Source organism: Paraburkholderia sp. RL17-337-BIB-A, assembly GCF_046025895.1.
Taxonomy (GTDB): domain Bacteria; phylum Pseudomonadota; class Gammaproteobacteria; order Burkholderiales; family Burkholderiaceae; genus Paraburkholderia; species Paraburkholderia fungorum_C.
This window is the reverse complement of the sequence record NZ_JARESY010000001.1, coordinates 747,902-805,175: the sequence shown is the minus strand read 5'-3', so window position 1 is coordinate 805,175 and position 57,274 is coordinate 747,902. Positions and strand designations below refer to the sequence as shown.

Genomic DNA, 57,274 nt, shown 5'->3' with positions numbered 1-57,274 from the left:
TCAGACAGCAGAGCAGTTCAGGCGACAGCGCAGCGACACAGCACTAGCGGTAAATCGCCGTCACCGGCGTCTCGCCGATCCTCGCGAAACCGCGATACATGCCTTCGGTATTGAACGGCAGCGTGACGTTGCCGCGTGCATCGACGGCGATCAAACCGCCGCGTCCGTCGATCTTCGGCAAACGGTTCATCACCACGTCATGCGCCGCCTCTTCAAGCGAGACGTTGCGGTAGGCCATTTGCGCCGCGACGTCGTAGGCCGCGACCATGCGCATGAACATCTCGCCGGAGCCAGTGGTCGAGACCGCGCAGGTTGCGTCGTCCGCATAGCAGCCCGCGCCGATCAGCGGCGTATCGCCGACCCGGCCCACCTGCTTGTTGGTGACGCCGCCCGTCGAGGTCGCGGCCGCCACGTGGCCGTGCTGATCGAGCGCGACCGCGCCCACCGTGCCGAACTTGCGATTCGGATCGATCGGTTCGTGCGGTGTGGGGTCGTCGTCATTCGAAGACGGCGCGGCGGCCAGCGTGGCGCCGTCGTGATCGAGCATCGCGCGCTGCTGACCGCGTGCGAGCTGCCATTGACGGTGGCGCGCTTCGGTGTCGAAATAGCCGGGCTCGGCGAATTCAAGTCCTTGCGCGGCCGCGAAGGCTTCCGCGCCAGCGCCGGTAAACAGCACGTGTTCGCTGCGCTCGAGTACGCGACGCGCCGCCAGAACCGGATTGCGTACACGCGTCACACAGCAGATCGCGCCCGCATCGAGCGTGCTGCCGTCCATGATGGCCGCGTCGAGTTCATGCGTGCCGGCCGCTGTGTAAACCGCGCCACGGCCCGCGTTGAAGAGCGGGCAATCTTCGAGCAGACGCACGGCTTCGCTGACGGCGTCGAGCGCGCTGCCGCCGTCGGCGAGGACGCGCTGGCCCGCACTCAGCACGGCGTGCAAGGCAGCGTGATAGTCGGCTTCGGCGCTGGCCGACATCGATGCGCGCAGGATCGTGCCTGCCCCGCCGTGAATTGCAATGACTGCGTTGGAGTTCATCGTTTTGTTTTGGTAGTGCGGGTTGTTCGGGAGGTACGCGTGGCGGTACGTGTAGAAGCGCGCGCCGGGCGCTCGCTCGTGCCGGAGCCCGCGGCTTGCGAATCGGTGAGCCACGGCAGCACGAATTCGGTGACCTCGGCGGCCGCCTTCACCGAGCGCTTCGCGCGATAGGCGACCGCGTCGCACAGCGCTTCGATGACGGCCAGCACGGCCGAATCGGCATTCGCCGCGAGCCGCCGTTCGGCGCGGATATAGAGCGAGAGATCCGCGAATTGCGCAAGCGGCGAGTGCGGGCCATCGGTCAATGCAAGCACGCGGGCGCCGCGACTCGATGCGCGACGCGCGAGTTCGATCGTGTCGTCAACGTAACGCGGGAAGGCAATGCCGATCACCAGATCGCCTTCGTTGGAGGCGAACAGGCGCCGTGCGGCATGCGACGCTCCGCCGATCAACGCAAGCGACTGCACGTTGTCGTGATACGGCATCAGGCCGTGTTCCATCAGGCCGGCGAGAAATGCGCTGGCGCCGTAGCCGAGCACGAATACACGGCGCGCGGCGATGATCGCTTCGACGGCGGCTTCGGCCGCGGCGCTATCGATCGCGCTGCGCGTGGAGTGCAAGTTGGCCGCCGCCTGTTCGAGCGACGCGCCGATCAGATCGTCACCGGCTGCAAGCGACTCCTGCGCGCTGCGCAAACGCTCGACCGGCGCGAGCGTCGCTTCGAAACCGCGCACGAGTGCTTCGCGAAACTGCGGATAGCCGTCGAAGCCGAGCGCGCGAGCGAAGCGATTCGCCGTCGCCACCGAGGCGCCGACCACGCTCGCCAGTTCGTCGATCCGCATGGTCGCCGCACGGAACAGATTCGCCAGCACGTATTCGCCCATGCGCCGATGGATTGGCGTGAGGGTCGGCATGGCCGCGGCGATGCGCGCGGCAATGGCCTGCTCAGCGGGGTTGGAAGCAACGGACGAATGAGTCATGCGAACGAGCCATCGGAACGACAGTCCTGGGGGACTTCCTTCCGGGCGTAATGAAAATGAATGAAAGTATATTTACATAAAAACCTCTCGCAAAAAAATTCATTTTCATTCTCGAGGGTTTTCACCGACGCAGGCCCGCAAGCAACGCGACGGCCAGCGCGGATAGCCCGGCGGCGCAGCCATACGCCCAGCCCGCGCCGATCCAGCCGACCAGCAACCCGCCGAGCGCCGGCCCTGCCGAATACGCGACGCCGCGCGCCAGTTCGAGCCGGCCATTGGCCTGGGCATACGCTTCACGTGGCACGATCGAGGGCACCAGCGAAGGCGCCGCGACGTTGTAGGCAACCGTGCCGGTCGCGGCGCTGAAGCCGAGCGCGGCGAGCAGCGGCAAGCTCAGCGTGTGCGTCATCACGAGCAGCAGTACGCACAGCATGGCGACCACGCCCACGCTTTCGGCGAGCGCCATCAACGTGCGGCGCGAACGACGGTCAGCCCAGACGCCGAGCGGAATCGACAGCAACAGGAACGGCGACGTCTGCGCGGTTTGCAGCAGACCGGTCTCGCGCGCGCCAGCGCCGAGCGCGAACACGGCGACGAGTGGCGCGGCGGCGAGGCTGATCTGCTCGGCGGATTGCGCGACCAGATTCGACCATGCGAGCCGCTGGAAGGCGGCCGGCAAGCGGAGCGCGGATGAAGACGGTGAAGAGGAACGGACATGCATCGATGAACTCCTGCGACTAGACGTGGAAATCCCATCGTGGTCGCTATGGCGCTGCACGGCGCTCCGCTTCTTGCGGTGTTATTCTTCGCTCGCCATGAATCTCGAAAGCATTCTCTTCACTCAGGGTTTCGGCTCGCGCCGCCAATGCCGGGCGCTGATCGGCGACGGCCGCGTGAGCGTCGGTGGGTCAGTCTGCACGGATGCCGAGGCCGATTTCCCAACTCACGACGACGCGTTCTGCTTCAGTGTGGACGGGGTCGTCTGGCCGTATCGCGAGCACGCCTATCTGCTGCTGAACAAACCCGCAGGCTATGAATGTTCGCGCGATCCACAGCATCACCTGAGCGTGTTCAGCCTGCTGCCGCCGCAGTTCGCCGAACGCGGCGTGCAATGCGTGGGCCGCCTCGATCAGGACACCACCGGCCTCCTGCTGCTTTCCGACGACGGCAAGTTCGTCCACATGTTCACGTCGCCGAAACGCAAAGTGCCGAAGCGATATATCGCGACCACGCGCCATCCCATCGACGACGTCCAGTTGAGTGCCTTGCGCGGCGGTGTCTTGCTGCACGGCGAGCCCAAACCGATCGTCGCCGTCGAGGCCGAGGCGCGCGGCGAGCACGCGCTGGCCCTCACCGTGATGGAGGGCAAGTATCATCAGGTCAAGCGGATGATCGCGGCAGCCGGCAATCGTTGCGAAGCGCTGCATCGCGAGCGGATCGGCGGACTTGCATTGCCCGCGACGCTCGCAGAAGGAGCGTGGCAATGGCTCGACGAAACCGACCTCGGATCTTTACGGAGCGGGTAAACCGGTAGAACCCTTTTAAAGCCTTGATGCATCAGGAGAATCGTGTACGCGCCCGCACATAAGCCCTGCGGGGCGTCTGATTGCACGCTGCGACGCAGCATGCTCTTCCTTACAACTCGCCCTATACTCGATTAAACAAAGACTACAAAGGGTTCAAGGAGGGGCGCCATGGTCATCCACGACACTATCGGGATCTCGTCCGTGATGATTGCTTTCATGTGTCTCGGGCTCGCCCTGGTCGGCGGCTTGCTGATCATCATGCGGCTGCGGCATAAATATCATCCGAACCTGATCGGCGCATTGATTGGCGCAATGCTGTGCTTCCTGTTGCTGGAGGCGTTGCCGGCACTGACGTAAGCCACCAAGGTCTCGCGCGGCGAGGGATGATTCAGGCGCTCTTCCTTCCGGTCGAGCCAGCTACTGTAGTGCCCTTCCACGGAATGCCGTGGCCGCGGTCGGCGTGGCGCGAGCGACGATTCGCTGGGCTGGCTCAGCCGTCCGTCTCTGTTTGGCCGTGCATCGCGCTACCGGCTCGACCGCGTACCTCGCGCACCTCGCGCAAAAAATCTTCAACACTCGGATACCGCAGCCGTACGCGCAATTCCTCTTTGAGGCGCCGGTTCACGAGCCGCCTCGATTCCCGCATGAAAGACAGCAAGGTGGGCTCCATCTGTTGCTCCGCGTCGGCCCGCGTGATGCGCGGCGCGCGCTCGAGGCCGAACGCGTCCGCCACTACGTCGAAGTACTCGCCCATTTTCAGCGACGTGTCGTCGGACGCGTGAAACACGCGCGCCGGCCGCCCGTGTGTGACGAGGCGCACGAGGATCGCGGCAAGATCGTCGGCGTGGATGTGATTGGTGTAAACATCGTCGGCGTCGATCAACGCCGGCGTGCGCTTTTCCAGCCGCGCGAGCGGCAAACGGTTGCTCGCGTAAATGCCTGGAATCCGCGCGATGCTTGCGGCGACCACGCCTCGCGCGGTGGCGCGCCGCAGTTGCTGCTCGGCCGACACGCGACGTTTAGCACGCGCATTGGCCGCCTGCGTTATGCGCGTCTCGTCGATCCACGCGCCGCCGCAATCGCCGTAGACGCCCGTCGTGCTCGCGTACACCAACCTCACGGGCGCGCGCGGAGCAGCGGTCCAGCGCACCCTGTCGGGTACAATATTGGCTGTCTCAGATTCAGCCCACGAGGCACGAATGCGGCGCAGCCGCCCGACCGGCCCCACCGCGCCGCGCGCGGCACGCAGTGTCCGATCGCGGCGCGCGCTCAGCGTAGCGAGCAAGGCACGGGTACGGCAATCGTCATCGCCGGTCTTTTGCGGCGGCGCGAGATGCAGCACCGTCGGCGCAAGACCGGCAAGCCGTTTCAGACTGCGGCGCGCGTCGAGGTCGCCGACCAGCGGCGTGACGCCAGCGGCGCGCAGTTCGGCGCTGCGCCCGGCGTGGCTGGTGAGCGCGAAGAGGTGGGCGCGTGGCCGCAACAAGGGCACACAGCGCATGCCGACGTCACCGCAGCCAACTATCAAGACGCGCGGCCGGCGTAAATTTCGTGTCGCTTTCATGGTGGACGCATTGTAGCCGTCAAGCGCGGCAGGTACCGCACAGTGATGCAGCGGGTCCGATAACGATTACCGACTTTTCGATTTCGAACACTCTATGGCATTTAACGTCACGCTCCGGCAAAGCGGCCGGCAGTTTCAGGTAGAACAGGACGAACCGATCCTGATCGCGGCCTTGCGCCAGGGCATCGGTCTGCCGTACGGCTGCAAGAACGGCGCCTGCGGTTCGTGCAAGGGCACGGTGGTCAGCGGTGAGATCGAACAGCGTCAGCATTCGTCGTCGGCCTTGTCGAACGACGAAAAGACGCGCGGCATGGCGCTCTTCTGCTGCGCGACGGCATGCAGCGATCTCGAAGTGGATATCCGCGAAGTGGCCGGCGTGGGCGACGTGCAGGTCAAGAAACTGCCGTGCCGCGTGAACGCGATCGAGCGCAAGGCCGACGACGTCGTCGTGCTGAAGCTGCAACTGCCCGCCAACGAACGTCTGCAATATCTGGCCGGCCAGTACCTCGAATTCATTCTGAAAGACGGCAAGCGCCGCAGCTATTCAATGGCGAGCGCGCCGCACACAGAAGGCCCGATCGAATTGCACCTCCGTCACATGCCCGGTGGCGCATTCACGGACCACGTGTTCAACACGATGAAAGAGCGCGACATTCTGCGCTTCGAAGCCCCGCTCGGCACCTTCTTCCTGCGCGAAGATTCGGCTAAGCCGATCGTGCTGCTTGCCTCGGGTACGGGCTTCGCGCCGCTGAAGGCGATCATCGAACACGCCGTGTTCAAGAACCTCGACCGGCCGATGACGCTCTACTGGGGCGCGCGCCGCAAGAAGGATCTGTATTTGCTCGAGCTGGCCGAGCAATGGGCTCGCGAGATTCCGAACTTCAAGTTCGTGCCAGTGCTGTCGGAACCGGATGCGGGCGATGCGTGGACGGGCCGTGTCGGCTTCGTGCATCGCGCCGTGATTGAGGATTTGCCGGATCTGTCGGCTTATCAGGTGTACGCGTGCGGCGCGCCCGTAATGGTCGAATCGGCGCAGCGCGATTTCACCCAGCATCATGCGCTGCCGGAAGACGAGTTCTACGCGGATTCCTTCACGAGCGCGGCGGATCTGGCGAACGCGGTTTGAGGAAGTGCGTGGCATCGGCGCAGGCGCATCGATGCTCGCGAAGCGGAGTTCTGGAAGCGCGGCTATGCAAATAGCCGCGCTTTGCGCATGTATGGCTCACGCCGGCGAAAGCGTCGATTCTGATCTGCAACGCGTGCGCCTGATTTTCTAGCGTCGCATGCTCGGGCCGGAGCATTTTGCGCAAAGGCATGCATCCATCGCTGCCAGCTACACCCAGATTCGCAACAACAAAATCAACCGCGGCCAGTGTGTCGAACAACCTGCGACCGTACACCGGCTCGTGGTGCGCGACGCGATTACGCGTCTGATAGATGTGCTCCAATTGCGTGGCTACCCTCGACCGGTCGATCCGCTTGTCCGGGAAAATGCGCTTGAGCGACGATTTCCATAACGTCTGCTCGTACTCGCTGGAAAACAGCCGCTTCCAGAAGTACATCGTGAGTTGGGTGATGACCTGTCCGCCTAGGACAACGATCGCTTTCTGCCGCGCATCGAGCCTGAACTCGTGACTCAGCCCCGGCGGCACACCGCGACGGAACGCCGCCTCATCGAGAGCGCGCTTCTCAGACGGGTTCAGTTTGGCGTAGGCGGCGCGCTGCGCACTGCGAACCGCCGCTTCAATCTTGCTTCGCTCCTCGTCTTTCCATGTAAAAGGCGCGGGTGGCCGACGCAACCAACTTTCCACGCCGAAATAGTCGGTCAGCTTGTCGCATACCGCGTTGCGCAGCGCAATCTCGACGACTGCAGTAATGCTCATCAGGGTGCCAGCAAGCTGCAACATCTGCTGATGAAGAGCGATGGCCGCACGAGTGCTGCCCGCCATTGCCTGAAACGTACCAAGGCGTTCGCCCGAAAGCAGTGCGGCGACTGCCGTAATGTCTTCGTCTGTCAGGTGTTCCATTGACCTTTGGCTCCTACGCTTTTAAAATTGTTAGCGATAAGTCGGGATCAGCGTCGGCAGCTATCTTCGGATGGGCGGACCCCCGGCTTCCTGATTACAAAATGGGCGCTCTTTCGAGCGCCCATTTGCATTTGTGACGGCCGTTCTGCCTACGTCGTTCGGGCCTCGAACAACCGCCGTCACATTTTGGTCAGCCGTACATCTCATAATCGGCGTACAGCCTGAGCTCGCGCTTCGGATAAAAATATCCGTCCAATGCAAATTCATGGTTTACACCAGCGCTTTCCTTGTCGTATTCTTTCGCGCATGAACCGCATCCAATCCGAACTCCGACGTCGCCGCTCGCCGCTCCCATAGGGGCGCCGCTGGCTTCGTCACGGATTCGCGCCGCACAAAGGCGCAAGCAGTTCGAATCATGAAAGCCACGGCATGCCGTGGCTTTTTGTTTTGTGTTTTCGTAATTCCGGCCCCTGTTTCATAGGTGGCCAATCGCTCATTAACCCCTTCACCCGCTGTCTGGAGCCTGCCGTCATGAATTTCACCGAGTACCCGATCGAGTCGCTGATGTACATCACCAACCGGCCCGAAATCGTTTTCACGCACGGCAAGGGCTCGTGGCTCTACGACAATAACGGCAAGCGATATCTGGACTTCATCCAGGGCTGGGCGGTCAACAGCCTCGGTCATTGCAACGACGGCATGATCGAAGCACTGAACAAGCAGGCGCAACTGCTGCTCAATCCGTCGCCGGCCTTCTACAACGGCCCGATGGCGCAACTCGCCGGCCTGCTCACGCAGCACAGCTGTTTCGACAAGGTGTTCTTCGCGAACAGCGGCGCCGAAGCAAACGAAGGCGCGATCAAGCTCGCGCGTAAGTGGGGCAAGAAGTTCAAGGACGGCGCGTTCGAAATCATCACGTTCGATCACAGCTTCCACGGCCGCACGCTCGCCACCATGTCGGCAAGCGGCAAGCCGGGCTGGGACACGATCTACGCACCGCAGGTGCCGGGTTTCCCGAAGGCGGATCTGAATGACATCGCGTCGGTTGAAAAACTCATCAACGCGAAGACCGTCGCGGTGATGCTCGAACCGATTCAAGGCGAAGGCGGCGTGATTCCCGCCACGCGCGAATTCATGCAGCAACTGCGCGCGCTGACCAAAAAGCACAACCTGCTGCTAATCGTCGATGAAGTGCAAAGCGGCTGCGGCCGTGCGGGTACCTTGTTCGCGTACGAACTGTCTGGCATCGAACCGGACATCATGACGCTCGGCAAGGGCATCGGCGGTGGCGTGCCGCTCGCGGCGCTGCTCGCGAAAGCCGACATCGCCGTGTTCGAAGCGGGCGATCAGGGCGGCACGTACAACGGCAATCCGCTGATGACCGCGGTGGGTTACTCGGTGATCTCGCAGCTGACCGCGCCGGGCTTCCTCGAAGGCGTGCGCGCACGCGGCGAGTATCTGCGCGCCAAGCTGCTGGAATTGTCGGAAGAGCGCGGCTTTGAAGGCGAACGTGGTGAAGGTCTGCTGCGCGCGCTGCTGCTCGGCAAGGACATTGGCAACCAGATCGTCGAGAAGGCTCGCGTGATGCAACCCGACGGCCTGCTGCTGAACGCGGCCCGTCCGAACCTGCTGCGCTTCATGCCTGCGCTGAACGTCACGAACGAAGAAATCGACCAGATGATGGCGATGCTGCGTTCGATTCTCGACACGCTGTAATCACACAGGAAAGCGCGTATGACAACGACCGCAACGCTCTCGCTCCGCCGTTTCGAAGCGAGCGACACCGATGCCGTGGTCGCGCTGTGGCAGGAAGCGTTCCCCGAGTATCGGGACGTGACGAGGCCGCAGCGCAATCCGCATCTGTCGATTGCCAACAAGCTGGCGACGCAACCGGAGCTGTTCTTTGTCGCGGTGTTCGGCGAGCGCATTGTCGGCACGGTGATGGGGGGATATGACGGGCACCGAGGCTGGCTCTATTCGCTCGCGGTGGATGAATCGTTGCGTCGTCATGGCATCGGTAGGCGGCTGGTCGCGCATGTCGAAAACGCGCTGACCGAACGCGGCTGCCCGAAGCTGAATTTGCAGGTGCTGTCCGCGAAAGACGACGTGCGCGCATTTTACGAGTCGCTCGGTTATCGCGCGGATGCTGTGGTCAGTCTCGGCAAACGCCTGGGAGAACTGGCGGAAACGCCAGCGGCGTAGGGCCACGCAATCGCCTGAATAGAAAAAGGCCGCATGCATCAGAAACGCATGCGGCCTTTTTTGCACTTAAGGCAAACCCGGTCCGGGTTATTCACCCAGTTCTGGCTCGCCCAGCTTATTCGCCCAGATAAGCCGCGCGCACCTTCGGATCATCCAGCATCTGCTTCGCGTCACCGGACATCGTCACCAGCCCCGAGTCCATCACATAGCCGCGGTTAGCAGCCTGCAGAGCCAAACGCGCGTTCTGCTCGACCAGCAGCACGGTCATGCCTTCAGCCGAAATCGCCCGCACCACTTCGAAGATCTTCTCGACCATGATGGGCGACAGACCCATCGACGGTTCGTCGAGCAACAACAGCTTCGGCTTGCTGATGATCGCACGCGCCATCGCCAGCATCTGTTGCTCGCCACCCGACAACGTGCCCGCGTACTGCGTGGCGCGTTCCTTCAGGCGCGGGAAGAAGCCGAACATACGATCGACGTCCGCCTTGATGCCGTCCGTGTCGGTACGCAGATAAGCACCCATCTGCATGTTCTCGACGATCGACATGCGCGAGAAAATACCGCGGCCTTCCGGCACCATCGCGAGACCGCGCTTGAGCAACTCGTGCGCCGGGATACCCTTGATCGACTGGCCCATGTACTCGATGTCGCCCGCCGAGTACGGCTTAAGCCCCGTGATCGCCTTCATCGTCGTGGTCTTGCCCGCGCCGTTCGCGCCGATCAGCGTGACCAGCTCGCCCTGCCCGACTTCGAGGTCGATACCCTTGACTGCCTGGATGCCGCCGTAATTGACCTGCAGGCCCTTGATTTTCAACATTGCTTGCGTTGTGGACATCAGTGGACTCCCGCACCCAGATAAGCTTCGATCACCTTCGGATCCTTCTGCACGTCTGACGGCAGACCTTGCGCAATCACCTTGCCGTAGTCGAGCACCGTCATCTGGTTGCACAGACCCATCACGAGTTTCACGTCGTGTTCGATCAGCAGGATCGTCTTGCCGTCGCTGCGGATCTTGTCGAGCAGTTTGGTCAGCTCGACCTTTTCCGTTGCGTTCATGCCGGCAGCCGGTTCATCGAGTGCGAGCAGCTTTGGATCGGTCGCGAGTGCCCGGGCGATTTCCAGACGACGCTGGTGACCGTACGACAGATTGCGCGACGTGTAGTCCGCGTACTGCGCAATGCCGACGTACTCCAGCAGTTCGATCGCGCGCTCCTTGATCTCGCGCTCTTCCTTGCGCTCGGACGGCGTCTGGAACACCGCGCCGAGCAGGCCATGCTTCGTGCGCACGTGGCGGCCGACCATCACGTTTTCCAGCGCAGTCATGCCGCCGAACAGACGGATGTTCTGGAACGTACGGGCAATACCCGCCTTCGCAACCTGGTAGACGGCGGTCGGCGTGTATTCCGTGCCGTCGAGCTTGAACTCGCCCGAATCCGGCGTGTACAGACCGGTGATCACGTTGAAGAAGGTGGTCTTGCCGGCGCCGTTCGGGCCGATCAGGCCGTAAATCTGCCCCGACCTGATTTGCAGGCCGACGTCAGAGAGTGCCTGCAAGCCGCCGAAGCGCTTGTTCACGCCTTTCACCGACAGGCGGATCTGGTCGCTGCTCACGCTGTTGTTTACGTTATCGCTCATATGATTTTCTCCTGTCGACCCGAGTTAGCGCTTTAGCGCTTACTCGGGTCCCATGCATCGCTGTCGACCAGAGTTAGCGCGGTAGCGCTTACACCAGTCCATGCAGGGCTGCGGCCCCGCACGTGCCTTAAGCGCGCACCGGCTTCTTGCCGCTGCGCTTCGCCAGTTTCGCAATCTTGTCTTCGTGCTTCGGCGCCGGCCACAGGCCTTCCGAGCGGTACAGCATGATCACGACCATCGCGAGGCCGTACAGCAACTGACGGATCACTTCGGTATCGACGATTTCATGGCCGAAGATCGCGTTCTGCAGCGGACCCATCGTCGAACGCAGGAATTCCGGGAACACCGAAAGCAGCACCGCACCGAGAATCACACCCGGGATGTGGCCCATGCCGCCCAGCACCACGCACGCCAGCACCACGACCGATTCCCAGAACGTGAACGATTCCGGCGACACGAAGCCCTGGAACGAGCCGAACATCGCACCCGACAAACCGCCGAACGACGCACCCATCGCGAAGGCCAGCAGCTTCACGTTACGGGTGTTGATGCCCATTGCCTTGGCGGCGATTTCGTCTTCGCGGATTGCGGCCCATGCACGGCCGATACGCGAGTGCTGCAAACGCGTACAGACCCAGATCACCAGCAGCGAACACAGCACGAACAGGTAGTAGTACAAGTACACCGACGGGAACTGCATTCCGAACAGCGAATGCGTCTGCGCGAGGCTGAAGCCGCCCACCGACACTGGATCGATCCCCGTGATCCCCTTCGGACCATTGGTGATATTCACCGGACGGTCGAGGTTGTTCATGAAGATCCGCACGATTTCCCCGAAGCCCAGGGTCACGATCGCGAGGTAGTCGCCACGCAGACGCAGGGTCGGCGCACCGAGCAGGATCCCGAAGGTCGCGGCGAGCGCCATCGCGATCGGCACGACGATCCAGATCGGCGTATGCAGGCCGGCCGGGAACAGGTGCGCAATCCACTCGAACTGCGAGGTCAGGTGGGGCGAACTCAGCAGCGCCGCGACGTACGCGCCGATTGCGTAGAACGCGATATAGCCCAAGTCCAGCAGGCCGGCGAAGCCGACCACCACATTGAGGCCCAGCGCGAGCATCACGTACAGCATCGCGAAGTCGAGCACGCGGACCCAGTAGTTGCCGCCGGCCGCGCCGATGATCATCGGCGCCGCGATCACGAAGATCGCGGTGATGATGCCGACGGTCAGCGTCTTCGTCAGGTTCTTTTCAGGGATGAGCGTCGTGGACGGCTCGATCGGTTGAATTGAGGTCATGTCTGTTTTCTCCCGGGATCAGGCGCGATCCGCAACACGTTCGCCGAGCAGGCCCGACGGACGGAACACCAGCACGACGATCAGCACGATGAACGCGAACACGTCCTGGTAGTTACTGCCGAACACACCGCCGGTCAGGTTGCCGATGTAGCCCGCCCCCAACTGTTCGATCAGGCCGAGCAGCACGCCGCCCACCATCGCCCCGCCGAGATTGCCGATCCCGCCCAGCACCGCCGCGGTAAAGGCCTTCAACCCCGGGATGAAGCCCATATAGAAGTGAGCGTTGCCGTATTCGGACGCGATCATCACGCCGGCCAGAGCGGCAAGCGCCGAGCCGATCATGAAGGTCGCCGAAATCACGAAATTCGGGTTCACGCCCATCAGGCTGGCAACGCCCGGATTCTCGGCGATCGCACGCATCGCGCGGCCCAGCTTGGTCTTGTGAACCAGCAGCAGCAGACCGCCCATCACGAGGAACGCCACCACGATGATCACGATTTCAGTCATCGATATCACGGCGCCAGGCGTCGTGTCGGTGGCCTTGATCACATTGATCGGGTCGGTGGGCAACAGCTGCGGGAACGGCAGCGGATTGCGCGACCAGATCATCATCGCGAGCGTTTGCAGCAGGATCGACACGCCGATCGCGGTGATCAGCGGAGCGAGACGCGGCGCTTTACGCAGCGGCCGGTAGGCCACGCGCTCGATCGTGTAGCCGACCAGCGAGCAAACCACTGCCGCGATGATCAACGCGATGATGAGCGTCGGCACATTGCCGAGGCCGGGGAAGTGGTTCTGCAGCACGCCTATGGCCGAAAGCGCAACCATCGCGCCCACCATCAACACATCGCCGTGCGCGAAGTTGATGATGCCCAGGATGCCGTAAACCATCGTATAGCCCAGTGCGATGATGGCGTAAACGCTGCCAAGCACTAGCCCGTTGAGGACCTGCTGGACGAAGATATCCATTTAATGCTCCTTAGCCCGTGCGACTGGATTCGCGTTCTTCATCAGCCGGTGGGCGGTGATGCGGTACGCCAATCTCAACGGCACTGCGGGTACTGATGTAAAAGACCGGTAAGGGTTATCCGCTGCCCGGTTCGTCTTACGACTGGGATGCAGTCGGGGACTCGCCGGTGGCGGATGCAAAAACGGCACCGTTGGGTGGTTTCGGTGCCGTCAGTCTGAACGTCCCGTCATCACATCTTCACGACGTCGAGGACCGCTTTTTTGCCGTCCTTGAAGTCGTAAAGCGTAATGGCGCCCTCTTTCAAATCACCCTTGTCGTCGAACGCGATGTGGCCGATTACCCCGTTGTAATCGGTGGACGGCATCGCAGCCAGCACCTTGGGCGCCTCGATCGAATTAGCGCGCTTCATTGCATCGACAATCACGTACACAGCGTCATACGTGAACGGTGCGTAAATCTGCACCGGCGTGTGGAAGCGGTCGACGTACTTCTTTTCGAAGTCCGCTCCCCTGTCCATTTTCGAAAGCGCGAGTCCCGCCTCCGAACAGACCAGGTTTTGCACGGCGGTTCCCGCCAGCTCACCCACCTTGTCGGTACACACGCCGTCGCCGCCAAGGATTTTTGCCCTGATACCGAGCGCCGCCGCCTGTTTGGTAAACGGCCCGCCCGTTGCGTCCATGCCGCCGAACATGATCACGTCCGGCTGAACACTCTTGATCTTTCTAAGGACGGCCTGAAACTCCGTAGCCCTGTCATTCGTGGCTTCGCGCGCAACGATCTTTGCGCCGCTCGCCTGTACCGTCTTCGCGAACTCGTCGGCCAGTCCCTTACCGTATACGCTCGAGTCGTCGACGATCGCGATGCGTTTCGCGCCAAGCACTTTCGTTGCGTAGTTGGCAAGCGCCGGCCCCTGCTGGGCATCGGTCGCGACCACCCGATAAGTCGTCTTGAAACCTTGCTGCGTGTACCCCGGGTTCGTCGAAGACGGTGAGATCTGTACGATCCCGGCATCGCTATAGATCTTCGACGCCGGAATCGAGACCCCCGAATTCAAGTGACCGACCACGGCGACGACATGATCGTCGACGAATTTTTCAGCGACCGCCGTTCCCGTTTTCGGGTCCGCGGCATCGTCCTGCGCGTCGAGCTCCAGCTGGATCTTGTGACCGTCGATAGTCAAACCTTGCCTGTTGATTTCCTCGACAGCCAGACGCGCGCCGTTTTCATTGTCTTTGCCGAGATGCGCGATGGGCCCTGTTAATGGGGCCGCATGACCGATTTTCACGACAGTCGCCTCGCTCGCCGGTGCCGCTGCCGCCGCGGCAGCCGACGCACCTGCTCCCGCCTCGCTATCCTGTTTCTTGCCGCACGCGGTCAACATCGCAACCGCGGTCACGATGGACACGGCGTAAGCAAACTTGACTCGCATTTAAGTAGGTCTCCCGCGCCTTGCAAAATCCGTTGTTCGGGACCCGGAGGCCTTGAGAACGCGCGCATTGTAACTCCAATTATGCGACGCGCAATATTGTTGAACCGGTGGGGTTTTCCTGCATTGCAACCTTATTTTTAAAGAGGGGTTCGGCAATAGGCGCAACCCGGTTGCGACTATTTTCCGTGCATCAGTTGCACCACCGCCGCACCCAATGGCATCAACTGTTGCGGGGATATGGCCTGATCCCTGATTGCAGCGCGGTTCGCGTTAAGTATTACGTTTCCATTGATATCAAAGCGCACGCACTATTTTAGTGCGTCAAAAATCGGCGCAACGCTTTGGCTGCGAATTAAACAGGGTCACATGAATGAAAAATCGATTAAAAGACGAATGGCAATTCAAAAGAATCTGCGTGAAAGGACACTAAAAACAGCGCTTAGCGAAGATCTGGCACTTTATGCAGGAGAGCGCCATGAATCCGCGGGCGTAAAAAAAGCGCGCCCTCGGGCGCGCCTTTCTTTCAGGAACGTTGGCTGATTGTCAGGCAGGCAGACCCAGCCCCCGCGGCAACGGAAACGCGATGTTTTCCTCAATGCCTTCGAGCGCGCGCACGTTGCGCACACCAAGCTCGCGCAACCGGCCAATTACCGCTTGCGCCAGCGCTTCCGGTGCCGACGCGCCCGCCGTTACGCCGATCCGGCGCTTGCCTTCGACCCAGACCGGATCGATCTGGTCCGGCGAGTCCACCATATAGGAAGGCACGCCGAGCTTTTCGGCCAGCTCGCGCAGCCGGTTCGAGTTCGAACTATTCGGGCTGCCGACCACGATCACGACGTCGCACTGCGGCGCCATGAACTTGACCGCGTCCTGGCGATTTTGCGTGGCGTAACAGATGTCCTGCTTCTTCGGCTCGCGGATCGCCGGATATTTCGCCTTCAAGGCACCGATGATCTCGGCTGCGTCGTCGACCGACAGGGTGGTTTGCGTGACGAACGCGATCCGCTCCGGCTCGGCCAATTGCAAGGCCTGTACGTCTGCGATGTCTTCGACCAGATGCATGCCTTCGCCGGCTTGCCCCATCGTGCCCTCGACTTCAGGGTGGCCCTTATGGCCGATCATCACGATGTCGAAGCCGTCCTGGCGCATCTTCGCGACTTCAATATGCACCTTGGTGACGAGCGGACAGGTGGCGTCGTACACCCGCAGGCCGCGCGACTCGGCCTCCGCCCGCACCGCTTTCGACACGCCATGCGCGCTGAAAATGACCGTATTGCCGGCCGGGACTTCTTCCAGCTGTTCGATGAAGATGGCGCCCTTTTTGCGCAGATCCTCGACGACATAGGCGTTATGGACAATTTCGTGGCGCACGTAGATCGGCGAGCCGTGCAGCTTGATGGCCCGCTCCACGATTTCGATGGCCCGATCGACGCCGGCGCAAAACCCACGCGGCTGCGCAAGCAGGATCTCGGTTTCGGCAAGAGTCGTATCCGTGGTGCTCATGTTTAGAGAATCCCGATGATTTTCACTTCAAACGCCAGCGCCTGGCCGGCAAGCGGATGGTTGAAATCGAACAACGCCGACGTTTCGCCCACCTCCTTCAGGACGCCCGCGTAACGGCCGCCGCCCGGCGCGTTGAATTCGACCAGATCACCGGGCGAAAAATCCTCGCCGATCATGCTGTTCTCGCGCAGGGTGGCCAGTGAAACTCGCTGGATCAGCTCTGGATTGCGCGGACCGAATGCCTGGCCCGGCGTTAGCTGAAAGGTCGAATGGTGGCCTACCCTCAAACCCAGCAAAATATCTTCCAGTGGCGGCGCCAGCTGACCCGCGCCGAGCAGCAGCGTGGCCGGCTTGTCGGTAAATGTATTGATGACTTCAGCGCCATCGGCAAGGGAAAGCCGGTAGTGAAGCGTCACGTGTGAACCGGGTTTCACTTCGGAAATGTCGATGATGCTCATGCAATGCTCGCTCTGTCGAAGCGCGCTGCACGCGTGCGCCGCGGGCGCAGTCGACGCGTGTGGCAGACCGTCGGGTGCCATGCGCAAAGCATCTATTGTAAGCCACATAGCGGGCGGCGGCTCGGCTCCGTCGCGCGTACCGCGGCACGGCCAGGGCCGCGGCCCCCGTGCGCCGCCGCCAACCCAAACTGGAGGATTCTTATCTATATGGCCGACTATGCCCGCACGACAGACCAAGCGACACTCGAAGCGGCCCTGCCGAAGCCTGTCGCGTCCGCCGCCGTAGTGTTGCCGCCCACTTGCGCCGCAGTTGGCAAACCCGCAATCGGCAGTAACGCTAGCATCGCCGACGCCATCGCGAACGTCGGCGCACCCCCGGCCCGACAGCTCGTACGCGGCAAATGGCTAAAAAGCGACATGCCGCGCGAGCGGCTGATAGAGGAGGGCCCAGGCGTGCTGTCCGACACCGAAATGATCGTGCTGGTGCTCGGCTCAGGCCTCCCTGGCCACGACGTGTTTAACGTCGCGCGCACCCTGCTCGACCGCTTCGGCTCGCTACGGGCAATGCTCGACGCAACTTACTCGGACTTCGAGGGCCTGCGCGGCATCGGTCCGGCAAAAAAGGCGCAGTTGATCGCCATCATGGAAATGGCGCGGCGCTCGCTGGTCGACAAATTGCGTGACCGTTCGCTGATGAACTCGCCTGAGGCCGTGCAGGATTATTTGCGGCTGCGCATCGGCGGCAAGACGCAAGAGGTCTTCGTGTCGCTCTATCTCGACGCCCGGCATCGGTTGATCCGTTGCGAGGAAAGCGCGCGCGGCACGCTGACACGTATGGCGGTGTATCCGCGTGAGATCGTGCGGCGAGCGCTGACTCTGAATGCCGCCAGTCTCATCGTCGCGCATAATCACCCTTCCGGCGCCGTCCAGCCGAGCGCAAGCGACTGCCGGCTGACGCATACGCTACGCGAGGCCCTTGCGCTGATCGACGTGCAACTGATCGATCATCTGGTGATCGGCGCCGACAACACCTATTCGTTTGCGCGCGCCGGCTGGCCGTGACACGGCGCCAACCAGGGCTACGACAACGCTGCGCCGTGTTCGGTATCGCAAATAAGGTTTGATTTTGCGGCTTTTTTTCCGCTATAATCCCGGTTTGCCTATTTCCAACCCCCTGTTCCGAAGCCACCAAGGCGTTCCGGAAAGGAAAAGCGACTTAAGTTCAAAAACTTAAGCGCGGCTCTTTTCGGGAAACTTTCACGGCGTTCGAACTCAGAATTAGCGTATTAGGAGTGCTCTCATGGCACGCGTATGCCAAGTAACTGGGAAAGCGCCGATGAGCGGCAACAACGTTTCCCACGCGAACAACAAAACCAAGCGCCGGTTCCTGCCGAACCTGCAAAACCGCCGTATTTGGGTGGAAAGCGAAAACCGTTGGGTGCGTCTGCGCGTTTCGAACGCCGGCCTGCGCCTGATCGACAAGAACGGTATCGACGCTGTGCTCGCAGACCTGCGCGCACGCGGTGAAGCCTAAGGAGTAAATCATGGCGAAAGGCGCACGCGACAAGATCAAGTTGGAATCGACCGCAGGCACGGGTCACTTCTATACGACGACGAAGAACAAACGCAACATGCCGGAAAAGATGCTGATCAAGAAATTTGATCCGGTCGTCCGCAAGCACGTTGAGTACAAGGAAACCAAGATCAAGTAAGTCTTGGGTCCTGTTTGACGAAGACAAAAAGATTTGCAAAAAGCCTCGCATTCGTGCGGGGCTTTTTTGTTTTCAACGTGCCGATACTGCGCCGTCGCTGCGCGGCTTAGCCGCCCTTTCATCCTCGCTGCGGCTCTTTAAGACAGTCTTATCCCGTTCGGCCAGCTTTCCCTCATTCGTCGCGGCGCGTATCCTTTCTCGTTTTACGGCGTGCGGACGGCATGCCGTCCTGGCAAAACGAAAGACGGAGATGTAGGCGATGGAATTCGATGTAGCGATTGTCGGTAGTGGTCTGGCAGGTTTGAGCGTCGCGCTCAATCTCGCGGAGACCCGGCGGGTTGCGGTGGTCGCCAAGCGATCGATGACCGAAGGTGCGAGCGATTGGGCGCAAGGTGGGATTGCTGCCGTGCTGGATTCGGCGGACAGCATCGAAAACCATGTCCGCGATACGCTGATCGCCGGGGGTGGTCTGTGCGACGAGGCCGCAACACGTTTTATCGTCGAACACGGACGCGCCGCGATCGAATGGCTGATTGCGCAAGGCGTGCCTTTCACCAAAGACGACGCCGCCGAACTCGGCTTTCATCTGACTCGCGAAGGCGGCCATAGCCATCGCCGGATCATTCATGCCGCGGATGCAACAGGCCATGCAGTGGTTGCCACACTCAGCGAGCGTGTGCGCCATCACCCGAACATCACGTTGTTCGAAGACCACTACGCGATCGATCTGATCACGTCCGACCGCCTGGGTCTGCCAGGCCGTCGCTGCCACGGTTTATATGCGCTCGATCTGCAAAGCGGCCGGACCGTAACGATCGAGGCGCCGCATACCGTGCTCGCCACCGGCGGCGCCGGCAAGGTCTATCTGTACACCACCAACCCCGACACCGCGACCGGCGACGGCATCGCCATGGCGTGGCGCGCGGGCTGCCGCGTCTCGAACATGGAATTCATCCAGTTCCATCCGACCTGCCTGTTCCATCCTTATGCAAAGTCGTTCCTGATCTCGGAAGCGGTACGTGGTGAAGGCGGTATTCTGAAACTGCCGGACGGTACACGCTTCATGCCGAACCACGACGAACGCGCCGAACTTGCGCCGCGCGACATCGTCGCGCGCGCGATTGACTTCGAGATCAAGAAACGCGGCATTGATTGCGTGTATCTCGACATCAGTCACCAACCGCCTGAATTCCTGCGCGAACACTTCCCGACAATTCTGTCCCGCTGCCTCGAATTCGGCATCGACATCACCAGGGAGCCCATTCCGGTTGTGCCTGCCGCGCACTACACATGCGGCGGCGTCGTAACGGACCTGGCCGGCCGGACCGATCTCGCCGGCCTCTACGCAGTCGGTGAGACGTCATGCACGGGTCTTCACGGCGCGAACCGCCTTGCCAGCAACTCCCTGCTCGAGTGTCTCGTGATCGGACGCTCCGCTGCGCAGGCCATTGAGGAAGAAGGCTTCAGCGCCGCCGTCCACGCGCCGCTACCGGACTGGGATGAAAGCCGCGTGTCCGATCCGGACGAAGAAGTGGTGGTCGCGCACAACTGGGATGAGCTGCGCCGTTTGATGTGGAACTACGTCGGCATCGTGCGCACGGACAAGCGGCTTGCGCGAGCCAGGCATCGGCTCACCCTGCTCCGTGACGAGATCCATGAGTATTACGCGAACTTCAAGGTGAGCCGTGATTTGCTTGAACTGCGCAATCTGGTCGACGTGGCTTCGCTGATCGTCGAAGGCGCTCGCTCACGACGCGAAAGCCGCGGCCTGCACTTCAGCCGCGATTGGCCAGCCACGTTGCCTAAGGCGCTGCCGACCGTACTGTCGCCGGAACATGTACGCAACCGCAATGTGTAATTTATAAAAGCTGAAACGAGAAGGCCATCGCCAGGGAAACCGGCGATGGCCTTCTCGTTGATTGCGAACATCTAAGCCTGGACGCGCGCGGCTCAGACGATCCGCATCGAGTAATCCGTTGCGCGCACATCCTTGGTCAGCGCCCCGATCGACACGCGATCAACGCCCGTTTCCGCGATGGTCCGCACCGTCTCGAAGTTCACACCGCCGGACACTTCCAGCACCGCCCGCCCTGCCGTGATACGCACTGCGTCGCGCATCGCGTCGAACGAAAAGTTGTCGAGCAGAATGGATTGCGCGCGATGCGCCAATGCGGTTTCTAATTGGGCCAGCGTTTCGACTTCGATCTGGATCGACACACCCGCATTCAGCGCAAGCGCCGCATCCATTGCCGGGCCAACGCCGCCGGCTGCGGCGATGTGGTTTTCCTTGATCAGAATGCCGTCGTACAACGCGAGCCGCTGATTTGCGCCGCCGCCCACGCGCACCGCGTATTTCTGCGCGAGCCGCAAACCCGGCAAAGTCTTACGCGTATCGAGGATACGCGTTCGCGTGTGAGCAATTGCATCGACGTAGCGACGCGTTGCGCTCGCCACGCCCGACAACAACTGGAGGAAGTTCAGCGCATTGCGTTCAGCAGTCAACAGCGCGCGGACAGGACCGCGCAGCTCGCAGACTGGCGTGTTCGCCGTCATCTGATCACCCTCGCGATACCGCCACTGCAGCTCGATACGCGGATCGATCTGACGCATCACCGCGTTGAACCAAGGCACACCGCACAGCACAGCGTCTTCACGCACGATGATGCGCGCATCGCGCACCTCGTCTGCGGGGACAAGGCGGCCGGTCTGATCGCCAGCGCCCACGTCTTCGGTCAACGCGTCGGCGACATTGCGCGCCAACGCAGCATCGAGTGCCACGCCATACTGCGCATGAATCTCCGCGAACAGCGGCGACACCGCCTCGAGCTGATTACGTTCCACCCCCCCCATTACGCTGCTCCCACGTTTGAATACAGTTGCGCATCGCGCGCGAAATCGCCACTTGCCTGCACGCGCTTCTTATGACGCGCCGCGAAGTCGAGCATCCGGTCGATCGGCAGACGCGCCCGCTCGCCGATCGCTGAATCAACGAAGATTTCGTTGTGGCCGCGTTCAAGCACGTCGGCCAGATTGGCGAGGCCATTCATCGCCATCCACGGGCAATGCGCGCAGCTCTTGCAGGTCGCGCTGTTGCCCGCCGTCGGCGCGGCGATCAACGTCTTGCTGGGTGCGGCAAGCTGCATCTTGTGCAGAATGCCGAGATCGGTCGCTACAATGAAATGCGTCGCGTCGAGTTTTTGCGCGGCGTCGATCAACTGGGTTGTCGAACCAACCACGTCCGCTTGCGCAACCACATTAGCCGGTGACTCCGGATGCACCAGCACCTTCGCGCCCGGATATTCGGCGCGCAGCAGATCGAGTTCGATGCCCTTGAATTCGTCGTGCACGAGACACGAGCCCTGCCACAGCAACATGTCCGCGCCGGTCTTGCTCTGGATATAGCTGCCGAGGTGACGATCCGGCGCCCAGATAATCTTTTCGCCCCGTGCGTGCAGATCGGCAACGATCTCCAATCCGATCGACGACGTCACCATCCAGTCCGCCCGCGCCTTGACGGCCGCGCTGGTGTTCGCGTACACGACCACCGTGCGATCCGGGTGAGCGTCGCAGAAAGCCGAGAATTCATCGACCGGACAGCCCAGGTCGAGCGAACAGGTCGCATCGAGATCAGGCATCAGAATGCGCTTGTTCGGACTCAGGATTTTCGCGGTCTCGCCCATGAAGCGCACGCCTGCTACCACCAGCGTCTGCGCCTCGTGATCGCGGCCGAAACGCGCCATCTCCAGTGAGTCGGCGACGCAGCCGCCGGTTTCGTCGGCGAGCTCCTGCAATTCCGCGTCCACATAATAGTGCGCGACGAGCACCGCTTTCTCGCGCTTAAGCAATGCGCGGATGCGCTCCTTCAGCGCTACCCTCTGTTCCGCCGACGGCGCGTCGGGCACCTTCGCCCAAGCCTGCCCGATCCCGCAGGTTGTGCCTTGTGCCTGTGGCCGGTCGTATTCGACGGTCCTGATCGCCTGCTGATCCATGATCTCCTCTTCCCTTCGCTCTGCCGCCGCGGACACTTAATCGCGTGCCGTTGCAATTTCCGCGGCCCAAAAAGCAAAACCCCGCCAACGCGGGGTTTTGTGACGTAACGAAATTTTAATAGATTTCGCGCTCAGGGATACGATCAAGCATAACGGCGCAGACGCATCGCGAATTCCTGGAGCGCTTTGATACCGCTCTGTTCAGCGCGATGACACCAGTCTTGCAATTGAATCAGCAATTGATCGCGCGACGCATTCGAACGCTCCCACATCGCCGCCAGTTCATTGCGCATGTCGATGTACGTCTTGAGCTTCTGGCTATTCGCGAAGATTTGCGGCAACTGGCGCTTCTGCGGCTCGTCGAGACCCGCCTCTTCCTTGTGGAACCAGCTACGCGCACCGCGCATTACCTGATACTTCTCGCGCGCGCCAACTTCCTTCAGATGCGCCAACTCCTGGCGGTAAGCGCGCTTGAGCGCCTTGCCGTAGCGCGCCATCACTTCGTAGCGGTTGGCCAGCACGGCTTGCAACGTGTCCTGGTCGAGCACCAGCTTGCCGGTTGTCAGACGCGGCGTAGGTGCGATCTTCTTCACCTTGGCCAGGCGGAACGCCGACATGATGCGGATGTACATCCAGCCGATATCGAACTCATACCACTTGTTCGACAGCTTGGCCGACGTAGCATACGTGTGGTGATTGTTATGCAACTCTTCGCCGCCGATGAGGATGCCCCACGGAAAAATGTTGGTGCTGGCATCCGACGAGTTGAAATTGCGGTAGCCCCACCAGTGCGCAAGGCCATTCACCACGCCGGCTGCCCAGAACGGGATCCACACCATCTGCACGGCCCAGATCGTCAGGCCAACCACACCGAACAACGCGACGTTGAGCACCATCATCAGGCTCACGCCGAGGATCGGGTACTTGGTGTAGACATTGCGTTCCATCCAGTCATTCGGCGTACCGTGACTGAACTTGCGCATGGTTTCTTCATTCTTGGCTTCGGAACGGTACAGTTCCGCGCCTTCCAGCAGCACCTTCCAGATACCGCGCGTTTGCGGGCTGTGCGGATCTTCTTCGGTCTCGCACTTGGCGTGGTGCTTACGGTGAATCGCGGCCCATTGGCCGGTCAGCATGCCGGTGGTCATCCACAGCCAGAAACGGAAAAAATGACTGACGGCCGGATGCAACTCCAGCGCGCGGTGCGCCTGGCAGCGATGCAAATAGACCGTCACGCCGATGATCGTGATGTGTGTCGCGACGAGCGTGTACAGCACAAGTTGCCACCACGAGAAGTGCAGCACGCCATGGGCAAGGAAATCGAGCAAGGAATTCAACAAGGCAATTTACCTGTGGAACAAGAGACGCCAGACACACGCAAAATGCGCGTGTCAACAAAGTGAAAGCATACAGCGGGATTGGAAGATATTCTACTTGAAGCGTTCCAAGTGTTTGTAACAAATAGAGATTCTTTGTGGGGTATCAACGGGAAGGAACTCACCGCAGATCTCTTAGACCTTCCGCTGCGTTCGAAGTGCCCGTCAGCGGGCGCTATCGGCTGGATTAGCCCGCGAATCGGTCATTGTTACCGCCCGCGGCATTGCGTCGCTGATGTTGCCGACGATTCGCACTTCGCGTTGCGCGAAAGGAATCGAGATGTCGTGTTCTGAGAACAAACGCCAGATGTTGCGATTAACGGTCGAGCGCACACTCGAAGTGCCCGTCGCCGCGTCCTCGATCCAGAAACCCAGTTCGAGATTGATACCGTCTGGGCCGAAGCTCGCCAGATAAGCCGTAGGCGCCGGCTCCTGCAACACCCGCGCGACGCCCTGAGCTGCCTGGGCAAGCAACGCCATCGCCTGCTCGACGTCGGACGTGTACGCGACCTGCACGGCCAATTTGGCATAGCCGCGCGTCAGATAGGAAGACTGGTTCTGCACCACGTCCGTAATCAGTTTTTCGTTCGGAATCAGCGTTTCGATGCCGTCCAGCCCACGCACCACCGTATAGCGCGTGCGAATCTGCGTGACCATGCCCTGCAAGCCGCTGACATTGATCGTGTCGCCAATGCGCAGCGAGCGATCGATCAGAATGATGAAGCCCGAGACGTAGTTGCTCGCGATCTTCTGCAGCCCGAACCCAAGCCCGACACCCAGCGCGCCGCCGAACACGCCCAGCACCGTGATATCGATGCCTACCAGCGAGAGGCTGATCAGCACCGCCGCCAGCACGAACACAGCACGGCCGACGCGCGCCACGACCACTTTGAGATTGGCATCGAGCGTGGTCGAGCGAATCAGGCGGTCTTCGAACGCCGAGCCCAGCCACATCGCGACAATCATCGTCACGCAGACCCACAGAAGACCCGTGATCAGCGACAGCAGCGTCATATGGGCATTGGCGACGCGGAAATGCACGCTGCCCATCCACGCGATCACGTCGTCCTGAATGCCCATCACGGTGAGCACCATGCCGATCCACACGACCAGCGAGACGATTTTCTCGACGAGGAATAGCCACGGATGGGTCTCGCCGCCGTGGCTGAAGACCCGTCGCGCGAAGAAAAACACGATGTAAATCAGGCCGATACCGAACAAGGGCACCAACGCCAGATCGAGCAGCGCGGTGTGCATGAACGGGCCGGTGATCGCCCGCGCGAGCCAGACGAGTGCCGCGCCGATCAAGGGAAAAAATGCGCGGTTCAGGCTTTCCGCACCGAAACGCAGGGTCTGGTAACGCGTCTGGCGCCGCAGATCGAGCGCCCGGCGCAACAGCCGCGCGAGCAGCCACGCAATGATGAGCGTGCCAACCAGCACGCCGACCTGCCACAACATCACCGGCTGGCCGAAGTCGCGCGCAAGGTCGCCGAACATGTGCGGAAAAATGCGGTTTTGCATGATGTCGCCGAAATCGCCGGCGCGCCGTGTTCGGGAGGGAACCTGGCCGCGCCGGCAGATAGCCTGTTGCGGTTAGCTCTGGCGTTCCAGCACGGCGGCGAAGAAGCCGTCAGTGGCGTGGCGGTGCGGCCACAGCGACAGATAATCGCCCATTTCCAGGTCGATGCGCTGTTCGGCCAGCACGTCGCGCGCGGGTACCAGGGCGAAGTCCGGATGGTCGGCGAGGAACTGCTGCACGACGGCTTCGTTTTCCGCTTCCAGAATCGAGCAGGTTGCGTAGACGAGACGGCCACCCTTCTTCACGAGGCGCGAGGCGCTGGCGAGAATCGACGCCTGCTTCGGCGCCAGTTCGGCGACCGATTCAGGCGACTGGCGCCACTTCAGGTCCGGGTTACGGCGCAGGGTACCCAAGCCGCTGCACGGTGCATCGACCAGCACGCGGTCGATCTTGCCGGCCAGACGCTTGATCTTCGCGTCGTGTTCGCTGTCGATCAGCACTGGATTCACGTTCGACAGGCCACTGCGCGCAAGGCGCGGCTTGAGCTTGGCCAAACGACGCTCGGAGACGTCGAACGCATACAAACGCCCAGTTGAGCGCATTGCCGCGCCCAGCGCCAGCGTCTTGCCGCCCGCGCCCGCGCAGAAGTCGACGATCATTTCGCCGCGCTTGGGTGCGACCAGCGAACACAGCAACTGGCTGCCTTCGTCCTGAACTTCGACCCAGCCGTGCTGGAATGCGTCGAGCTTGGTGAGCGGCGGCTTGCCGACCACCCGCACGCCGAACGGCGCGAACGGCGTCGCGCCACCTTCGATGCCGGCCTTGGAGAGCGCGTTCAGCACGTCGTCGCGGCTTGCCTTGATCGGGTTGGCGCGCAGGTCCAGCGGCGCCGGGTAGTTCAGCGCTGCGGCCAGTTGCGCCAACTCCTCAGCCTCGAAACGCTTGGTGAGCGCCTGATAGATCCAGTCGGGCAGATTCAGGCGAGTCCGCAGCGGCAGGCTTTCCGGGTCGATCTTCGCGACATGTTCGAGCCAGTGCGACTCGGTGTCCGACACAAACGGCTTGAGGGCCGTGCGGCCGGCCGTCTGCATCAGACCCAGCAAGGCCATGCGGCGGGCCGGACTGCCCGCGCCGCCTTCAGCCAGATGGGCGAATTCCATGCGACGGCGCAGCACCGCGAAGACCGCCTCGGCGATCACACCGCGCTCGCCGTGCCCGAGCTTCGGATGCGCGCGGAAAAAGCGGCTCGTCGTGGCGTCGGCCGGGCCGTTCAGTTTCAGGACTTCAGCCAGCAAAGTCTCGGTTTGTCCAATCAAAAAACCATGTAATCTCATGCGCCCTCTCCGGCGGTGTGACCGGCAAAGAGCCATTGCGGCTCCGGCGGCGTAAGCGTGACACGCAAGCCGTCGAGAGCAAGACGCCCTTCGACGAACCAGCGCACCGCGCGTGGATAAATAATGTGTTCGACTGCCAGCACGCGTTCGGCGAGCATGGCGGGAGTGTCGCCAGCCTCAACGGGGACGGCCGCCTGCGCGACGATCGGCCCGTGATCCAGCTGCGACGTGACAAAATGCACCGACGCGCCGTGCAGCCGCACGCCGGCGTCCAATGCCTGTTGATGGGTTTTCAGCCCAGGAAAACTCGGCAGCAGCGATGGATGCACATTCAGCATGCGCCCAGCGTAATGGTCGACGAAACCGGCCGTGAGCACTCGCATGAAGCCCGCGAGCACGACCAGATCGGGCGCAAAGCTGTCGATGGTTTGCGCGAGCGCGGCGTCGAAACTGTCGCGATCCGGAAACTGGCGGTGGTCGACCACCGCCGTGGCAATACCGTGCGACGCCGCGAACGCAAGGCCCGCGGCGTCAGGACGGTTGGCAATCACGGCGGCGACTTGCGCCGCCCAGCCCTCGTCCGCGCAGGTGCGAATGATAGCTTCCATATTGCTTCCCCGTCCGGAAATCAGGATGACGAGTTTTTTCATCCGCGGATTTTATCATTCGAGGGACACTGAAACGGCGACGCGCCGCCGTCTCGTGCGCTGAGCGTTTATAATCGTTCGTTTTGCGGCACCTCGCCCGCCCTACCTTAAACCCGCTATCGTGAGAGTCTTCCGCGGTCTTCCCAATGCTGAAAGCCGTGCGCCCTGCGCACTGACCATCGGCAACTTCGACGGTGTCCACCGCGGCCATCAGGCTTTGCTCGCCCACGTCCGGGCCGCAGCCGATGCGCGCGGCCTGCCCGTCTGTGTGATGACCTTCGAGCCGCACCCACGCGAGTTCTTCAACCCGGCCGGTGCGCCGCCGCGGATCGCGATGCTGCGCGACAAGCTCGAGGCGCTGCGCACCAACGGCGTCGATCGTGTGGTGGTCGAGCATTTCAATCACACGTTCGCCAGCCAGTCGCCGGACGCGTTTGTCGAACGGATCATCGTCAACGGGCTGCATGCGCGCTGGGTGATGATCGGCGACGATTTCCGCTACGGCGCGAAGCGCGCGGGCGATTTCGGGTCGCTCAAGGCCGCGGGTCAACAGTACGGTTTCGAAGTCGAGCAGATGGCCACGGTTGCCGATCCGTCCGGCGCGCGCATTTCCAGCTCGGGCGTACGCGCCGCGTTGGTGGCGGGCGATCTGGACTCGGCGCGTGCCGCGCTGGGTCGCGATTATCTGATCAGCGGGCACGTCGTGCACGGCATGAAGCTGGGCCGCGATCTCGGCTTCCCCACGCTCAATCTGCCGATCGCCCACAAGCGTCCGGCGCTCGCCGGTATTTTCGTGGTCCGCGTGCATGGCGTGGCGGACGTTCCGTTGCCGGGTGTGGCAAGCCTCGGCCTGCGCCCCACCGTTGACGATTCGGGCCGCGTGCTGCTCGAAGTGCACCTGCTCGACTGGCACGGCGACGCGTATGGCAAACTCGTGCGCGTCGAATTCCTGAAGAAGCTGCGCGACGAGGAAAAGTACGTCGACCTCGAAACGCTGACTGCCGCCATCTCGCGCGACGTCGCCAATGCGCGCGCGTGGTTCGCGGCCGTCGGCGCCGGCACGCCGGGCAGCCGTTCCACCGGTTTCGCCACCTCGGCCACAGACCGAATTAGATAGCCGCCGCGGTACATGCCAGCGCACCGAGTGCTGCATGTACCCACCGCTGCGCGCATCGAAGGGCGTCCGTGGATCACGCGACATGCCTGCCGGGCGCGCCCCACGCCCTGCGCATCTTGCGCTTACCGCAGCCTCGCTGCGCTTAGAAAGAATTCACCGCGACCTCATCATGAGCAACAAGAAAGCCGATTCGAAACCGCAGTCACGCTACCCGGTCAACCTGCTCGACACGCCGTTCCCGATGCGTGGCGACCTGCCCAAACGCGAGCCGCAATGGGTCAAGGAGTGGCAGGAACGCAAGGTCTACGAGACGATCCGTGCGGCCAGCAAAGGCCGTAAGAAGTTCATCCTGCACGATGGGCCGCCGTATGCGAACGGCGACATTCACCTCGGCCACGCGGTGAACAAGATCCTCAAGGACATGATCGTCAAGGCGCGCAATCTGGCGGGCTTCGACGCGGTCTACGTGCCGGGCTGGGATTGCCACGGCATGCCGATCGAAATCCAGATCGAAAAGCAGTTCGGCAAATCGCTGCCGGCCGCTGAAGTGATGCAGAAGGCACGCGCCTACGCGACCGAACAGATCGAAAGGCAGAAGGTCGGCTTCCGCCGCCTGGGCGTGCTCGGCGACTGGGACAATCCGTACAAGACGATGAACTTCACGAACGAAGCCGGCGAAATCCGCGCGCTCGCGAAGATCATGGAAAAGGGCTACGTGTTCCGCGGCCTGAAGCCGGTCAACTGGTGTTTCGACTGCGGCTCGGCGTTGGCCGAGGCGGAAGTCGAGTACAAGGACAAGACCGATCCGACCATCGACGCGCTATTCAGCTTCGCCGAACCGGAAAAGACCGCGCAGGCGTTCGGCCTGGGTGCGCTGCCGCGCAATGAAGGCGGCATCGTGATCTGGACCACCACGCCGTGGACCATCCCCGCCAACCAGGCGCTGAATCTGCATCCGGAAATCGTCTACGCGCTGGTCGATACGCCGCGCGGCCTGCTGATTCTTGCGGAAGAACGCGTCGAAGCCTGCCTGAAGCAATACGGCCTCGAAGGCGCGGTCATCGCGACCACGCCGGGCGCGAAACTCGTCAACCTGCGCTTCAATCACCCGCTCGCCGCGGCGCATCCGAGCTATAAGCGCACGGCGCCGGTTTATCTCGGCGACTACGTAACGACCGAAACGGGTACGGGTGTCGTGCACTCGTCGCCGGCGTATGGCGTAGAAGACTTCGTGTCGTGCAAGGCGCACGGCATGTCGGATTCGGACATCATCAACCCGGTGATGGGTGACGGCCGCTATATCGAATCGCTGGCGCTGTTCGGCGGCCTGTCGATCTGGGCGGCCAACCCGCAGATCGTCGAGGCGCTGCACAACGCCGGTTCGCTGATGCGCACCGAGAAGTACACGCACAGCTACATGCACTGCTGGCGCCACAAGACGCCGATCATCTACCGCGCGACCTCGCAATGGTTCGCCGGCATGGACGTGAAGCCGAACGACACCGACAAGACGCTGCGCGAAACCGCACTCGAAGGCATCGAGAACACCGCCTTCTATCCGGCGTGGGGCAAGCAGCGGCTGTTCAGCATGATCGCCAACCGCCCGGACTGGACGCTGTCGCGTCAGCGTCAATGGGGCGTGCCGATGGCGTTCTTCGTACACAAGGAAACCGGCGAACTGCATCCGCGCACGCTGGCGTTGCTCGAAGAAGTCGCGCAACGCGTCGAGAAGGCCGGCATCGAAGCGTGGCAAACGCTCGACCCGCGCGAACTGCTCGGCGACGACGCCAACATGTACGAGAAGAACCGCGACACGCTCGACGTCTGGTTCGATTCGGGCACGACGCACTGGCACGTGCTGCGCGGCTCGCATAAAGACGAACTGCAATTCCCGGCCGATCTGTATCTGGAAGGCTCGGACCAGCACCGCGGCTGGTTCCACTCGTCGCTGCTGACCGCCTCGATGCTCGACGGCCGCCCGCCCTACAACGCGCTGCTCACGCATGGCTTCACCGTCGACGGCGAAGGCCGCAAGATGAGCAAGTCGCTCGGCAACGGTATCGATCCGCATGAAGTGGCGAATCGCCTCGGCGCGGAAATCATCCGGTTGTGGATCGCGTCGACCGATTACTCGGGCGAACTGGCGATCTCGGAAGAAATCCTGAAGCGCGTGACCGAAGGCTATCGCCGTATCCGCAATACGCTGCGCTTCCTGCTCGCGAACCTGTCCGATTTCGACTTCGCGCAACATGCGCGTCCGGTCGAAGACTGGCTCGAGATCGATCGCTATGCGGTGGCGTTGTCGGCGAATCTGCAAAACGACATCCTCTCGCACTACGACAAGTACGAATTCCACCCGGTGGTCGCGAAGCTGCAGACGTTCTGCTCGGAAGACCTGGGCGGCTTCTATCTGGACGTGCTGAAAGACCGCCTGTACACCACGGCGGCCGACTCCGTCGCGCGCCGTTCGGCTCAGACCGCGTTGTATCACATCGCGCATGGCCTGCTGCGCCAGATGGCGCCGTTCCTGTCGTTCACCGCTGAAGAAGCGTGGAAGATCTTCCAGCCGAACAGCGAAACGATCTTCACCGAGACCTATCACGCGTTTCCGGCAGTGCCGGGCGCCGGCGAGTTGCTCGACAAATGGACGCTGCTGCGCGCCGCGCGGAGCGACGTGACCAAGGCGCTGGAAGAAGCACGCGTCGCGAACCTGATCGGCTCGTCGCTGCAGGCGGAAGTCGAAATCCGCGCGAGCGGCGCGCGTTACGACACGCTCGCGAGCCTCGCCGACGACCTGAAGTTCGTGCTGATCACGTCGGCCGCGAGCGTCGTCAAGGTCGATAGCGAAGCGGACGAAGGCGTCGACGTGATCGCCTCGAAGTATCTGAAGTGCGAACGCTGCTGGAACTACCGCGCGGATGTCGGTGCGCACGCCGAACACCCCACGCTGTGCGGCCGCTGCTTCAGCAATCTGTTCGGCAGCGGTGAAACGAGGAGCGCGGCATAATGGCAAAAACCATGTCGAAAACGTCGGCCAGCAACAGTTCGCTGGCGCCGTGGCTCGGCGTCGCGCTGATCGTGATCCTGTTCGATCAGCTCACCAAGATCGCGGTCCAGAAGGTGTTTGCCTACGGTGTTCCGCATGAGGTCGCGCCGTTTTTCAACCTGATCCTCGTGTACAACCGCGGCGCCGCCTTCAGCTTCCTCGCGATGGCGGGCGGCTGGCAGCGCTGGGCGTTTACCGCGCTCGGCGTGGTCGCGGCACTGGTGATCTGCTACCTGCTCAAGCGTCACGGCGGGCAGAAAATGTTTAGCACGGCGCTTTCGCTGATTCTCGGCGGCGCCCTCGGCAACGTGATCGACCGACTCGCGTACGGCCATGTGATCGACTTTCTCGACTTTCACGTCCGCACGTGGCACTGGCCGGCGTTCAATCTCGCCGACAGCGCGATCACGATCGGTGCGATTCTGCTCGTGCTCGATGAGTTGCGCCGGGTGCGCGGCTCGCGGTAACGAGGTGCCTGCACAGGCGCCGGAAGCACGGCCGCCCGGATTCCGGTTTTGACGACGGGCGGCCATGCACAGTACCGCCGCCCGCCACCACGCTTTGTCGGAGGCTTTCGTTGGCAACCGCAGAACTCGCAGGAAAACACCTCGTCCTCGGCATGACGGGCGGTATTGCCTGCTACAAGATCGCCGAACTCACGCGCCTGTTGACCAAGGCTGGCGCGACCGTACAGGTCGTGATGACCGAAGCGGCCACGCAGTTCATCACCCCCGTCACCATGCAGGCGTTGTCCGGCCGTCCGGTCTACACAAGCCAATGGGACGGACGCGTGCCGAACAACATGGCGCACATCGACCTCTCGCGTGAAGCCGACGCGATCGTCATTGCGCCCGCCTCGACCGACTTCCTCGCCAAACTCGCGCACGGCATGGCCGACGACCTGCTCTCTACATTGTGTGTCGCGCGCGATTGTCCGCTGCTCGTCGTGCCGGCGATGAACCGGCAGATGTGGCAGAACCCGGCCACCCAGCGCAACGTCACGCAACTGCGCGGCGACGGCGTCGAAGTGCTCGGTCCGGACTCGGGTCCGCAAGCGTGCGGCGAAACCGGCGACGGACGCATGTTGGAAGCCGCCGCCACGTTTGAGGCGATCGCGTCGTTCTTCTCGCCCAAGATCCTGGCCGGCCGTCGCGTGTTGCTGACCGCGGGGCCGACCTTCGAGCCACTCGATCCGGTGCGCGGCATCACCAACCGTTCGAGCGGCAAGATGGGCTTTGCGCTCGCGCGCGCCGCGCAGCAGGCCGGCGCCGAGGTGCATCTGGTCGCAGGCCCGGTCGCGCTGGAAACGCCGTGGGGCGTGTTCCGCGAAGACGTGCAAACCGCGCAGCAGATGCACGACGCGGTGATGCGCGCCGTCGCCGACGCCGACATCTTCATCGGTGTGGCCGCGGTGGCCGACTGGCGTGTCGATCACGCCAGCGACCACAAGATCAAGAAGACCGCCGATCGCGCACTGCCCACCTTTACCTTCGTCGAGAATCCGGACATTCTGGCAGCGGTCGCCAAGCTGCCGCATCCGCCGTTTACCGTCGGCTTTGCAGCGGAGAGCAGCGACCTCGAAGTGCATGGCGAAGAAAAGCGCTTGCGCAAGAACGTGCCGCTTCTGGTCGGCAATCTCGGCCCGCTGACTTTCGGTCTCGACGACAACGAGGTGATCCTGTTCGAAGCAGGGGGCGCCACGAAGCTGCCGCGCGCCGACAAGCAGACGCTCGCGCGCGCCTTGATCGTTGAGATTGCCAGACGTCTGCCCGACCCAAGTCTGATCCGCTAAAACCGCGCGTGGCGGCGCCTGCCGCGTTCGCCACCAGCGCCTCTGGCGCACCGAATCATCTGGAGCAGTACTGCCATGACGCTACTTTCCGTGCTCGATCAAACGCCCGTGATCGGCGGGCACTCGGTGGCGGACGCGATCGCGGCCACCGTCGAACTCGCGCAACTTGCCGATGATCTCGGCTACACGCGCTACTGGTGCGCTGAACACCACGGCTTGCGGGGCGTGTCCAATCCGTGCCCCGAAGTGATGCTGGCGCGCCTCGGCAGTGCGACCCAACGCATTCGCCTCGGCTCGGGCGGCATCATGCTGCCCTACTACAGCCCGTTCAAGGTGGCCGAGCAATTCATGATGCTCGAGGCGCTGTTTCCGAATCGCATTGACCTTGGCGTGGGACGCGCGCCGGGAGGCGATATGCATACGGCGCAAGCGGTGGCGGCCGGCGCCTACAATCGCGGCGACATTTTTCCGCAGCAGGTCGCGGATCTAGTCGGCCTGATGCACGGCACGCTGCCCGAAGGTCACCTCGCGCACGGTGTGCTCCTGCAGCCGCAAGTCGACACGCGCCCACAGCTCTGGATGCTCGGTTCGAGCGAATTCGGCGGCCTGCTGGCGGCACAGCTCGGTATCCGCTTTGCGTTCGCGCATTTCATCAACGCGCATTTCGGGCACCAGGTGGCGCATGCCTATCGCGAGCGCTTCAAGGCCAGCCAGGAAGCGCAACAACCCTATCTGGCCGCAGCCGTATTCGTGATCTGCGCGGACACCGAACAGGAAGCAGCCGACCTGGAAAAGGCCGTCGACCTGCGTCGCGTACAAATGGCTTATGGCCTGAATGAACCGATCCCGACCGTTGAACAAGGCATCGCGCAGGAATACGGCGAACGCGAGCGCCTCGTGATCGACCGCGAGAAACCGCGGAGCATTATCGGCACGCCGGAAACGGTCACTGAGCGGCTCCACGCGTTGCAGGAGCAGTTCCAGGCCGACGAATTGATCGTACTCACCGTTTCGGGCAGCTACCGCGCGCGGCTGCGCTCCTATGAACTTCTCGCCGATGCGTTCCAGCTCGGACGCCCGGCCTCTACCCCTTAAACCTTCGAACCTGCATGAAACTCGACCTGAAGATTCTCGATGCGCGCATGCGCGACCAACTCCCGGCCTATGCAACCACGGGCAGCGCGGGCCTCGACCTGCGTGCCTGTCTCGACGAACCGTTGACGCTGAAACCCGGCGAAACCGCGCTGGTGCCGACGGGGCTGGCAATCCACGTCGGCGATCCGGGTTATGCGGCGTTGGTTTTGCCGCGCTCGGGTCTGGGTCATAAGCACGGCATCGTGCTGGGCAACCTGGTTGGCCTGATCGATTCGGATTACCAAGGTCAGCTGATGATCTCGACGTGGAACCGCGGCGAGACCACCTTCGTGCTGAATCCGATGGAGCGGCTTGCGCAACTCGTGATCGTGCCGGTGGTCCAGGCCGAGTTCAATATCGTGGATGATTTCGCGGAAAGCGAGCGTGGCGCCGGCGGTTTTGGCAGCACGGGCAAGCATTGAGATGCGGCCTTGGCGTTTGTAAAGTCACCGTTGGAAATGCGCCCATTGGCCACGGCTGACGCCCAATCCACTGAAGTTGGCACCAGGTTATTTCGCAGATGAATTAGCGCCGACCGGCCATTAACCGGACGGCGTGTCTCCCAGTCACGCACCTGCTCCCGACACGTCGACTCCGGGAATAACCTGCGACGATGTGATCGTTGACTCGCAGCCCCATCGCCTTACAATTTATTCAAAAGACCACCCACTGAAGAGTGTCGCACAACCGAGCGAAACTCAGTTCGATGAGGGTATAAATTTTCTGATTACGGGCATGCATCCCGCTCCGCAGGTAAAAATCAAATCCGAAAATACAGTCAGCATTGCATTCAAGTTGACGATTGATATGATCGCAAATAAATAAAATTTCATAAAATCTCTGCGATTCCCCGTTAGACGAAAATCTCATTGACCCGAATTTTCTGGATCATCGGCTCATATTTATATTTTCGTCAATTATTTAGGAATACTTGACTATGAAATGTCCTTTGATAAATATCACTATTAAATCAATTTTTTATTATTTTTTTTGTAATCCGGCACGAAAAAAATTTCTCACGGCATTTCTTAATATCGCGCTCGCATCGAACGTCCTCGCGCCATGTGTTGCTCACGCGGTCGTAGCTGGCGGCATGGCGACCATCAATAGAACATGGCCGCAAGTATCCGATGGATACACCGATATGGAATTCCAGATAACGGTGACGAGAGCGCCAGGATTAAATGGTAGAACCTACTGGGCACATCAATGGAGTTACACCGGCACTCAAGAAGGTGGTTACGTTGGCCTTCAAATTGGCAATGGAAATGACAAGGCCCTGAATTTTTCCATCTGGGGTGCGACCGGATGGCGAGACACTACCGGGACCAATTGCTCACATTTCGGTCACGAGGGGAGCGGAGTGCAATGTCGGATAACCTTCCCCTGGAAGGAAGGTGTCACATATCGAATAAAAGTGGCGAGGTCTGGTATCGATGGCTGGACCGCATCAATCACGAATACCCGAACCGAGCAGGTGACAACGGTTGCAACAATAATCGTGCCGACAAACTATGGTGGACTCAAAAATCTTCAGGAGTGGGTGGAGAATTTTGCTCAAGGTAATGAACAACACTCATCGTGTTCGGATGTTCCGGAAGCAATTGCGGTATACGGCTCACCACAGGCGAATGGCGGAACGGTAAGGCCCACTAGCAGCAGTTCGAAAACTTATGGTAATTGTGCGTCAGTCGCGAAATCTATATGCACAACAGAACAGGTATGCACGCTGAGCGTCAATCCAAGCGCACCCTTTGTACAGAAGCACTTGCAAAACCGAGTCAATTTTTACTGTCTGGATATGCTGGGCGGCGGGCTACAAGCCGGACTATGGCAATGCCTAAGAGGTAACGCAAATCAGATCCTGACCGAGGGCGATACCTACAAGCTGCACCTGTCCAGTAACACGGGACTGTGCCTCACTGCGGACAATAACAATCTGGTCAGGACATCGACCTGCAACAACAGCGCCCAGCAGCAGTGGCTTAAGGTCAACCGAACTCAAGCGTACTTTAATGCCGGAACCGGGCTATGCATGGATTCGACCGACAATGGCAAGATCAAGGCGTCAATCCGGGTACACGAATGCCTGGAAAACGATTTTCAGCGATGGAGGAACGTGATTGTGGCGCGACAATCTGGATGAGAGACGCGCGACAATCAGGATGAGAATGTCGCGGCGGGGTTGATGATGCCGATGTTGATTGGCGCTGACAAGCGTTTATTGATTGACGCGCAGTTTTTGATTGACGCTGGCGCGCGTGTGCCGCGCGACAATCAGGATGAGAACGGCGCCCGAGCCGGTGAGGACGATTGCGTAATGCGTGGCGATGGCCTGGAGCACACGCTTTACGCTGTCGCGTTTGATCTCGATGAGCATCGTGGAATGTCGCCGGCGTCCAATGCCGCCAAGCCGTCGCCGGGCAGAGCCTGCAGCGCAACGCGTTACGCTGCAGGCATTCTGTGCCGCGCGACAATCAGGATGAGAACAGCGCGTCAGTCGGTGAGATCGATTGCGTAACGCGTGACGATGGCCTGGAGCACACGCCTTACGCAGTGGCGTTTGCTCTCAATGAGCCTTGTCGAAGTGTCGCTGTTATCCAATGCCGCCAAGCCTTCGCCGAGCAGGGCCAGCATCGTAACGCGTGACGCGCAGGCTTCCTCACCAATGGCGTCTATAACGGCCCGTTTGCGGCGTAAGCGGTATGCGCGTTGCCGTTGTGCGGCCGTGCGTGCGATGGGCTTCGTCGTCGAACTGTCGGATGTATCGTCACGCGTTACGAGCTGCAGATGTGCGTTGTGCTTCATTGCTGATCCTCCGGGCGCGGCGGCACGCCGACGTTGTTTGGTGTCGCGATACTGGCCGGGCGTCCCGGTCCCTGCTGCTTGCGCTCGAGGGCGGTACGCCTACGGTAGCTTTCGACGTTCAGTTCAAAGATCGTGGAGTGATGGACCAGCCGGTCGACGGCGGCTACCGTCATGGCCCGGTCGGGGAAGATACGGTCCCATTCGCCAAATGGTTGATTTGCAGTTAGCAAAAAGAGCGGTGCTCATACCGGCGCTGATGAGCTCGAACAGCACCGACGTCTCGGCCTGATCCTTGCTGACGTATGCAAAGTCGTCCAGAATAAGGAGATCGAATCGATCCAGCCGGTTGATGGCGGACTCCAGCGACAGCTCGCGGCGTGCGACCTGCAACCGCTGCACGAGATCGGTGGTACGGGCGAACAGGACCTTCCAGCCGTTCTCCAGCAGGCTCAGTCCAATGGCCGACGACAAGTGCGACTTGCCGCCTCCGGACGGCCCCAGAAGAATCAGGTTGGCGCCGTTGCGCAGCCAGCCGTCGCCAGCGCAAAGCGCCGAGACGTGCGCTCTCGACACCATCGGCACCGCGTCGAAATCGAAGTTCTCCAGCGTCTTGCCCGGCAGCAGCCCGGCGTCCCTGAGGTGACGTTCGATGCGACGTCGATCGCGCTCGGCGATCTCGTGTTCGGCCAGCGCCATGAGCAGGCGCGCCGCGGGCCAGCCTTCCGTGTCGGAACGCTCGGCAAAGCTCGACCAGATCTGCTTGATGGCGGGCAGCCGCAAATCGTTGAGCAGCAGCGACAGGCGGGTGGCGTCGAATTCGTGATTCATGCTGCCACCTCCATTTGCAGGCCAAGCAGGGCCTCGTAGTCGCGCAACGAAGGCAGCTGGACGTTCACCTGCGGCAGGCTCGCGGGTTTCGCTTCGAAACGGGAACTCAGCGCGTGCAGATCGGGCAGTTGCCCGTCGGCCAGGCACTGCTCGAGTGCCTGCGCCAGTTGTGCCTCGCAGTTGCGCTCGTGGGCCAGGCTGAGCAGTTCAACCATGGTCTTGCATGCCGCACGCTCAGGCAGTTGCTCGCACAGGCGTTCGAAGGTCAATCGATAGGCCTCACGCGGAAAGACCTGATCGCGGTAGACCAGGTTGAGCAGCGCCATGGGCTTGCGGCGCAGCGCGTGGATGATGTGCCGGTAGTTGACGACGTGGCCGTGCTTGCCACTGGGACCCGGACGGCCGCGCTGCAGCGTCATCAGGGCGGTGCTGCCCAGGAACAGTTCCAGCCGGTCGTCATACAGCCGCACGCGCAGTCGATGACCGATCAGCCGGGACGGGACGGTATAGAACACCTTGCGCAGGACAAAGCCGCCGGTGGAGCTGACGTACACACGCGTTTGCTCGTAGTCCGTCGTGCGCTGCGGCGGCAGTGGCTGAAGCTGCGGGCGCTCGGCCTCAATGCGCTTGCCATTGCGCGCGTTGATGCGACAGACGTGCTCGTCGATGAAGCGGCGATAGGTATCGAGGTCGTCGAAGTCTTTACTGCCGCGCAAAAGCAACGCATCACGCACCGCGTTCTTGAGGTGGCCGTGAGGGCTCTCGATGGAGCCGTTCTCATGGGCAACGCCGCGGTTGTTGCGCGTAGGCTGCATTCCGTAGTGAGCACAGAGCGCTTCGTAACGCGTGGTGAGATCGTCGCGCGCTTCGCGTTCGAGATTGCGGAACGCCGCCGACAGGCTGTCGCTGCGGTGCTCGCGCGGTGCGCCACCGAGCACCCACAACGCGTTCTGCAGCCCTTCGGCCAGCGCGACATAGCTCTCGCCGCCGAGGATGACGTGAGCGTGCTCAAAGCCCGAGCAGGCCAGCCGGAAATGATACAGACGGTGGTCCAGCGCGACACCCGCCACGGTGACGCCCAGGCTGTCCATCTCGGTGAAGTCGGACAATCCGAGGCGACCGGGCTCGTGCACCTGGCGGAACATGACGTCACGCTCCTCGCCATGGAGTGCCCGCCAGTCGCGAATACGCCGCTCGAGCGTGCGACGCACGTTGCCCGGGAGGTCTGGATGGCGCCGAAGCATCTCGTCCAGTACGGCCACGGGCCGGATGCCGGGAGCGGACTGGAGCAGCGGGACGATCTCGGCGTCAAAGATTGCTGCCAGGGGATCAGCACGGCGACGCGTGCGTGGCGCCTTCTTCTTCGATGGCGGTCTTGGGTCCTGTTCGATGCGATAGGCAGTGGCGGCGCTGAACCCGGCGCGTGCGCCTGCCCTGGTCGGTTGTTCCTTGCTTCTGTACTTCATATAGAGCCTCATCTGGTGGTCGTTGACGTGACGCCCGGGCACCGTAGCCTCCCGTGAAATGGAAGGTTCCTTCATACCCGATCCACCGCGACCACCGACAAGGCTCCCCGACGACGGGGGACTGTTCGGCGCGGCGTGGCGGCAGCGGTTTCCGGGCTACGCCCTCCACCGCTGCCGCCACGCCAGTTCTCATCCTGATTGACGCGCTGTTCTCATCTTGATTGACGCGCGATACGTGATCCCGAATTGAGGGTGGCCGGGATCCGTGGGTATCCGAAATTTAAGATGCTTACGATGGCTGTGGTCTACATCAGACGAAAGCGCGGTTACGTCGAGGCAGTCAGCTACCCGCACTACGAAAAGCAGAACGGCGCCGATTTCATCGCGCGCCGTTCTCGTTCCGCCTTGTGTGGAATCAAACCGCCAGCATCACTGCCTACTCCACCTCAACCGCTTCCGGATTCGGATTGCGCGGCGCCGGATGCTCGTCGAAGGTCAACTGCACCTTGTCTTCCGCATCCACGTCGACCGTTACACGGCCGCCGTTCATGAGCTTGCCGAACAGCAACTCGTCGGCCAGCGCACGACGGATCGTGTCCTGGATCAGACGTTGCATTGGCCGCGCACCCATCAACGGATCGAAGCCGTGCTTGGCGAGATGCTTGCGCAGCGCGTCAGTGAAGAGCGCATCGACCTTCTTCTCGTGCAACTGATCTTCCAGTTGCATGAGGAACTTGTCGACCACACGCATGATGATTTCCTCATCGAGCGAGCGGAAGCTGATCGTCGCGTCCAGACGGTTACGGAACTCCGGCGTGAACATGCGCTTGATGTCGACCATTTCGTCGCCGGTTTCCCGACGATTCGTGAAGCCGATCACCGACTTGCCCATTGCCTCGGCACCCGCGTTCGTCGTCATGATGATGATGACGTTGCGGAAATCCGCTTTGCGGCCGTTGTTGTCGGTCAACGTGCCGTGGTCCATTACCTGCAGCAGCACGTTGTAGATGTCCGGATGCGCCTTCTCGATTTCGTCGAGCAACAGCACGCAATGCGGCTTCTTCGTGACGGCTTCAGTCAGCAAACCGCCTTGATCGAAACCGACATAGCCCGGCGGCGCGCCGATCAAACGGCTCACCGCATGACGCTCCATGTATTCCGACATGTCGAAGCGGATCAGCTCGATCCCCAGCGTGAACGCCAGTTGCTTCGCCACTTCGGTCTTACCAACACCCGTGGGACCGGAGAACAGGAATGCACCAATCGGCTTGTCCAGTTTGCCGAGGCCGGCGCGCGCCATCTTGATCGCAGCCGACAGCGCGTCGATGGCCGGGTCTTGCCCGAACACCACGCTCTTCAGATCGCGATCCAGCGTTTGCAGCTTGCTGCGATCGTCTTGCGACACGCTTTGCGGCGGGACACGGGCGATCTTCGAAATGATTTCTTCGATCTCGTTCTTGCCGATGGTCTTCTTCTGCTTAGACTTCGGCAGAATACGTTGCGCCGCGCCCGCTTCGTCGATCACGTCGATCGCCTTGTCCGGCAGATGACGATCCGTAATGAAGCGCGCCGACAGCTCAGCCGCCGCCGACAGCGCACCCGACGAATACTTCACACCGTGATGCTCTTCGAAGCGCGACTTCAGGCCGCGCAGGATCGCCACCGTCTGCTCGACAGTCGGCTCGGTCACGTCGACCTTCTGGAAACGGCGCGACAATGCCGCGTCTTTTTCGAAGATGCCGCGATACTCCGTGAACGTGGTCGCGCCAATGCACTTGAGCGTGCCCGACGACAACGCCGGCTTCAACAGATTCGATGCATCCAGCGTACCGCCCGACGCGGCGCCCGCGCCGATCAGCGTATGAATTTCGTCGATGAACAGGATCGCGTGCGGACGTTCCTTCAATTCCTTGAGGACCGTCTTCAGGCGTTGTTCGAAGTCGCCGCGATACTTGGTGCCGGCGAGCAGCGCGCCCATGTCGAGCGAATACACCTGCGCATCCGCCAGAATATCCGGCACTTCGCCGCGCGTAATGCGCCAGGCGAGCCCTTCGGCGATCGCCGTCTTGCCGACGCCGGCCTCCCCGACCAGCAGCGGATTGTTCTTGCGGCGACGGCACAGCACCTGCACCACCCGCTCGACTTCCGACTCGCGCCCGATCAGCGGATCGATCCGGCCGTCTTTCGCCATCTGGTTCAGGTTCTGCGTGAACTGGGCGAGCGGCGTTTCCTTCTGCGCGGCGGCTTCGTCGGACTCGGCATTCGCGTCGCTCGCTTTCGCGGCGTCGGTACTGCTCGTCTTGGCGATGCCATGCGAGATGAAATTCACCACGTCCAGACGCGTCACGCCCTGCTGCTGCAGGTAGTACACCGCATGCGAATCCTTCTCGCCGAAGATCGCGACCAGCACATTCGCGCCGGTCACTTCCTTCTTCCCGTTCGAGGTGGATTGCACATGCATGATCGCGCGCTGGATCACACGCTGGAAACCCAGCGTGGGCTGCGTGTCGACGTCGTCCGTGCCAGGCACGGTAGGCGTGTTGTCATGAATGAAGTTGCGCAGATTCTGGCGCAGATCCTCGATATTGGCCGCGCATGCACGCAACACCTCCGCGGCCGTTGGATTGTCCAACAGTGCCAGCAAAAGATGTTCGACCGTTATGAACTCGTGCCGCGCCTGGCGTGCTTCCATGAACGCCATGTGCAGGCTGACTTCCAGTTCCTGGGCAATCATGCTTCCTCCATCACACACTGCAGCGGATGCCCGGCCTGCCGTGCGTGGGTAACGACTTGCTCGACTTTGGTCGACGCGATGTCCCGCGTATAGACCCCACAAACTCCCCTGCCCTCGCGATGCACCTTCAACATAACCTGGGTTGCGGTTTCACGATCTTTATTGAAGTATTCCTGCACGATCATCACGACAAATTCCATTGGCGTGAAGTCGTCATTCAGCAGCACCACCTTGTACATGGACGGCGGCTTCAGCTTCTTTTCCTGCCGCTCCAGTACGGTGCCGTCCTGCTTGTCCGGGATAATCGCCATACACCCATTCTAAACAACTAGGACAGGCCCGCAATCCTGTCAAAACCCGGCCGACCAGCCGGTGAGCCCGTTCGCTTCCGCCTGATGGGTAATTACCCCGAAGCGTTGCGTCATTCGACGAGCCGATTGCGGAGCCGGCCCCCTATCCTGTGATGCTTCGCAGCCGTGCCGCGCCGCAGTCGGATTGAGTATCGCACAACCTGCCAATGCCGGCTGGCTCGCTGCCCTTGCCCCGCCAGCCGGCGGTGCGCGACCCGCAGAACAGCAAGTGAGTCGATTATGCGACTTTTCAAGACAGACCGCTTGCGCAAGCGCACATAAGAAAATAAAAGCCGGAAAAACCCTGGAAAATGCCTGTTTGCAACGCGGCAACGGCATCTCAAAATTTTCTTGACACTCGAATAAAGAGCCTCAACAATCAAGCTGGCACTTTTTTCACTGCGCCATAAATCGAAAAAATGCCGATGGTGAGCTTGTGAGGAGGGAGCGGCTGCCTCGCGCGGTCGTCGAGCTTTTCGAGGGCTCGTGGTAGTGACATGAGTTACAGGGGAAGTTGGAATGGCAACTGGTACGGTCAAATGGTTCAATGACGCAAAAGGTTTCGGATTTATCACGCCTGACGAGGGTGGTGAGGATCTGTTTGCACACTTCTCGGCCATCCAGATGAATGGGTTCAAGACCCTCAAGGAAGGTCAAAAAGTAACCTTCGAGGTCGTGCAAGGCCCGAAAGGCAAACAGGCATCGAACATCCAGGCACCTGCCTGATACGGTTCGTTACCCGATCCTTTGAAACCCGGCTTCGTGCCGGGTTTCTTTTTTTGAGTGTGAGCTTCTAACCTTGTGGGCTTCTAACCTACCTGTTGCGGATCGCGATCCCGGCGTGCGACGGAAAAGGCCCAGTCGGATCATTGGGCAAGGGTGGAAGAGTGTCGGATGCGGCGCGGCTTCGCACCATGCGAGGCTCAACGGTGCACCGACGGCACGAAATCCCAAATAACGGTCGCTGCTTCGCTTTTCGACCTGCTTCGCCTTGCCGTCGGCTAATCGGCGCAGCGCCCCCGCCGCGCGCGCCGCATATCGAGACTACGCGTCAGATCTCCCTCAAACACAGCGACGCCCTGATGGCGGAAATTCGACCGTACAGACCGTACATCCACAGCAGGGGTGACGCCGATGCGGTTTGAATGCTGCAAAACAAAAAACCCCGGTCGCCTCACGGCGCCGGGGCTTTGAATTCGAGCTGAGGAACCCAGCGCGAAATCGCCTACATATTCTCGATCAACACCTGCCCAAAGCCAGAACAAGACACTTGCGTGGCGCCTTCCATCAAGCGCGCGAAGTCATACGTGACCCGCTTTTGCAGAATCGACTTTTCCATCGACCTGATGATCAGGTCAGCCGCTTCAGTCCAGCCCATGTGACGCAGCATCATCTCAGCCGAGAGAATCTCCGAGCCCGGGTTCACGTAATCTTTGCCAGCGTACTTCGGCGCCGTACCATGCGTAGCTTCGAACATGGCGACCGAGTCCGACATGTTCGCGCCCGGCGCGATGCCGATACCGCCGACTTGCGCGGCCAGCGCGTCCGAAACATAGTCACCGTTCAGATTCAGCGTGGCGATCACGTCGTATTCCGCCGGACGCAACAGGATCTGCTGGAGGAACGCATCGGCAATCACGTCTTTCAGCACAATGTCGCCACCCGTCTTCGGATTCTTGATCTTCATCCACGGGCCGCCGTCGATCAACTCCGCGGCAAATTCTTTCTGCGCGAGCGCATAACCATAGTCACGGAATGCGCCTTCCGTAAACTTCATGATGTTGCCTTTGTGCACGAGCGTGACCGAGCGGCGATCGTTGTCGATCGCATACTGGATCGCCTTGCGCACCAGGCGCTCCGTGCCTTCGCGCGACACCGGCTTGATACCGATCCCCGAGGTTTCCGGGAAGCGGATCTTCTTCACACCCATTTCTTCCCGCAGGAACTTGATGACCTTCTTCGCCTGTTCCGACTCGGCAGGCCATTCGATGCCGGCATAGATGTCTTCCGAGTTCTCGCGGAAGATCACCATGTTGGTTTTCTCCGGCTCACGCACGGGGGAAGGCACACCCTTGAAGTACTGCACCGGGCGCAGGCAAACATACAGATCGAGTTCCTGACGCAGCGCGACGTTCAGCGACCGGATACCGCCCCCGACCGGCGTGGTGAGCGGACCCTTGATCGAGACGACGTATTCCTTCAGCACCTGCAGCGTTTCTTCCGGCAGCCACACGTCCGGGCCGTACACCTTGGTCGACTTCTCGCCGGCGTAAATTTCCATCCAGTGGATTTTCCGCTTGCCCGCGTAGGCTTTTTCTACCGCGGCATCCACCACCTTCAACATCACCGGCGTGATGTCGAGGCCGGTTCCGTCGCCTTCGATATACGGAATGATGGGCTGGTCGGAAATGTTGAGTGAGAAATCTGCGTTGACAGTGATCTTGTCACCGCCGGTCGGAACCTTGATGTGCTGATACGGCATGATCGGACTCCAGTGAAGGCTGTGCTGAAAGCTGATGGGAGACTGCGGAAACTGGTTGCTCCTCGCTACGCGCAATGCCGGAGGCCCGCGAGCGGCCTGGTGGCCTATTCTAGCCCACACCGGCGCGGCAACGAGGCCGTAGCGGCTCGGGGTTTTCCACCTTGTCGAAAATCAAAACTGAAAAGCTGTGCACTCCTATGTCTTATATAAGACCAAGGACTTGCGATGGCTGGTTATGCATTATTATTCCGCCCTTTACTATCGAAGCGGCACCACTCCCGGCCCGCGTGGGCACGTCCCGCCGCAATCGGCGCCGCTCGACCTTCAGCGATTCCCCTATGCGACTTCTCGCCCTTAACAAACCGTTCGGCACCATCTGTCAGTTTTCGCCGCACGAAACGCGGGCGTCGCTGGCCGACTGGGTGAAAGTGCCCGGCGTGTACCCGGCGGGCCGACTCGACTCCGATAGCGAAGGCCTGCTCCTCCTCACCGACGACGGCGCGCTGCAAGCGCGCATCGCCGAGCCGCGCCACAAACTGGTCAAACGCTATTGGGCGCAGGTGGAAGGCGCGCTCGACGATGCCACGTTGAAGAAGCTCGCGCGCGGCGTCGATCTCGGCGATTACGTGACGCGGCCCTGCCGCGCCGAATACGTCGAACCGACCGGCTCGCTATGGACCCGTACGCCGCCGATCCGCTATCGAGCCGCGATTCCGACCACGTGGATCGAGTTGTCGATCACCGAAGGCAAGAACCGTCAGGTGCGGCGCATGACTGCTGCAGTCGGTTTTCCGACGTTGCGTCTCGTGCGCGCGGGGGTCGGCGCCCTCGATATTTTTTCGCTCGGATTGCAGCCTGGAGAAAGTGTCGAATTGCCGCTGAAGGCGCCATGGGAAGGTATCGTCTGATCGCATACGCATGCGTGCGATCTCTGCGCCAAATGCGCATCGACTGTGTATTTCGAGCTTCATCGAAAAGCTAACTCTTTGTATCCGCAAACAAAAGAGCGCGTGAAACCAATATGAAAAACGCGTGAAACAATTGCGTTTGTGAGCGCTGCACAGCCATTCATTTGCATCAGCACATCGACCTATACATTTTCCGCAAAAAACACGTCAACCGGCGCGCGAGCTCACGCGTTATTCGACGCAGATGCCGCCCGAAGCTATCCGGCATTCAGCCTTAAGGGCCTTTGCACAAGCCGCGCTCGCGGTGAGTACGGGGAGTCTGAGCGCTAAGCAGACGCGTCGAAGAAATTGTCGATGCGGCTGTCAACCGAAAGGTGGATGGCACGTTTACCGACATGACTCTACATATAACCGGGTCATTTGGTTAATTAACTCAAGCTGAGGATTCACAAAATGAACAAACTGATCGCCGCTCTGGTCGCTGGCCTCTTCGCAACGGCAGCATTCGCACAAGCTTCGGCACCGGCAGCAGCTTCGGCAGCTCCGATGGCAGCAGCTTCGTCGGCAAAGAAGACCACGAAGCACGCTCACAAGAAGGCATCGAAGAAGAAGGCAGCAGCAGCTGCTGCAGCTTCGGGCGCTTCGGAGTAAGTTTGTTGTAAAAAAACGCAGTCAAGAACTAGCTTCATTGCCGTTCTTACGGCGTTGAAAGGCAGGTCACCGAAAGGCGATCTGCCTTTTTGTTTTGGACGCGCTCGCGTAACATTCGCGAGTTAATTTCCAGCAAGGAGTCATGCCGTGCGATTTCCCATGCGCTCGTTGATTGCGCGTTTCGCTGTTGCCGTTGCACTGCCGCTCGCCGCGCTGTCGTTCGCCGCGACGACCGCCGCCCCCGCTCATGCGCAACAGATGCCGGCCGGCGCGAAGCAGCCCGGCGATTTTCCGCGCGCGAAGCTGACCGCGGGCATGTTCGTGATCGACGCGGCGGTCGCCGCCAACGACGCCGATCGCGAACAAGGCTTGATGTATCGCACGACCCTCGCGCCGAATGAAGGCATGTTGTTCGTCTTCAACGAAAACGCTGTGCATTGCTTCTGGATGAAGAACACGTTGATCCCGCTGTCGATCGCGTTCATGCGCGCCGACGGCACGGTCACCGACATCGACGAAATGCAGGCCGAGACCACCAACAATCATTGCCCGACGAACAATGGCGTGTATGCGTTGGAAATGAGCAAGGGCTGGTTCTCGTCGAAAGGCATCAAACCGGGGATGAAGATCCAGGGCTTGCCGGCCGCGCAATAAAAGCGCGTCGACTATCGCCACACCGCTCGATTCTTCAACGGCTGCTTTTCAAAAAAACCGGTGCCTTTCACGAGGCACCGGTTTTTTGCATTCAGCGCAGCGCCAGCGACTCGCGGCAATGCGCGGCGCCGTGCTGCCAAGGCCTTCGCCGCGCTTTGGGCCCACACCAGCAGGGCCTCACGGGCGGCTGGCAAGATTCCTGCAAAAGACAGGCCGACGCGCTATCCTAGTAATCTTAGTAAAGCAGCACCCAGGCTCCCCGGGCAGCACAGACTGCCGCCCGGCAAGCGTTTCAGGCGCGCCATTCCAAGGAGGTTCACGTGCCCCGCAAGACTCCCATCGAGCGCTACCGGAATATCGGCATTAGCGCTCACATCGACGCCGGCAAAACCACCACCACCGAGCGCATCCTGTTCTACACAGGCGTGACCCACAAGATCGGCGAGGTTCACGACGGTGCTGCGACGATGGACTGGATGGAACAGGAGCAGGAGCGCGGCATCACCATCACGTCGGCGGCCACCACTGCCTTCTGGAAAGGCATGGCCGGCAATTATCCCGAACACCGGATCAACATCATCGACACCCCGGGCCACGTCGATTTCACGATTGAAGTGGAACGCTCGATGCGCGTGCTCGACGGCGCTTGCATGGTGTACGACTCGGTGGGCGGCGTCCAGCCGCAGTCCGAAACCGTGTGGCGTCAGGCGAACAAGTACAAGGTGCCGCGCATTGCGTTCGTCAACAAGATGGACCGGGTCGGCGCGGACTTCTTCCGCGTGCAACGGCAGATCGGCGACCGTCTGAAGGGCGTCGCCGTGCCGATCCAGATTCCGGTCGGCGCGGAAGATCATTTCCAGGGCGTGGTCGACCTCGTCAAGATGAAGGCGATCTACTGGGACGAAGAGAACCAGGGCATCAAGTTCGAGTACCGCGATATCCCGGCGGAACTCGCGGATACCGCGAAGGAATGGCACGACAAGATGGTCGAGGCCGCCGCTGAAGCAAGCGAGGAATTGCTCGACAAATACCTGGGCGGCGAAACGCTGACCGAAGAGGAAATCAAGCACGGCATTCGTGTGCGTACCATCGCGAACGAGATCGTGCCCATGCTGTGCGGCAGCGCGTTCAAGAACAAGGGTGTGCAGGCCATGCTCGACGCGGTGATCGACTATCTGCCTTCGCCGCTCGACATTCCCGCGATCACCGGTCACGACGAACACGACCGCGAAATCGAGCGTCATCCTAAAGACGACGATCCGTTCTCAGCGCTCGCCTTCAAGATCATGACCGACCCGTTCGTCGGCCAGTTGATCTTCTTCCGCGTGTATTCAGGCGTGGTGAATTCGGGCGACACCGTCTACAACGCGACCAAGGAAAAGAAGGAACGCCTTGGCCGGATCCTGCAGATGCATGCGAACGAGCGCAAGGAAATCAAGGAAGTTTACTGCGGCGACATTGCCGCGGCAGTCGGCCTGAAAGAAGCGACCACGGGCGACACGCTGTGCGATCCGCAGCATGTGATCATCCTTGAAAAGATGATCTTCCCGGAGCCGGTGATTTCGCAGGCCGTCGAGCCGAAGACCAAGGTCGACCAGGAGAAGATGGGCATCGCGCTCAATCGTCTCGCGCAGGAAGACCCGTCGTTCCGCGTGCAGACGGATGAAGAATCCGGCCAGACGATCATCTCCGGGATGGGCGAGTTGCACCTGGAAATTCTGGTTGACCGGATGAAGCGCGAGTTCGGCGTCGAGGCGACCGTCGGCAAGCCGCAGGTCGCTTACCGCGAAACAGTGCGCAACAAGATCGAGGATGTCGAAGGCAAGTTCGTCAAACAGTCGGGCGGCCGCGGCCAGTACGGCCACGCGGTGATCACGCTCGAACCGTCGGCACAAGGCAAGGGCTACGAATTCGTCGACGCGATTAAAGGCGGCGTGATTCCGCGCGAATACATTCCGGCGGTCGACAAAGGCATTCAGGAAACGCTGAAGGCCGGCGTGCTGGCGGGCTATCCGGTGGTCGACGTGAAGGTGACGCTGACCTTCGGTTCGTACCACGACGTCGACTCGAATGAAAACGCGTTCCGCATGGCCGGCTCGATGGCCTTCAAGGACGCGATGCGCAAGGCCAAGCCGGTGTTGCTCGAACCGATGATGGCCGTCGAAGTGGAAACGCCGGAAGACTTCATGGGCAACGTGATGGGCGATCTGTCGAGCCGGCGCGGCATGGTGCAAGGCATGGAAGACATCGCCGGTGGCGGCGGCAAGCTGGTGCGCGCCGAAGTGCCGCTCGCGGAGATGTTCGGCTATTCGACGTCGCTGCGTTCGGCCACCCAAGGCCGCGCGACCTACACGATGGAGTTCAAGCACTACGCTGAAACGCCGAACAACGTCGCGGAAGCCGTGATCAACGCGAAGCATAAGTAAGCGCCAAGGGTGGCAACACACCATGTGCTGCGACCCTCGGCGTAACGAAGGCAACGAGCGCAGCGAAAGCACCGAAAGCACCGAAAGCAAGCAGCAAAAAGCCCGTCCCCCGTGGATGGGCTTTTTTTTCGTCCGCGACGCCGCCTGGGGCCGCCGGCAACACACACGTTTTTGAACGTGCAAAAATGCCAGACGGCGCCGTGCCGACCGGCCGGACTCACGCCCACGAGGAGACACACCATGAGCCAGGATCACGAACACCCGCATTACAAGGATGAGCAAGCATCGGCGCCAATCGACTGGCGCGAGCACGGCGTCAAGGTCATCAAGGGCGACCAGCTCGACAGCAATACCGCGCAAACGCCCGGCATGAATCGCGCGGCGGCGATCAACGCGGCGCGCGTCGGTGCGCAGAAAATCTGGGCCGGCACCGTGACGATCCATCCGAATGCAAAGACCGGCGCGCATCATCACGGCGCGCTCGAAAGCGTGATCTACGTGGTACGTGGCCAGGCACGCATGCGCTGGGGCGAGCATCTGGAATTCACGGCCGAAGCCGGTCCGGGCGACTTCATCTTCGTGCCGCCCTATGTGCCGCATCAGGAAATCAACGCCAGCACCGACGAGCCGCTCGAATGCGTGCTGGTGCGCAGCGACAACGAAGCGGTGGTGGTGAACCTGAACATCGACGCAGTGGAAGCACCGGAAACCGTCTTCTGGGTCGATCCGATTCACAAACATCCGCACGATCACTAAACCTCCTTCACGTAACTCATGACGCCGACCGCCTCACTGCGCCCTCGCCTCATCACGCTGTATGCCGTACTGATCGCCGCCAATCTCGGCGCATGGGCGTGGGCGCTGATCGCGTTTCGCCACTACCCATTGCTGCTCGGCACCGCACTGCTCGCGTATGGCTTCGGCCTGCGCCACGCGGTGGACGCGGACCACATCGCCGCGATCGACGCCGTCACGCGCAAGCTGATGCAGACCGGCAAGCAGCCGCTCGGCGTGGGCCTATCGTTTTCGCTGGGTCATTCGACGATTGTGATCGTGGCGACGATCGGCATCGCCTGGACCGCGCATTCGCTGCACGGCCGCTTCGAAACCTTCAAGGCGGTGGGCGGCACGATCGGCACGCTCGTGTCGGCGGTGTTTCTGCTTGTGCTGGCGTGCGTGAATCTCGTGATTCTGCGCGACGTCTGGCGCCGCTATCGCCATGTCCAACATGGCGGTGAACTCGCGGCCGAAACGACGGCCGCCATCGCACCCGCCGGTCTGCTGTCGCGCGCACTGCGGCCGCTGTTCCGGCTCGTCACGAAAAGCTGGCACATGTACCCGGTCGGCGTGCTGTTCGGCCTCGGTTTCGACACCGCGACCGAGATCGGCCTGCTGGCAATTGCAGCGTCCCAAGCCAGCAAAGGTCTGCCGCTGTATTCGATCCTCGTATTCCCGGCGCTCTTCACCGCCGGCATGACGCTGGTCGATTCGACCGACAACGTGCTGATGGTCCACGCCTACGGCTGGGCGATGGACGATCCGAAGCGCAAGCTCTACTACAACGCGAGCATCACGTTCGTCTCGGCGGTGGTGGCCATCGTCATTGGCGGCGTCGAAGCGCTGGGATTGCTATCGGACAAGCTCGGTTTGAATGGTGGCGTATGGGACGCCGTGGCAAGCCTCAACGAACGCTTCGGCGTGCTGGGTTATGGCATCGTCGCCATGTTCATGGCGTGCTGGATCGGCTCCGTGCTGTTCCATCGCTGGCGCCGCCCGGCCACCCTCGCGCGGTAAATCCAACTTGCCCTGCGCGTCAGATCGGTAACGTTTCCACGACGGTAGCCACGATTTCCGCGCTACGGCATCCGGCGATGTCGCCGAGGCCATGCGAGCCCGCCCGTCGAGCGTTGTCGTGACGACACACGCGGCCCCTTTTATCCGCCAAACGTGAACCGGACCGCGCAGCAGGCGCGCCGAACCCGGGGGCAATCGCTTACACTGAAACCGCTTTTTGCCACTGCGGCTGCTCTGCAGCTTTTCGTCATTGCAATCAAGGCGCCCTGTCGCGTGCATTTCGCGCGGCGCTTCAGAACCGGCAACAGAACGGACTGGACATTCCATCGATGAAAACTCCCGCGGACCGATTTCCCGAACTCGAGCTGGCCCGCCACACCGCCGACGCCTACGGCAACCACGCCATCGACGAATTCATCGCCGGCCGCATCACGCGTCGCGATCTGCTGCGCTATGCGAGCGTGATCGGGTTGTCGCTGGTCGGCGGCGGCATTCTGAATGCGCCGCGGGCCCATGCGCAAGGCGCGCCGAGTCCGGCTAGCCAGACGATCCGCGTAGCCCATCTAACGCCGGCCGGCGCGGTCGACCCGCTCACCGTGACCGATGCCGCGAGCCTCGCGCTATTGAACCAGACTGGCGAGTTCCTGATCGACGACGACGGCGAAAAGCTCGTGCTGAAACCGGCGCTTGCCTTGTCGTGGAAGCCGAACGACAAGGGCGACGTGTGGACCTTCAAGCTGCGCACCAACGTCAAGTTCCACGACGGCCAGGCATTCACCGCCAAGGACGTGGTCGCCACCTTCGATCGCCTCGCCGACCCGGCGAGCGGTTCGGCGGCGCTCTCGGTGCTCAAGGGCGTGTTGTCGAAAGGCGGCGCGAAGGTGGTCGACGACCACACAGTCGCCTTCCATCTCGATGCACCGAACGGCAACTTCCCGTACTACGTTTCCTCGGACAATTACAACGCCGTGATCCTGCCCGCGAACTATGCGGGTGGTTATGAAAAGAGCTTCATTGGCACCGGTCCGTTCAAGCTCGAAAAGTATCAGGCGAAGGTCGGCGCGTCGTTTGTGCCTAATCCCGATTACTGGGGCGACAAAGCGTTGCCGCAACGCGTGCAGTTCTCCTTCTACGCCGACGAACAGGCGCAGTTGCTCGCCTTGCAAGGTCACCAGGCCGACGTGATGGGCACCTTCACCGTGCAGGGCGGCGCGGGTATTCTGAACAATCCGGACTACAAGGCAGTCGGCGTGAAGTCGAGTGCGCATCGGCAGATTCATATGCGCAACGACAATCCGTTGTTCAAGGACAAGCGCGTGCGCCAGGCATTGGCGTTGTCGCTCGATCGCGACGTGTTGGTGCGTGGCCTGTTCAAGGGCCGCGCGCAGCTCGGCAACGACAGCCCGTTCGCACCGGTATTTCCGTCATCGGATGCGGGCGTCGCGCAACGCAAGATCGACATCGCCAAGGCGAAGCAACTGCTCGCGCAAGCAGGCGTGCCGAACGGCTTCGACGTCACGCTGACCACCGAGAAGTACATGGAGATTCCCGATCTCGCGGTGGTCGTGCAGAACGCGGCGAAGGCGATCGGTGTGCGTATCAATCTGAAAGTGGAAAGCCAGTCGCTGTACTACGGCGCGGGCACGCCGGGCAAATCGGATTGGCTCGATTCGCCGCTCGGCATCACCGACTATGGTCATCGCGGCGTGCCGAACGTGTTCCTGAACGCGCCGCTCACCAGCACCGGCACGTGGAATGCGGCGCATTTCAAGAACCCGCAATACGATCAACTGGTCGCGCAATTCGTCGCGGCGATCGACCTGAGTTCGCAGAAGAAAATCTCCGGACAGATCCAGACGCTGCTGCTCGACGAAACGCCCGTGATCATCCCGTTCTTCTACGATCAGCTGATCGCCATGCGCAAGGGCGTGAACGGTGTTCGCTTCACCGCGCTCGCGCAACTCTATTTCGATCGCGCGGTGTTGAGCGCGTAGTTTGAACGCATAGCGGTGAACGCAAGCCCGGTAAACGCAAAGCGGTGAACGCAAGAATCCGTTGGATGCAAAGCTGTTGAACGCAAACGCCCTTGAACGCATGAGCGCACGGCGCTTCTTTGGCAGGAGATCACGATGTCGACCACGGTGAGCCCTTCCGCCTCTCCGGTCTCGAGCGGCAACGCCGGCCGCGTCGTGCGATTTCTGGCGACGCGGGTCGGCTTGTCGTTGATCACGCTTTGGCTGCTGTCGGTGATCGTGTTCGCCGGTGGGCAATTGTTGCCTGGCGATATCGGCCGTGCGGTACTCGGGCCGCTCGCCGATGCGCGCGCGGTCGCGGCGCTCAATCATCAGCTTGGCGCGGACCGGCCGCTCATGACGCAGTACGTCGCGTGGATCTCGCATTTCGTGCGCGGCGATATGGGGCTGTCCTATGCGTATCGCGAACCGGTCGGGCCATTCATCGCCGACGCTTTGGCGCATTCGGCCAAGCTCGGTTTGCTCGCGTTTATCGTCGTCGTGCCGCTCGGCATTGCGGGGGGCGTGTGGTCGGCCATGCACGCAGGGCGCTGGCTCGATCGCACCATCAGCATCGCCGGCTTGTCGGCAACCGTGGTGCCGGAGTTCGTCTCGTCGATCGTGCTGATTCTGGTGTTCGGCGTGTGGCTGCGTTGGCTGCCGATCGAAGCGTCGTATCCGCCCGAAGCGAGCGCGCTCGAACAACTGCGGCATCTGATTCTGCCGGTGCTGCCGCTGGTGCTGGTGTTCTTCGGCTACATCGCACGGATGGCGCGCGCGGGCACCGTCGAGGCGCTCGATGCGGACTACACGCGCACTGCGATCCTCAAAGGCTTGCCGCGCCGCACTGTGATCTGGCGGCACGTGTTGCGCAATGCGCTGCTGCCGACCATCACCGTCGCCGCGACGCAGCTCGGCTATATGATCGGCGGTCTCGTGGTGGTGGAGACGCTGTTCCACTATCAAGGTATCGGCTCGCTGATCTACAACGCCGCCAAGGCGAAGGACTTTCCGATGCTCGAAGCAGGCGTGCTGACGATCGGCGTGGTCTACACCGTCGCCAATCTCGTCGCCGATGCGCTGCATGTTCTACTGAATCCGCGGCTGCGCGTGAGGAGCGCCGAATGAGCACCGTCGTTCCGCCGGCCACGCCGCCTGCCGCACGTGCGGCTACTGAACCGCGCTTCGACCAGTTGGGCGTGCTGCTGCGCTCGCCCACCTTTGTGGTCGGCGTGTTGATCGTTGCATGGTGGATCGTCTGCGCGATCGCCGGGCAATGGATCGTGCGGATCGACCCGTATGCATCCGATCCGCTCAACTCGCTGATGCCGCCCGACAGCACGCATTGGTTCGGCACCGATCAGCTCGGCCGCGACGTGTTCTCGCGAGTGATCGTCGGCGCGCGCGACATTCTGACCATCGCGCCTTTGGCGACCTTGCTGGGCACGGTGGCCGGCACTGCGCTTGGATTGATCGTCGGCTACTTCGAGGGCTGGGTCGACAACGTGGTGGGCCGCGCGATCGACGCCGTGCTCGCGCTGCCGCTCGTGATCGTCGCATTGCTCACGCTGGCCGCGGTCGGCGCATCGAACCTCACCGTGATCCTCGTGATCGGTATCACCTTCACGCCGATCACCGCGCGTACAGTACGCGCCGCCGTGTTCGCCGAACGGCATCTGGACTACGTCGCTGCCGCGCAACTGCGCGGCGAACGCGCGCCGTACATCATGTTCGCGGAGATTCTGCCGAACGTGCTGCCGCCGATCATCGTCGAAGCGACCGTGCGGCTCGGGTATGCAATTTTCGCGGTCGCGACGCTGTCGTTTCTCGGCTTCGGCATCCAGCCGCCTTCCGCCGACTGGGGGCTCGCGCTGTCCGAGTCGTACACGTTGATGGCGGGCGGTGCGTGGTGGACGGTCGTGTTCGCGGCCGGCGCCATCGCGTCGCTCGTGGTCGGCGTGAATCTGATCGCCGACAGCGTGCAAGGAGTGCTCGACCAATGAACGGCCCGCCGCCCGCCTCGTTCCCCGCCTTCGATGTTTCAAAGAGCGATCGCACCGATGCGCTGACCGTGGTCGGGCTGACGGTCACGTACCGGATGCGCGGACGCGATCGCGAGGTGCTGCAGGACGTCTCGTTCCGTGTGCGGCGTGGCGAAGCCTATGGCCTTGTCGGCGAATCGGGTTGCGGCAAATCGACGGTCGCGATGGCAGCGCTGCGCTATCTGCCGCGCAACGGCAAAGTGAAGGCCGGCAAGCTCATCATCGCCGGTCAGGACGTGCAGAAGCTCGATGCCGACGCATTGCGCTCGATGCGCGCGAACGCGATTTCAATGGTCTATCAGGACCCCGGGCGCGCATTGAATCCGTCGCTGACGATCTCGCGCCAAGTCACGGAAGCATTCGAAGCAGCCGGCGCCTCGCGTGACGAAGCGCTGCGGCGCACTGTCGAGATATTGCAACGCGTGCGTATCGCGTCACCCAAACGCGTGATGGAGAGCTACCCGCATCAGCTGTCGGGCGGCATGCAGCAGCGCGTGGTCATCGCGATGGCGCTCGCCTCGAACCCAGCCCTGCTGATTCTCGACGAACCGACCACCGGACTCGACGCCACCGTCGAAGCCGAAGTGCTCGACCTCGTGGCACAACTGCGCGAAGAACTCGGCACGGCCGTGCTGTTCATCAGCCACAACCTCGCGGTGATCGGGCGGATGTGCGAACGTGTCGGCGTGTTGTATGCTGGCAAGCTGGTCGAGGAAGGCGCGACCCAGGACGTGTTCGCGCGGCCACGTCATCCCTATACGGTTGGACTGCTGCGCTGCTTGCCGAGCACGGGGCGCAGCAAGGACACGGAGCGGCTCGACACCATCGCGGGGAGTCTGCCCTCGCCGGGTTCGGTTACGCAAGGCTGCATTTACGCGGACCGCTGCCGCCTTGCCGACGACCGCTGCCGCCGTGAAGCACCGCCGCCGCATCGGGTGAGCGCCGCGCACGGTGATCAGATGTCGCGCTGCCATTACCACGAACGCGCCATCGAACTGCCGCGTGCGAGCGCGGAAGCACTATCCCCGCACGACGATGCGTTACGTGACCGCGAACGCCCTGCCCTCGTGCTGCGCGCGGAGAAACTCTCGAAGACATTCCACGTTTCCGGCGCCCCGCTGCGCGCAGTGGACAACGTCTCGATCGATCTCGCAAGCGGCGAAACGCTCGGCCTCGTCGGCGAATCTGGCAGCGGCAAGACGACGCTCGCGAAACTGATGCTCGGGCTGCTCACTCCAGACGCGGGCAGCGTGCTCGAACTCGACGGCACGCCACTCGCCGCGCGCGTCACGCGACGTAACGACGAGCAGATCAAGTCGCTGCAGATCGTGTTTCAGAATCCGGACTCGGCGCTCAATCGCGCACATTCGGTGAAGCGCCTGATCGGCCGTGCGTTGTCGCGCCTTACCGCGTTGCGTGGCGCCGCGATCGACGAGAGGCTCGCCACCTTGACGGCGGCCGTGCGTTTGCCCGAGCGCTATCTCGGCTCGCGCACGCGTCAGTTGTCCGGCGGACTCAAGCAGCGGGTGGCGATCGCGCGCGCATTTGCCGGTGAGCCGCGCGTGGTGGTCTGCGACGAACCCACGTCCGCGCTCGACGTCTCCGTGCAGGCCGCGATTCTCAATCTGCTCGCCGAGCTGCAACGCGAGCGTGGCGTGAGCTACGTATTCATCTCGCACGATCTGCACGTGGTGCGCTATCTGGCGGATCGCATCGCGGTGCTGTACCTCGGCCGGCTGCTGGAGATCGGACCGGCGGCCGCGGTGTTCGACGGTCCGCACCATCCTTACACCGAAGCGCTGCTGTCTTCGGTGCCGACGCTC

General features: G+C 61.6%; 51 protein-coding genes and 2 pseudogenes (1 of these 53 only partly in view). 28 read left to right on the top strand and 25 right to left on the bottom strand.

Annotated elements, in window-relative coordinates; translation table 11 throughout:
* Positions 1–43 precede the first annotated feature (43 nt).
* From P0D84_RS03780 to P0D84_RS03770, 3 genes and pseudogenes are all read right to left on the bottom strand, one after another.
* Positions 44–1,036, bottom strand: a complete 993-nt coding sequence (locus P0D84_RS03780) for an isoaspartyl peptidase/L-asparaginase family protein (protein ID WP_408332570.1) — start codon at positions 1,034–1,036, stop codon at positions 44–46.
* Positions 1,033–2,016, bottom strand: a complete 984-nt coding sequence (locus tag P0D84_RS03775) for a MurR/RpiR family transcriptional regulator (protein ID WP_408332569.1) — start codon at positions 2,014–2,016, stop codon at positions 1,033–1,035. Before P0D84_RS03775 ends, P0D84_RS03780 begins: the two co-directional genes overlap by 4 nt.
* A 127-nt stretch (positions 2,017–2,143) precedes the next feature.
* Positions 2,144–2,737 (bottom strand): annotated as a pseudogene (locus tag P0D84_RS03770) (MFS transporter); the annotation flags it as partial.
* 94 nt (positions 2,738–2,831) lie between these two features.
* Between P0D84_RS03770 and P0D84_RS03765 the strand changes: the two are divergent.
* Both P0D84_RS03765 and P0D84_RS03760 read left to right on the top strand, forming a co-directional pair.
* The gene (locus P0D84_RS03765; RefSeq protein ID WP_408332567.1) at positions 2,832–3,542 is read left to right on the top strand and encodes a pseudouridine synthase; all 711 of its coding nucleotides are present in this window, start codon (positions 2,832–2,834) and stop codon (positions 3,540–3,542) included.
* Between the two features lie 168 nt (positions 3,543–3,710).
* The gene (locus P0D84_RS03760) at positions 3,711–3,899 is read left to right on the top strand and encodes a hypothetical protein (RefSeq protein WP_408332565.1); all 189 of its coding nucleotides are present in this window, start codon (positions 3,711–3,713) and stop codon (positions 3,897–3,899) included.
* A gap of 133 nt (positions 3,900–4,032) precedes the next feature.
* On the opposite strand, the gene P0D84_RS03755 is transcribed toward P0D84_RS03760, so the two are convergent.
* Complete coding sequence (locus P0D84_RS03755) at positions 4,033–5,106, bottom strand: Rossmann-fold NAD(P)-binding domain-containing protein (protein WP_408332564.1); 1,074 nt, start codon at positions 5,104–5,106, stop codon at positions 4,033–4,035.
* Between the two features lie 94 nt (positions 5,107–5,200).
* Here P0D84_RS03755 and P0D84_RS03750 point away from each other — a divergent pair, with 94 nt between their 5' ends.
* A complete protein-coding gene (locus P0D84_RS03750; RefSeq protein WP_408332562.1) occupies positions 5,201–6,232 on the top strand; it encodes a CDP-6-deoxy-delta-3,4-glucoseen reductase in 1,032 nt (343 codons plus the stop codon).
* On the opposite strand, the gene P0D84_RS03745 is transcribed toward P0D84_RS03750, so the two are convergent.
* Positions 6,198–7,133 carry a hypothetical protein gene (locus P0D84_RS03745; protein WP_408332560.1) on the bottom strand — a complete coding sequence of 312 codons (936 nt, stop codon included), beginning with the start codon at positions 7,131–7,133 and terminating at the stop codon, positions 6,198–6,200. The genes P0D84_RS03750 and P0D84_RS03745 overlap by 35 nt on opposite strands.
* A gap of 531 nt (positions 7,134–7,664) precedes the next feature.
* Between P0D84_RS03745 and P0D84_RS03740 the strand changes: the two genes are divergently transcribed.
* A complete protein-coding gene (locus P0D84_RS03740) occupies positions 7,665–8,849 on the top strand; it encodes an acetylornithine transaminase (RefSeq protein WP_408332558.1) in 1,185 nt (394 codons plus the stop codon).
* 18 nt (positions 8,850–8,867) lie between these two features.
* A complete protein-coding gene (locus P0D84_RS03735; protein ID WP_408332556.1) occupies positions 8,868–9,335 on the top strand; it encodes a GNAT family acetyltransferase in 468 nt (155 codons plus the stop codon).
* A 115-nt stretch (positions 9,336–9,450) separates the two neighbouring features.
* Here P0D84_RS03735 and P0D84_RS03730 read toward each other — a convergent pair whose 3' ends face one another.
* From P0D84_RS03730 to P0D84_RS03710, 5 genes are all read right to left on the bottom strand, one after another.
* The gene (locus tag P0D84_RS03730; protein ID WP_408339654.1) at positions 9,451–10,155 is read right to left on the bottom strand and encodes an ABC transporter ATP-binding protein; all 705 of its coding nucleotides are present in this window, start codon (positions 10,153–10,155) and stop codon (positions 9,451–9,453) included.
* Positions 10,156–10,172: 17 nt separating this feature from the next.
* Positions 10,173–10,973: an ABC transporter ATP-binding protein gene (locus P0D84_RS03725; protein WP_408332554.1), complete on the bottom strand. Its 801-nt coding sequence runs from the start codon at positions 10,971–10,973 to the stop codon at positions 10,173–10,175.
* A gap of 127 nt (positions 10,974–11,100) precedes the next feature.
* Positions 11,101–12,270 (bottom strand): ABC transporter permease subunit, encoded by a 1,170-nt coding sequence (locus P0D84_RS03720; RefSeq protein ID WP_408332552.1) that lies wholly within the window; start codon positions 12,268–12,270, stop codon positions 11,101–11,103.
* Between the two features lie 18 nt (positions 12,271–12,288).
* Entirely contained in the window at positions 12,289–13,239 is a 951-nt protein-coding gene (locus tag P0D84_RS03715) for a branched-chain amino acid ABC transporter permease (protein WP_408332550.1), read from the bottom strand.
* Positions 13,240–13,469: 230 nt separating this feature from the next.
* Entirely contained in the window at positions 13,470–14,669 is a 1,200-nt protein-coding gene (locus tag P0D84_RS03710; RefSeq protein ID WP_408332548.1) for a branched-chain amino acid ABC transporter substrate-binding protein, read from the bottom strand.
* Between the two features lie 366 nt (positions 14,670–15,035).
* Between P0D84_RS03710 and P0D84_RS03705 the strand changes: the two genes are divergently transcribed.
* A complete protein-coding gene (locus P0D84_RS03705; protein ID WP_408332546.1) occupies positions 15,036–15,209 on the top strand; it encodes a hypothetical protein in 174 nt (57 codons plus the stop codon).
* Between the two features lie 3 nt (positions 15,210–15,212).
* Here the strand turns inward: P0D84_RS03705 and ispH are convergent, their stop codons facing one another.
* Positions 15,213–16,172: a 4-hydroxy-3-methylbut-2-enyl diphosphate reductase gene (ispH, locus tag P0D84_RS03700; protein ID WP_408332544.1), complete on the bottom strand. Its 960-nt coding sequence runs from the start codon at positions 16,170–16,172 to the stop codon at positions 15,213–15,215.
* Positions 16,173–16,174: 2 nt separating this feature from the next.
* Positions 16,175–16,630: an FKBP-type peptidyl-prolyl cis-trans isomerase gene (locus tag P0D84_RS03695; RefSeq protein ID WP_408332542.1), complete on the bottom strand. Its 456-nt coding sequence runs from the start codon at positions 16,628–16,630 to the stop codon at positions 16,175–16,177.
* Positions 16,631–16,837: 207 nt separating this feature from the next.
* Here P0D84_RS03695 and radC point away from each other — a divergent pair, with 207 nt between their 5' ends.
* From radC to nadB, 4 genes are all read left to right on the top strand, one after another.
* Positions 16,838–17,692, top strand: coding sequence for a RadC family protein (gene radC, locus P0D84_RS03690; protein ID WP_408332541.1), 855 nt, complete (start codon positions 16,838–16,840; stop codon positions 17,690–17,692).
* Positions 17,693–17,930: 238 nt separating this feature from the next.
* A complete protein-coding gene (gene rpmB, locus P0D84_RS03685; protein WP_007180631.1) occupies positions 17,931–18,164 on the top strand; it encodes a 50S ribosomal protein L28 in 234 nt (77 codons plus the stop codon).
* Positions 18,165–18,174: 10 nt separating this feature from the next.
* The gene (gene rpmG, locus P0D84_RS03680; protein WP_007180630.1) at positions 18,175–18,342 is read left to right on the top strand and encodes a 50S ribosomal protein L33; all 168 of its coding nucleotides are present in this window, start codon (positions 18,175–18,177) and stop codon (positions 18,340–18,342) included.
* Between the two features lie 259 nt (positions 18,343–18,601).
* Positions 18,602–20,200, top strand: a complete 1,599-nt coding sequence (gene nadB, locus P0D84_RS03675; protein ID WP_408332539.1) for an L-aspartate oxidase — start codon at positions 18,602–18,604, stop codon at positions 20,198–20,200.
* A 92-nt stretch (positions 20,201–20,292) separates the two neighbouring features.
* Here nadB and nadC read toward each other — a convergent pair whose 3' ends face one another.
* From nadC to purN, 6 genes are all read right to left on the bottom strand, one after another.
* A complete protein-coding gene (gene nadC, locus P0D84_RS03670) occupies positions 20,293–21,192 on the bottom strand; it encodes a carboxylating nicotinate-nucleotide diphosphorylase (RefSeq protein WP_408332537.1) in 900 nt (299 codons plus the stop codon).
* Positions 21,192–22,331, bottom strand: coding sequence for a quinolinate synthase NadA (gene nadA, locus P0D84_RS03665; protein ID WP_408332535.1), 1,140 nt, complete (start codon positions 22,329–22,331; stop codon positions 21,192–21,194). The genes nadC and nadA overlap by 1 nt, the downstream gene beginning before the upstream one ends.
* 143 nt (positions 22,332–22,474) lie before the next feature.
* A complete protein-coding gene (locus P0D84_RS03660; RefSeq protein WP_408332533.1) occupies positions 22,475–23,671 on the bottom strand; it encodes a DesA family fatty acid desaturase in 1,197 nt (398 codons plus the stop codon).
* A 201-nt stretch (positions 23,672–23,872) separates the two neighbouring features.
* Positions 23,873–25,228, bottom strand: coding sequence for a mechanosensitive ion channel family protein (locus tag P0D84_RS03655; RefSeq protein ID WP_408332531.1), 1,356 nt, complete (start codon positions 25,226–25,228; stop codon positions 23,873–23,875).
* Positions 25,229–25,300: 72 nt separating this feature from the next.
* Complete coding sequence (locus P0D84_RS03650; protein ID WP_408332529.1) at positions 25,301–26,560, bottom strand: RsmB/NOP family class I SAM-dependent RNA methyltransferase; 1,260 nt, start codon at positions 26,558–26,560, stop codon at positions 25,301–25,303.
* Positions 26,557–27,210 (bottom strand): phosphoribosylglycinamide formyltransferase, encoded by a 654-nt coding sequence (purN, locus tag P0D84_RS03645; protein WP_408332527.1) that lies wholly within the window; start codon positions 27,208–27,210, stop codon positions 26,557–26,559. Before purN ends, P0D84_RS03650 begins: the two co-directional genes overlap by 4 nt.
* A gap of 118 nt (positions 27,211–27,328) precedes the next feature.
* Between purN and P0D84_RS03640 the strand changes: the two genes are divergently transcribed.
* The 7 genes from P0D84_RS03640 to P0D84_RS03610 all read left to right on the top strand — a co-directional run bounded on the left by P0D84_RS03640 (position 27,329) and on the right by P0D84_RS03610 (position 36,442).
* The gene (locus tag P0D84_RS03640; RefSeq protein ID WP_408332526.1) at positions 27,329–28,324 is read left to right on the top strand and encodes a bifunctional riboflavin kinase/FAD synthetase; all 996 of its coding nucleotides are present in this window, start codon (positions 27,329–27,331) and stop codon (positions 28,322–28,324) included.
* A 169-nt stretch (positions 28,325–28,493) separates the two neighbouring features.
* Positions 28,494–31,331 carry an isoleucine--tRNA ligase gene (gene ileS / locus P0D84_RS03635; protein WP_408332524.1) on the top strand — a complete coding sequence of 946 codons (2,838 nt, stop codon included), beginning with the start codon at positions 28,494–28,496 and terminating at the stop codon, positions 31,329–31,331.
* On the top strand, positions 31,331–31,837 hold the full coding sequence (lspA, locus tag P0D84_RS03630) for a signal peptidase II (protein WP_408332522.1): 507 nt from the start codon (positions 31,331–31,333) through the stop codon (positions 31,835–31,837). Before ileS ends, lspA begins: the two co-directional genes overlap by 1 nt.
* A 110-nt stretch (positions 31,838–31,947) precedes the next feature.
* Complete coding sequence (coaBC, locus tag P0D84_RS03625; protein ID WP_408332520.1) at positions 31,948–33,162, top strand: bifunctional phosphopantothenoylcysteine decarboxylase/phosphopantothenate--cysteine ligase CoaBC; 1,215 nt, start codon at positions 31,948–31,950, stop codon at positions 33,160–33,162.
* A gap of 75 nt (positions 33,163–33,237) precedes the next feature.
* Complete coding sequence (locus tag P0D84_RS03620) at positions 33,238–34,257, top strand: LLM class flavin-dependent oxidoreductase (protein WP_408332518.1); 1,020 nt, start codon at positions 33,238–33,240, stop codon at positions 34,255–34,257.
* A gap of 14 nt (positions 34,258–34,271) precedes the next feature.
* Positions 34,272–34,718, top strand: coding sequence for a dUTP diphosphatase (dut, locus tag P0D84_RS03615; RefSeq protein WP_408332516.1), 447 nt, complete (start codon positions 34,272–34,274; stop codon positions 34,716–34,718).
* A 515-nt stretch (positions 34,719–35,233) separates the two neighbouring features.
* On the top strand, positions 35,234–36,442 hold the full coding sequence (locus P0D84_RS03610) for a DUF3472 domain-containing protein (protein ID WP_408332515.1): 1,209 nt from the start codon (positions 35,234–35,236) through the stop codon (positions 36,440–36,442).
* A gap of 75 nt (positions 36,443–36,517) precedes the next feature.
* Here the strand turns inward: P0D84_RS03610 and P0D84_RS03605 are convergent, their stop codons facing one another.
* The 6 genes and pseudogenes from P0D84_RS03605 to clpS form a co-directional block, all read right to left on the bottom strand.
* Positions 36,518–36,676 (bottom strand): hypothetical protein, encoded by a 159-nt coding sequence (locus P0D84_RS03605; RefSeq protein ID WP_162826291.1) that lies wholly within the window; start codon positions 36,674–36,676, stop codon positions 36,518–36,520.
* A 116-nt stretch (positions 36,677–36,792) separates the two neighbouring features.
* A complete protein-coding gene (locus tag P0D84_RS03600; RefSeq protein WP_096509064.1) occupies positions 36,793–37,104 on the bottom strand; it encodes a hypothetical protein in 312 nt (103 codons plus the stop codon).
* Positions 37,101–37,932: pseudogene (gene istB, locus P0D84_RS03595) on the bottom strand (IS21-like element helper ATPase IstB). The gene P0D84_RS03600 and the pseudogene istB overlap by 4 nt, the downstream one beginning before the upstream one ends.
* A complete protein-coding gene (istA, locus tag P0D84_RS03590) occupies positions 37,929–39,440 on the bottom strand; it encodes an IS21 family transposase (protein ID WP_459252208.1) in 1,512 nt (503 codons plus the stop codon). Before istA ends, istB begins: the two are co-directional and overlap by 4 nt.
* 394 nt (positions 39,441–39,834) lie before the next feature.
* Positions 39,835–42,132, bottom strand: a complete 2,298-nt coding sequence (gene clpA, locus P0D84_RS03585) for an ATP-dependent Clp protease ATP-binding subunit ClpA (protein WP_074765373.1) — start codon at positions 42,130–42,132, stop codon at positions 39,835–39,837.
* The gene (gene clpS / locus P0D84_RS03580) at positions 42,129–42,443 is read right to left on the bottom strand and encodes an ATP-dependent Clp protease adapter ClpS (RefSeq protein ID WP_006050100.1); all 315 of its coding nucleotides are present in this window, start codon (positions 42,441–42,443) and stop codon (positions 42,129–42,131) included. The genes clpA and clpS overlap by 4 nt, the downstream gene beginning before the upstream one ends.
* A 558-nt stretch (positions 42,444–43,001) precedes the next feature.
* Between clpS and P0D84_RS03575 the strand changes: the two genes are divergently transcribed.
* Complete coding sequence (locus P0D84_RS03575) at positions 43,002–43,208, top strand: cold-shock protein (protein WP_007180614.1); 207 nt, start codon at positions 43,002–43,004, stop codon at positions 43,206–43,208.
* A 499-nt stretch (positions 43,209–43,707) separates the two neighbouring features.
* On the opposite strand, the gene icd is transcribed toward P0D84_RS03575, so the two are convergent.
* Complete coding sequence (gene icd, locus P0D84_RS03570; protein ID WP_408332512.1) at positions 43,708–44,964, bottom strand: NADP-dependent isocitrate dehydrogenase; 1,257 nt, start codon at positions 44,962–44,964, stop codon at positions 43,708–43,710.
* 338 nt (positions 44,965–45,302) lie between these two features.
* On the opposite strand from icd, the gene P0D84_RS03565 reads away from it, so the two are divergent.
* The 10 genes from P0D84_RS03565 to P0D84_RS03520 form a co-directional block, all read left to right on the top strand.
* Positions 45,303–45,872, top strand: a complete 570-nt coding sequence (locus P0D84_RS03565; RefSeq protein ID WP_408332510.1) for a pseudouridine synthase — start codon at positions 45,303–45,305, stop codon at positions 45,870–45,872.
* Positions 45,873–46,325: 453 nt separating this feature from the next.
* Positions 46,326–46,523, top strand: a complete 198-nt coding sequence (locus P0D84_RS03560; RefSeq protein ID WP_408332508.1) for a hypothetical protein — start codon at positions 46,326–46,328, stop codon at positions 46,521–46,523.
* Between the two features lie 147 nt (positions 46,524–46,670).
* On the top strand, positions 46,671–47,177 hold the full coding sequence (locus tag P0D84_RS03555; protein ID WP_408332506.1) for a DUF192 domain-containing protein: 507 nt from the start codon (positions 46,671–46,673) through the stop codon (positions 47,175–47,177).
* Between the two features lie 320 nt (positions 47,178–47,497).
* The gene (gene fusA / locus P0D84_RS03550; RefSeq protein ID WP_408332504.1) at positions 47,498–49,603 is read left to right on the top strand and encodes an elongation factor G; all 2,106 of its coding nucleotides are present in this window, start codon (positions 47,498–47,500) and stop codon (positions 49,601–49,603) included.
* A 240-nt stretch (positions 49,604–49,843) separates the two neighbouring features.
* Positions 49,844–50,359 (top strand): cupin domain-containing protein, encoded by a 516-nt coding sequence (locus P0D84_RS03545; RefSeq protein ID WP_408332502.1) that lies wholly within the window; start codon positions 49,844–49,846, stop codon positions 50,357–50,359.
* A gap of 18 nt (positions 50,360–50,377) precedes the next feature.
* A complete protein-coding gene (locus P0D84_RS03540) occupies positions 50,378–51,397 on the top strand; it encodes a HoxN/HupN/NixA family nickel/cobalt transporter (protein WP_408332500.1) in 1,020 nt (339 codons plus the stop codon).
* A gap of 329 nt (positions 51,398–51,726) precedes the next feature.
* Positions 51,727–53,391 carry an ABC transporter substrate-binding protein gene (locus P0D84_RS03535; protein ID WP_408332498.1) on the top strand — a complete coding sequence of 555 codons (1,665 nt, stop codon included), beginning with the start codon at positions 51,727–51,729 and terminating at the stop codon, positions 53,389–53,391.
* Positions 53,392–53,526: 135 nt separating this feature from the next.
* On the top strand, positions 53,527–54,537 hold the full coding sequence (locus P0D84_RS03530) for an ABC transporter permease (RefSeq protein WP_408332496.1): 1,011 nt from the start codon (positions 53,527–53,529) through the stop codon (positions 54,535–54,537).
* On the top strand, positions 54,534–55,412 hold the full coding sequence (locus P0D84_RS03525) for an ABC transporter permease (RefSeq protein WP_408332495.1): 879 nt from the start codon (positions 54,534–54,536) through the stop codon (positions 55,410–55,412). Before P0D84_RS03530 ends, P0D84_RS03525 begins: the two co-directional genes overlap by 4 nt.
* Positions 55,409–57,274, top strand: partial view of an ABC transporter ATP-binding protein gene (locus P0D84_RS03520; RefSeq protein ID WP_408332493.1) — the 5' portion only. 315 nt of this gene lie beyond the right edge of the window; 1,866 of the gene's 2,181 nt are visible here — the first part of the coding sequence; its start codon is at positions 55,409–55,411; the stop codon falls past the right edge of the window. Before P0D84_RS03525 ends, P0D84_RS03520 begins: the two co-directional genes overlap by 4 nt.

Excerpts from the sequence above, each read along its gene's own strand:
- lspA (WP_408332522.1), top strand. The coding sequence starts at position 31,331 with ATGGCAAAAACCATGTCGAAAACGTCGGCCAGCAACAGTTCGCTGGCG.
- P0D84_RS03705 (WP_408332546.1), top strand. The coding sequence starts at position 15,036 with ATGAATGAAAAATCGATTAAAAGACGAATGGCAATTCAAAAGAATCTG.
- P0D84_RS03720 (WP_408332552.1), bottom strand. The coding sequence starts at position 12,270 with ATGACCTCAATTCAACCGATCGAGCCGTCCACGACGCTCATCCCTGAA.
- P0D84_RS03565 (WP_408332510.1), top strand. The coding sequence starts at position 45,303 with ATGCGACTTCTCGCCCTTAACAAACCGTTCGGCACCATCTGTCAGTTT.
- P0D84_RS03710 (WP_408332548.1), bottom strand. The coding sequence starts at position 14,669 with ATGCGAGTCAAGTTTGCTTACGCCGTGTCCATCGTGACCGCGGTTGCG.
- radC (WP_408332541.1), top strand. The coding sequence starts at position 16,838 with ATGGCCGACTATGCCCGCACGACAGACCAAGCGACACTCGAAGCGGCC.
- purN (WP_408332527.1), bottom strand. The coding sequence starts at position 27,210 with ATGAAAAAACTCGTCATCCTGATTTCCGGACGGGGAAGCAATATGGAA.
- P0D84_RS03775 (WP_408332569.1), bottom strand. The coding sequence starts at position 2,016 with ATGACTCATTCGTCCGTTGCTTCCAACCCCGCTGAGCAGGCCATTGCC.
- P0D84_RS03695 (WP_408332542.1), bottom strand. The coding sequence starts at position 16,630 with ATGAGCATCATCGACATTTCCGAAGTGAAACCCGGTTCACACGTGACG.
- P0D84_RS03655 (WP_408332531.1), bottom strand. The coding sequence starts at position 25,228 with ATGCAAAACCGCATTTTTCCGCACATGTTCGGCGACCTTGCGCGCGAC.
- ispH (WP_408332544.1), bottom strand. The coding sequence starts at position 16,172 with ATGAGCACCACGGATACGACTCTTGCCGAAACCGAGATCCTGCTTGCG.
- P0D84_RS03540 (WP_408332500.1), top strand. The coding sequence starts at position 50,378 with ATGACGCCGACCGCCTCACTGCGCCCTCGCCTCATCACGCTGTATGCC.
- P0D84_RS03755 (WP_408332564.1), bottom strand. The coding sequence starts at position 5,106 with ATGAAAGCGACACGAAATTTACGCCGGCCGCGCGTCTTGATAGTTGGC.
- P0D84_RS03745 (WP_408332560.1), bottom strand. The coding sequence starts at position 7,133 with ATGGAACACCTGACAGACGAAGACATTACGGCAGTCGCCGCACTGCTT.
- P0D84_RS03575 (WP_007180614.1), top strand. The coding sequence starts at position 43,002 with ATGGCAACTGGTACGGTCAAATGGTTCAATGACGCAAAAGGTTTCGGA.
- nadB (WP_408332539.1), top strand. The coding sequence starts at position 18,602 with ATGGAATTCGATGTAGCGATTGTCGGTAGTGGTCTGGCAGGTTTGAGC.
- P0D84_RS03740 (WP_408332558.1), top strand. The coding sequence starts at position 7,665 with ATGAATTTCACCGAGTACCCGATCGAGTCGCTGATGTACATCACCAAC.
- P0D84_RS03715 (WP_408332550.1), bottom strand. The coding sequence starts at position 13,239 with ATGGATATCTTCGTCCAGCAGGTCCTCAACGGGCTAGTGCTTGGCAGC.
- ileS (WP_408332524.1), top strand. The coding sequence starts at position 28,494 with ATGAGCAACAAGAAAGCCGATTCGAAACCGCAGTCACGCTACCCGGTC.
- P0D84_RS03605 (WP_162826291.1), bottom strand. The coding sequence starts at position 36,676 with ATGCTCATCGAGATCAAACGCGACAGCGTAAAGCGTGTGCTCCAGGCC.
- P0D84_RS03765 (WP_408332567.1), top strand. The coding sequence starts at position 2,832 with ATGAATCTCGAAAGCATTCTCTTCACTCAGGGTTTCGGCTCGCGCCGC.
- rpmB (WP_007180631.1), top strand. The coding sequence starts at position 17,931 with ATGGCACGCGTATGCCAAGTAACTGGGAAAGCGCCGATGAGCGGCAAC.
- clpA (WP_074765373.1), bottom strand. The coding sequence starts at position 42,132 with ATGATTGCCCAGGAACTGGAAGTCAGCCTGCACATGGCGTTCATGGAA.
- P0D84_RS03610 (WP_408332515.1), top strand. The coding sequence starts at position 35,234 with ATGAAATGTCCTTTGATAAATATCACTATTAAATCAATTTTTTATTAT.
- nadC (WP_408332537.1), bottom strand. The coding sequence starts at position 21,192 with ATGGGGGGGGTGGAACGTAATCAGCTCGAGGCGGTGTCGCCGCTGTTC.
- P0D84_RS03725 (WP_408332554.1), bottom strand. The coding sequence starts at position 10,973 with ATGAGCGATAACGTAAACAACAGCGTGAGCAGCGACCAGATCCGCCTG.
- P0D84_RS03620 (WP_408332518.1), top strand. The coding sequence starts at position 33,238 with ATGACGCTACTTTCCGTGCTCGATCAAACGCCCGTGATCGGCGGGCAC.
- P0D84_RS03600 (WP_096509064.1), bottom strand. The coding sequence starts at position 37,104 with ATGAAGCACAACGCACATCTGCAGCTCGTAACGCGTGACGATACATCC.
- P0D84_RS03650 (WP_408332529.1), bottom strand. The coding sequence starts at position 26,560 with ATGAGATTACATGGTTTTTTGATTGGACAAACCGAGACTTTGCTGGCT.
- P0D84_RS03535 (WP_408332498.1), top strand. The coding sequence starts at position 51,727 with ATGAAAACTCCCGCGGACCGATTTCCCGAACTCGAGCTGGCCCGCCAC.
- rpmG (WP_007180630.1), top strand. The coding sequence starts at position 18,175 with ATGGCGAAAGGCGCACGCGACAAGATCAAGTTGGAATCGACCGCAGGC.
- nadA (WP_408332535.1), bottom strand. The coding sequence starts at position 22,331 with ATGGATCAGCAGGCGATCAGGACCGTCGAATACGACCGGCCACAGGCA.
- icd (WP_408332512.1), bottom strand. The coding sequence starts at position 44,964 with ATGCCGTATCAGCACATCAAGGTTCCGACCGGCGGTGACAAGATCACT.
- P0D84_RS03525 (WP_408332495.1), top strand. The coding sequence starts at position 54,534 with ATGAGCACCGTCGTTCCGCCGGCCACGCCGCCTGCCGCACGTGCGGCT.
- clpS (WP_006050100.1), bottom strand. The coding sequence starts at position 42,443 with ATGGCGATTATCCCGGACAAGCAGGACGGCACCGTACTGGAGCGGCAG.
- P0D84_RS03750 (WP_408332562.1), top strand. The coding sequence starts at position 5,201 with ATGGCATTTAACGTCACGCTCCGGCAAAGCGGCCGGCAGTTTCAGGTA.
- P0D84_RS03780 (WP_408332570.1), bottom strand. The coding sequence starts at position 1,036 with ATGAACTCCAACGCAGTCATTGCAATTCACGGCGGGGCAGGCACGATC.
- P0D84_RS03730 (WP_408339654.1), bottom strand. The coding sequence starts at position 10,155 with ATGTTGAAAATCAAGGGCCTGCAGGTCAATTACGGCGGCATCCAGGCA.
- P0D84_RS03530 (WP_408332496.1), top strand. The coding sequence starts at position 53,527 with ATGTCGACCACGGTGAGCCCTTCCGCCTCTCCGGTCTCGAGCGGCAAC.
- P0D84_RS03735 (WP_408332556.1), top strand. The coding sequence starts at position 8,868 with ATGACAACGACCGCAACGCTCTCGCTCCGCCGTTTCGAAGCGAGCGAC.
- P0D84_RS03545 (WP_408332502.1), top strand. The coding sequence starts at position 49,844 with ATGAGCCAGGATCACGAACACCCGCATTACAAGGATGAGCAAGCATCG.
- dut (WP_408332516.1), top strand. The coding sequence starts at position 34,272 with ATGAAACTCGACCTGAAGATTCTCGATGCGCGCATGCGCGACCAACTC.
- P0D84_RS03560 (WP_408332508.1), top strand. The coding sequence starts at position 46,326 with ATGAACAAACTGATCGCCGCTCTGGTCGCTGGCCTCTTCGCAACGGCA.
- P0D84_RS03760 (WP_408332565.1), top strand. The coding sequence starts at position 3,711 with ATGGTCATCCACGACACTATCGGGATCTCGTCCGTGATGATTGCTTTC.